We start from the raw sequence: 53,707 nt of genomic DNA, 5'->3' as shown, positions 1-53,707 counted from the left end.
GAGTCGATGAACAACGAGCTACGTAAAGCCACCCGGAATCGGGTGCAGTTCACCAACGATGAGTCTGCGATCAAAACCTTGTGGTTGATGATCTGCAACATTGAGGACAAACGGGCCGCCAAGCGCGCTAAGCAGGGCAAACGGGTCGCGGCGACCAGCGGCCGGCTGATCGAGGGCAGGCGGGNGACGAACTGGAAGCAGGCCATCAACCAGATGTCTGTGGCTTACCCTGACCGCTTCGAGCCCTACCTCTAATAATCACGCCCCACACACAAACAACTTGACACGCTCCCAGCTCTCCTTCCTTGGAAAACATCGTTGGTTCCTAAGCCTAGTAGTTAAGAGAGCCCATCATCAGAAGACAGCGCGCTAACCATTTGTGCCGACTGGGATATAGCCGCAGTTAAACTGCCGAACCAAGTGACCACGGATAATCGCCGAAAGCGGCACAACCGCGAGAACCCCAAACCCGAAGGTGAGGCCGATGATCAGCTGGCTCAGCACGATCTCCACGATGAAGTACACCAGCAGTGCTAGCCAGTGTTGCCGGCCCGCCTGAATATTGTCGCCGATCGCCTCGAACACGCCACGGCCATCAGCGATGAAATAGGGAACGAGGAAGAAGAACGGGATCAGTGCTATGGGCAGCACAATGAGCCCAAGGAGGATAAGCATATCGGCCTTCGGGGAGCCCTTCGCCAATTCAAAGAGCAATCCGATCGGAAAAATCAGCACTAACGCCACCGCGACGACCCCGATAATCAGTAACAACTGGTGGCCGACTCGGGCATTGGTATAGAAATCCCGAAACCGGATCGAAGGCTCAGCCGCTTGCACCACCCCGCCCCGGTAGATCCACAAGTTCACCACTGTTGTGAGCACGACTGAGGCGACGACAAGAACAGCCATCAATGCAAAAGATAGGTTATCGGCCGCATCCGACCTTATCGGTACTACCTCACCGAAAAATATGAGAACAAATGTGAGGGCGAAGATCAAGACCCCTGGAGCGACAAGGAGGAGACCCCAGGTTAACCAGTTGCTCCTCGAAGCCCACCGCGTAAATCCATAGTTGACAGCCGCCAACACGTTGATTTCACCATCGCCTCTGTCTAGTGGGCTGTGGTCTGGCGCGTAGTGGGTGAAGTGCTGCGGGTAGTTCGGTGGCACAGTATTCACCGCCTCTGTCCTTAGTTTCCTCTTAGCCCTTCCGGGCATGTGTAGGCCATTTTCCCTGTCTTGTACAGGCGAATATGAAGCATAATGTGAAAACGCCCAGATTTCTCTACAAGTTTGTTTTAAGCTCTCTACCGGTGCTAACCATGGACCTTCGCGATCAGCGACTAGACTGCATACTCAGCTATGACTACTTCCTCTACCCCTACGCGCGACGAGCTCTATGCGCGCCTCGATGAACTCACAATTTCGGATGCCCGCCGCTTTAGCCGCCGCCTGCGAAAGGCTCGCTCCCCTCAGGCTCTCCAGGCGATAGGCAAGGATCTCGATGAGGCGGCCCTCAAGGTGTCGCTTATCGACGAAAACATCCCTGAGATCTCTTTTCCCGAACAGTTACCGGTCTCTGAGCGACGCGACGACATCATGGAGCTGATCAGCGACAACCAGGTGGTCATCATCGCCGGCGAGACCGGTTCGGGTAAGACCACGCAGATCCCGAAGATGCTGCTGGATCTGGGGCGGGGCCGGCGCGGGTTGATTGGGCATACCCAGCCCCGGCGTTTGGCTGCACGCACGGTCGCGGAGCGCATCGCCGATGAGCTAGGTCAAAAGATTGGTGATTCTGTTGGCTACGCTATCCGCTTCGATGATCGCGTGTCCGCCACTACCGCCGTCAAGCTGATGACCGATGGCATTTTGCTGGCGGAGATGCAGCGTGACCGCTACCTCAATGCTTACGACACGATCATTATCGACGAGGCGCACGAGCGTTCCCTCAACATTGACTTCTTGCTGGGCTATTTGAAGCGCCTACTGCCCCATCGCCCAGACCTGAAGGTGATCATTACCTCCGCCACGATTGATCCGGAGCGTTTTGCCGAGCATTTCGCGGACCAGGACGGCGCCCCTGCCCCCATCATCGAGGTCTCGGGCCGCACCTACCCCGTGGAGATCCGCTACCGCCCCCTGGAACAGGAGGTGGGCGACAAGGTTGTCGACATCGACATGCTGGACGGCCTCGTGCTAGCGCTAGAAGAACTGATGGCTGAGGGGCCTGGCGACATCTTGTGTTTCTTCCCCGGCGAGCGCGATATCCGCGACGCCATGGAAACCATTGAGGCGAAGAAGTGGCGCGGGGTGGAAGTCACTCCCCTGTTCGGCCGGCTTTCCAACCAGGAACAGCACCGCGTCTTTTCCCCGCACTCAGGTCGACGCATCGTGTTGTCCACCAATATTGCAGAGACGTCTCTGACGGTTCCCGGCATCCACTACGTGGTGGATACCGGTACCGCGCGCATTTCCCGCTACTCCACCCGCACGAAGGTCCAGCGACTACCGATCGAGGAGATCTCTCAAGCAAGCGCCAACCAGCGCTCCGGCCGCTGTGGCCGTGTCGCCGACGGTATCGCCATCCGCCTCTACTCCGAGGACGATTTCAATTCCCGCCCCGAGTTCACCGATCCGGAGATCCTGCGCACCAACCTGGCCAGCGTGATCTTGCAGATGATTTCACTGCGTCTGGGCAATATCACCGCTTTCCCCTTCATCCAGCCACCGGAGCACAAGGCGGTCCGCGATGGCCTCGTGTTACTCGACGAGCTGGGAGCGCTAGAGGGATCGTCGGCAAGCAAAGATGAGCCGCGCTTAACGACGATCGGCCGCGACCTTGCTCGCATCCCGGTTGATCCGCGTATGGCTCGAATGCTGGTAGAGGCCAATACCCTCGGGGTGCTGGAGGACGTGACGGTGATTGTGTCCGCTATGACGATCCAGGACGTGCGCGAACGTCCCCTAGAATTCCAGGCACAAGCCGACCAGGCGCATGCCCGGTTTAAAGACACGGAGTCCGATTTCCTTTCCAGCCTGAAGCTGTGGGACTACATCACTGAATCGCGCGATGAGATGTCCGGAAACGCGTTTCGAAAGCGGATGAAGAAGGAATACCTGCACTACATGCGTATCCGTGAGTGGTACGACTTGGTGCGGCAACTGCGTGATGTAGCCAAGCAGTTGGGCTGGCCGCGGACGGAGAATGTCATCGGCAAGCGCGATCAGGATGCTATTCACCAGTCTCTGCTGTCCGGGCTGCTGTCCAATATTGGTGCCCGCGATGGCAACAAGAAGGAATACCAAGGCGCGCGCGGCACAAGGTTCATGATCTTTCCGGGTTCCGCCTTGGCGAAGAAGCCACCGGAGATGGTCATGGCCGGTGAGCTTGTTGAAACCTCGCGGCTGTGGGCCCGCGATGTTGCGAAGATCCAGCCGGCGTGGGTAGAAAAGTTGGCGGCGAACCTGCTGAAGCATTCCTATTCGGAACCGGTGTGGTCCACGAAGCGTGCCGCGGCGATGGTGCACCAGAAGTCGATGCTGTACGGCGTCACAATCATCGCTGACCGCCTGATCCCCTATCACCGCGTGGATCGGGAAGCTGCACGCGACATGTTTATCCGCCACGGTCTGATCGGTGGCGAGTGGAATACGCACCATAAGTTCCTCAAGCACAACCAGCAGATGCTGGAGGAGGCCAGCGCCGTCGAGGACAAGGTGCGCCGCCGCGGACTGGTCGTCGATGAGGATACGCTCTTCGAATTTTATGATTCCCGCCTGCCAGACAACGCTGTCACCGGGCGCCACTTCGATTCGTGGTGGAAGAAGAAGCGTCACAATACGCCGGATTTCCTTGACTTTGATCCCGAGAAGCTTCTCGACGAGGAGCACTCGGCCAGTACGGACGCACAATTCCCCGACCACTGGCGCCAGGGTTCAGTGACCTATGAGCTGCAATATAAGTTCGAACCGGGCGACCCCTTCGATGGGGTTACTGCCTTAGTACCTGTCCCGTTGCTAGCCAACGTGGACGATGAAGATTTTGACTGGCTTGTGCCCGGGCTGCGCGAGGAGCTTGTCACTGAATTCATCCGGTCCCTGCCGAAGGCTCTGCGCAAGACGGTGGTTCCTGCCCCCGATTTTGCTCAGCGGGCCGCGCCGAAGCTGATTCCTTTCGAGGGGCGGATTACAGACCAGTTGGCTGAGGTGCTGCGTTCTTTGGGGGGCGCTGGTATCAATGGTTCCGATTTCCGTCCCGAAACACTGCCGCCCCACTTGCGCATGACGTTTGCCGCTGTGGACCGACGTGGCAAGATCATCGACCACGACAAGGACCTCAGCGCTTTACAGGCGCGACGCGCAGGCCAAATTAAATCATCCATGTCTAAGGCTGGGCGAAAGGCCGAGTCGAAGGCTGTGCGGGAGTGGACCGATGACACGCTTGGGGAGATCCCCGAAACTATCACCACGAAGGTGGATGGTAACGAGGTCGAGGCCTTCCCTGCTCTTGAGGCGACACCAGACGGGGTCAAGGTGACCGTCCATCCGACGAAGGCTGCGGCGGAGCAGTCAATGGTGACTGCAACGCTCACCATGTTGCTGCGCAAGATCTCTGTATCGGCCTCACAGATGACGAAGGGACTGCCGCTGCGCCAGCGGGTTGCTGTCGACAATTACCCGCATGGCGGTGCCGAGGGGCTTGTGGAAGATGCTCGGGTAGCAGCAATTCGTGATCTGATGTTCGATCACGGTGGACCTGTGCGCACTCCTGCTGAGTTTGATGAGCTGTTGAATAAGGTCAAGCCAGAAGTAGCGGGCCGGGTACGCCGGTCCGTCGTCGCCCTCGCTCCCGGTTTGGTCGAATATGCCAACGTGGCCGCAGAACTTGAGAAATGGGAAGGGCCTGCGATCGACGATATGCACGCACAGTTGAAGTTCCTCTTACCGCCGCATGCAATTACGGTGCATGGTACGGAGAATCTTCAGCACCTGCCTCGCTATATGGAGGCGATCAAGATCCGTCTTTCTGACATGGCGATAGACCCAGATCGCGACGCGGAGCGCCAAGATGTGGTCGACTCAGCCAAGCGTTATCTTGATGCGAAGCTGAAAAGGCTCCCACCTGCAGCGCAGAAATCGCGCGCGGTGAAGGACATTTTGTGGCGAATCGAGGAACTGCGGGTGAGCCTTTTCGCTCAAAGGCTGGGCACACCAAAGCCGGTGTCTGAGCGGCGCATCCAGAAGATGGTGGACAAACTGGGCTGATTAGTATTCGCGGTCGCGGCGCCGCATCAGCCTGATTTCTGATTCGAAGTCGTCTGCGCTTTCGAAGGATTTGTACACCGAGGCAAAGCGCAGGTAGGCGACCTCGTCAAGTGCGCGAAGGGGTTCGAGGATAGCTAAACCGATGTCATTGGCGTTGACTTGGGAACTGCCTTGGCTGCGAATCGATTCTTCAACTTCCTGGGCGAGCAGCTTCAAGGAGTCGTCGGATACATCGCGCCCTTGGCACGCGCGCCGCACACCGGTAATAACTTTGTCGCGGTTGAATGGTTCAGACAGGCCGTTGCGTTTAATGACGGTGAGAATTGCTTTTTCTACCGTGGTGAATCGACCGTTGCACGACGTGCATTCGCGCCGACGACGAATCGCGGCACCATAATCGATAATGCGTGAGTCAATGACACGCGAGGAATCATTGTGGCAAAAAGGGCAATGCACTGGCAGCTAACCTATCTGAATTGAGGAAGCGGGATCACTGTGGTTAACCCACAGTTCAAATTCTACCGTCTCCTCCTGCTCTGCTTCACCTTGGCTCTGGTCCCCGCCAAGTTCGCTGCCAGCGCTAACGGAACTCCTACCTGCGGTCGAGAGTTTGGACTTCTGCCGTGTAATCGACAGGGGCCTGATCGCCTACCTGGGCATCTTCGAACACGCCACCCATGGCTGCCCCAACGATCAGGCTAAATCCCATGAAGGAAGCGAGAAGAATTGATCGGATGGAATCGTGGCGATTTTCGAGTTGCTTTCTGGTTCCATCATCCTCTCGATGATTCACACCTCCTAAGCGTCCCTCCGTTCGATACCTCCCGGGAAGTGTTCGAACACTCTTCGTGCGATGCGTGACACTTTCAGTCGGGCTAAGATCCCATACCGACGCAGGAGGCACCACCATAGAGTGGGCACGTGGGCGGCACTGTACAGTGTTAACGTTGATTTCTTGGATCGTCATAGTTTCTTCCCTTTCATTGTGTGACTATCGTATGAAGCGATTGGGACAAACTCGAACACCAACCTCGCTTACATGTTCGAATTAGCTTCTATGTTCGATTTATAGCACGGCGAGAAAACTTTGTCCATAGTTTGTCCGTCTTCTCGAACAAACTTGCAGTTTCGTGGTACACATGTAGTAACGAAACTTTTACGGACAGCCCCAGTCCGTCTGACCCCACCCCGCTTAGGAGTAACCATGGCCCGCAAGAAGTCGGACCCCAAGAAACCAGACCCCGCAACCCTGTCCGCTAGGCAAAAGCGCATTCTCGAAGTGATTCAAGATGCCGTCGTCCTCCGGGGATACCCACCAAGCATTCGCGAAATTGGTGACGCAGCAGGCCTACAGTCGACCTCCTCGGTGGCCTACCAACTCAAAGAGCTAGAGAAGAAGGGCTTTCTGCGCCGCGACCCGAACAAGCCGCGCGCTGTCGACTTGCGCCACTTCCCTAGCGCGAACATGACTAAGAAAAAGGACACGTCACAGGACACTACCGAAGTTCCGGAGAACACCGTTCAAACAAGTTATGTTCCCGTGGTCGGGCGCATCGCCGCCGGCAACCCCCTCCTCGCTGAGCAGAATATCGATGAGTATTACCCCATGCCCACTGACATCGTGGGCGATGGTGAGCTTTATATGCTTCAGGTCGTTGGCGAATCAATGCGGGACGCCGGCATCCTCGACGGGGATTGGGTCGTCGTCAAGGCACAGCCAGTCGCCGAGGAGGGCGATTTCGTCGCCGCATTGCTTGACGACGAGGCCACCGTCAAGGAATTTCACCGTGATTCCACGGGTGTGTGGCTCCTCCCCCACAATGATGCTTTCGCACCCATCAAGGGAGACGAAGCCCAGATTATGGGACGCGTCGTTTCCGTGATGCGCACCCTCTAATCTCGCACAATCCTTTTCCACCTCTCTTAACGCGCTTCAGCCCACCTTGGCTTGGCCCGCGCTTTCATGCCCCGTAGGCGGGGTTAATCGACGGTTCTATTGGTCCCCCATAATCGCCGACTTCCTCTTAGCATGTGTCCGTCCAGTACACCCTGACGGGGGCATTCGGGCACCAACTCACATTCTCGGGCAGCGAAAGTTTGGAATACTGGACGAAAGGTAATATCCATTTTCAGCACGCAGTTTGCTCGGAGGCCCCAATGTATGCAGAGGAACGTCGGCGACAGATCGCGTCATTGACCGCTGTGGAAGGGCGGGTCAATGTCACGGAACTGGCCCAAAAATTTGAGGTAACGGCGGAAACCATCCGCCGAGACCTCGCGGTCCTAGACCGCGAGGGCGTGGTCCACCGCGTCCATGGCGGTGCGGTGGCGAGCCAATCCTTCCTCACCACCGAGTTCCCCCTGGATACCCGCTTCCGGTCATCGCCTACCGCAAAGTCGGCAATCGCCCGTGAGGCGATGAAGTTCTTGCCATCCCGTGGAGGCGGGGTTTTCCTCGATGCGGGCACAACGATCAATGGGCTGGCGGACTTGATGACCGAACACCCCGACGCCAAGACGTGGTCGATCGTCACCAACTCACTGCCGATCGCTTTGGAACTCTCCGGCGCAGGCCTGGACAATGTCCAGCTTCTTGGGGGAAGCGTTCGCGCCATCACCCAGGCGGTGGTTGGCGATACAGCGCTGCGCACCCTGGCACTGATGCGCGCGGAAGTCGCGTTCATTGGCACGAACGCACTGACCATCGACCATGGCCTCTCCACCGCCGATGCACAAGAAGCTGCGGTGAAGTCCTCGATGGTCACCAACGCCCGCCAGGTCGTCGTCCTGTGTGACTCTACAAAACTCGGAAACGATTACCTGGTGAGTTTCGCTTCGCTGGATCAGGTCGATGCAATCATCACCGATGCCGATGCACCGGAGTCCTTCATCGCTGATCTACGCGAGCAGGGCATCGACGTCCTCCTCGCCGAATGAAAACAATGTTAATTCAGACACAATTCCACAGTTTTGTGTGAATGTTCCCCATAAACCATTGCCCGATCGGAAACGATCGGGCATACTTATTGGCAGAGGCCGATGTGCCACCAGCCACGAGTAGTGGTTTCGGCCAGAAACATCACAACAGAAAAGGAACCACGACCGTGATTCTGACGCTTACTGCTAATCCCAGCATCGACGCAACACTGAGTCTCGCAGACCCACTGAAACGTGGAGAGGTCCAACGCCCCACCCACGCACAACGCAGCGCCGGCGGCAAAGGCGTGAACGTCGCCAACGCACTACACCGCGGCGGCGTGGAGACCCGCGCACTCTTCCCTGCCGCAGATAATGACCCATTCGTCGCCCTCGTCCGGGCTGCAAAGGTCCCCTTTACCAATGTTCCCATCCCCGGGTCGGTGCGCACCAACACGGCCGTCACCGAACCAGACGGCACCACCACCAAGCTCAACGAACCAGGAGCGGAGCTTAACGACGATCACCTCCGCGAGATTGAAAACATCGTGGTCGACGCTGCCGCTGACGGCTCGGCCATCGTCATGTCCGGTTCCCTTCCTCCCGGCGCACCGCTGGATTGGTACGCCATCCTCGTCGCTAAGTGCATCGACGCTAACCCTGACGCCCTCGTTGCCGTCGATACTTCTGATGCGCCCCTGCAAGCCCTTGGTGAGCGGCTAGAAGACTGCGCTCCCACATTGCTGAAACCCAATGGGATCGAGCTGGGTCAGCTCACCGGGTTTGATGGTGAGGACATCGAAAGACAAGCAGAGTCCGGTGATTTCGGACCGGCCCTCGACGCAGCCAGGCCACTGCTGGATAAGGGTGTCTCCGAAATTTTGCTCACTCTAGGCGGTGCCGGTGCAGCGCTGATTACCTCCGACGGTGCGTGGGTTGCTACTCCACCGCCAACACAGGTGGTGTCCACGGTCGGTGCGGGCGATTGCTCGCTGGCAGGCTATCTCCGCGCTCGGTCGCACGGTCTGGATTATGCCGAGTCTTTGGGCTGGGCGGTGGCCTACGGTTCTGCCGCGGCTGGCCTTCCCGGGACGGAAATCCCCGGTCCTGATCTTGTGAATTTTTCTGAAACAACTATCCGAACCATTGTCCATTCTGAAAGCAAGGACCTACGATGAGTGACTCATTAATTACGTCAAACCTCGTCAGCCTTGATGTCGACTTCGATACGACACCACGCGACGTCATCACCCACCTCGCCGACACCGTCGCCGCCGCCGGGCGTTCCTCGGATGCTGCACAGCTTGCCGCTGACGCCTACGAACGCGAAAGCAAAGCAGGCACCGGGGTGAATGGCCAAGTGGCTATCCCCCACTGTCGCTCCGCTGCCGTCAGCCAACCCACGTTGGCGTTCGCCCGACTGTCCCGCCCCGTTGACTTTGGTGGCCCAGACGGGGATGCCGAACTTGTCTTCCTCATTGCCGCACCTGAAGGTGGCGGCAAGGAGCACATGAAGATCCTCTCCAAGCTGGCGCGCGCCCTCGTTCGTGGTGACTTCATCGACAAGCTGCGGGCAGCTTCCACCAACGACGACATTGTCGAAGCGGTGCTCGCGGTCACCAACGCGGAGAAAAAGTCGTCGAAGTCTACCTCGACGGCCGCTGCTCCAAGCACGCCTGCAGAGACCGCACCCGCTCCGGCAAGCGTCGCGCCGACGATCGTTGCCGTGACCGCCTGCCCCACCGGTATCGCCCACACCTATATGGCAGCCGATGCACTCCAGCAAGCTGCGGACAAGCGTGAGGACGTGCACCTTGTCGTCGAAACGCAAGGCTCCTCCGGTGGAGAGCAGCTTGATCCTGCGATCATCGAGAAGGCGGAGGCCGTCATTTTCGCCGTCGATGTTGCAGTCCGCGACAAGGAGCGCTTCGCCGGCAAGCCCTTTATTCAAACCCCGGTGAAGCGGGGAATCAATGAGCCCGACGCCATGCTGGACGAGGCGTTGGCCGCCGCGAAGGATCCCAACGCACGACGGGTCGTAGCGGACGGCACCGCCAGCTCCGCGCAATCGGGCTCCTCGAGCAGCGAAGAAAGCTGGCCAAAGCGCATCCAACAGGCAGTGATGACGGGCGTGTCCTACATGGTGCCTTTCGTCGCAGCCGGCGGGTTGTTGCTCGCGCTGGGATTCCTTATCGGCGGTTATGACGTCGCCAACGGCTGGCAGGCTATTTCCACCGGCTATTCGCTATCGAACCTGCCTGGCAATGAGGTGCTTGTCGACGGCGCCACCGTGGTCTTCGACCGTTCTGGTCTAGCGCTCTACTTGGGCGCTGTGATGTTTGCGATTGGCCAAGCCGCGATGGGCTTCGTCGTCGCAGCGCTCTCGGGCTATACCGCATTTTCGCTGGCCGGTCGTCCGGGTATCGCGCCTGGTTTCGTCGGCGGTGCTATCTCAGTCATGCTGGGAGCAGGCTTCATCGGTGGCTTGATCACGGGTATTCTGGCCGGTGTTGTCGCCCACTGGATTGGCAACTGGAAGGTCCCTGCGTGGCTGCGCTCACTGATGCCTGTGGTCATCATCCCGCTGCTGACCTCGCTGATCGTCGGCTTGGCGATGTTCCTGCTGCTCGGCCGCCCACTCGAGGCACTAATGACTGGGCTGACCGATTGGCTGAACTCCATGTCCGGTTCTTCGGCTATTCTTCTGGGCCTGATCATCGGCCTGATGATGTGCTTGGACCTGGGTGGCCCAGTAAACAAGGCTGCCTACCTCTTCGGTACCGCTGGACTGTCCGCCGGTACGGAGGCCAGCTACCAGATCATGGCTGCGGTCATGCTCGCCGGTATGGTTCCGCCGATTGCTTTGTCCATCGCTACGTTCATCCGCAAGCAGCTGTTCACCCCGGCGGAGCAGGAAAACGGTAAGTCCGCATGGCTGCTGGGCCTGTCATTCGTCTCCGAGGGCGCGATCCCATTCGCGGCAGCAGATCCCCTGCGCGTGATCCCTTCCATGATGGCCGGCGGCGCTGTCACCGGCGCGGTGTCCATGGCCCTCGGTGTGGGCTCGCGCGCACCACACGGCGGTATCTTCGTGCTGTTCGCCATCAACCCGTGGTGGGGAGCACTGATCGCCCTGGCAGCAGGCATCGCAACCTCGACCGTGGCGGTCCTCGCGCTCAAGCAGTTTTGGCCAAACCGTGCCGTCGAGGAAGCAGCGGAAAACGGAGTGCACAACAATTCACAAGAATCCTCCGCAGTCACCGCATAATCTTCTAGACTTGACCCAGATCAACTAACGAAAGGAAATTATTCTCATGGCATCCAAAACCGTAAAGGTTGGTTCTTCGGTCGGGCTGCACGCCCGCCCCGCCACCGTAATCGCTGAGGCAGCTGGCGAGTATGACGACGAGATCTTGATCGTCCTCGCTTCCGATGAGGACGAAGAGGCGGATGCCGCGTCCTCGCTGATGATCATGGCCCTTGGCGCTGAGCAGGGCGATGAGGTCATCGTCTCCTCCGACAACGAGGAAGCCGTCAACAAGATCGCTGCACTAATTGAGTCGGACCTCGACGCTTAAGGTCCACGCTTAACGACGACCACCTGGCTTTCCTAGGTGGTCGTTTTCTTGTGTGCTAGAACCGGGCGTGCTGCTGGCCTTCGCCCAGGGTGGTGTAAGCCCACTTCATGATTGGGTACACAACGATGATGCCCACCGAACCCAAGGCGATGCCCTCCAGCGGTACCCCACCAATGGTCAACGACAGGTTGCCGATGCCCACGACCATCGCCACTGCTGCAGCAGTCAGGTTGACGGGGTTATTGAAGTTGACGTTATTGTCCTGCCAGATGCGCACGCCGAGCATGCCGATCAGCCCGTACAGCACCAGACAGGCCCCGCCCAATACGCCGGCGGGAATGGTGAAGATCAGCGCACCGAACTTCGGAATGAACGCCAGCGCGATAGCGAAAATGGCAGCCACCCAGTACGCAGCGGTGGAATACACACGCGTTGCGGCCATCACGCCAATATTTTCGGCATAGGTCGTGGTACCGGAGCCGCCGAAACCACCGGCCAAGGTCGTGGCAATGCCGTCGCCAATCAGGGCATCGCCGGCCAGATCATCGAGGTCAGCCTTCGTCATCTCGGAGACGGCCTTGACGTGGCCGACGTTTTCTGCGATCAGCACGACGATCACCGGCAGAGTGACAAGCACCGCCGGCACGGCCACAGCGGGGTCAAAGTTGGGGGTGTGGAAGGTCGGCAACCCGATCCACGGCGCCTGGGCAATAGTCTCAGCGGCATCGTCGGCAAGGTTGCCGGTCAGCGCCGCGAAGACCCAGCCGACGACCACGCCGATCAGGATGGCCAAGCGGGTGGCCATGCCGCGCATTGCCACGGTAAAGACGATGATGGTTACGAGGGTAACGGCCGCAACCAGCGGCTGCGTCTCCACATTAGATACCGCCGTGGGCGCTAGGTTAAACCCGATCAACGCCACGATGGCGCCTGTGACCGCGGGAGGCATGACAGCATCGATGACGCGCTTGCCTGCGGCTTTCACGATGAAGCCAACGATGATCAGCGCGATGCCGGTGAAGAATACACCGGTGATCTGCGCTTCAATACCGTACTGCGCCGACGCGCTCAGCGGCGCAATGAAGGCGAACGACGAGCCCAGGTAGGAGGGCAGCCGGTTCCTGGTGATTAAGAGGAAGATGATCGTGCCCAGGCCGGAGAACAGCAGCGTCGTGTTGACAGGAAAACCTGTCAGGGTTGGCACCAACAAGGTGGCACCGAACATCGCAACTACGTGTTGCATGCCGATGCCGATGGTGCGTGGCCAGTTCAGCCGCTCGTTGGGGGCAACTACTGCCCCTGGAAGAATTTTCTTACCGTCGCCGTGGAGGTCCCAGCCCAATTTATTAGTCACGAATCTTCATTATTGCCCTTCAGGCGGGAAATCAAGAATTGTGTGACTATATGGGGGTGCGCTGGGCCCGCAGGTTAATCGTCGGATTCCTCGTCGACCACAAACTCCGCGTACTGCTCCGCCAGAACATGGGGCAGGCGCACGTCGATAAGCGTTCCCTCCGCATGATGCTCTTCGGAACGCACCGTGCCCTCGTCGTGTACGTGCGAGACAACATCGCCGCGGGTATAGGGCACGAGCAGCTCAACATGCCGGTCCAGCGTGTTCAGAAACTGTTCGATGCGCGCTTCCAGCTCGTCGATGCCCTCGCGCGTAAGTGCAGAGACAAACACGAGGTTGTGTGTGTCTGCTAGGGCGTGACGCACCTCCGCCAGGGTCAAGGGATCAGCCTGATCGATCTTGTTGACCACGATGATCTCCGGTGGCGCCTGCTCGCCCGTGTCCCGGACGATATCCGAGATCACGGTGTTGACCGCATCGATCTGCTTCAGCGGGAATGGATCAGAGCCGTCCACCACGTGCAACATCAAATCCGCGTTGAGGACCTCCTCCAAGGTGGACTTAAACGCCTCGATCAGCTGCGTGGGCAGGTGCCGGACAAAACCGACGGTGTCGGTGATGACGATGGAGCGGCCATCGGCAAGCTCCGCCTTACGCGTGGCAGGGTCCAGCGTCGCGAAAAGTGCGTCTTCCACCAGCACGCCCGCGTCTGTCATCGCGTTGATCAGCGAAGACTTGCCCGCGTTCGTGTATCCCGCGATCGCGATCTGCGGCAAAGTGGATGCTTGTCGACGAGAACGCTTCACCTCGCGCGAAGTTTTCATCGACGCCAGTTCCTTGCGGATCTTCGCCATGTCCGTGCGCAGGCGGCGACGATCGGCCTCAATCCGCGTCTCACCGGGGCCGCGCAAACCCACGCCACCATTGGAACCGGCACGACCACCCGCCTGGCGCGACAGGTTGCCGCCCCAACCACGGGTGCGGGTGTACAGGTACTGCATCTGCGCCAGCGAGACCTGCGCTTTACCCTCCTTGGACTGCGCGTGCTGCGCAAAGATGTCCAAGATCAACATGGTGCGGTCAATCACCTTGGTATTTAGCGCTTCCTCCAGCGCGACCAGCTGCCCGGGCGAGAGCTCGCCGTCGAAGACCACGGTATCTGCGCCCGTGGCCTCCACGATCTGGCGCAGGTCCTTCACCTTGCCGGAGCCGATGAAGGTGCTCGGGTCCGGCTTGTCGCGCTTCTGGTATAGCATTTCGACGACTTCAGCGCCCGCCGTTTCGGTCAGCGCCGCAAGTTCGGCCATGTTGGCTTCCACTTCCGCGGTTGTGCCCTCGGTCCACACCCCCACCAAGACGACTTGCTCCAGGCGGAGTTTGCGGTACTCCACCTCGTAGATGTCCTCGGCGTCGCGTGAGCGGACAGAGTCTGAGCGCTCCACTCGTCGGAAAGCATTACGGGCCTCCAGGTCCAGTTCACCGACGGTCGGCGCGTCCGTATCTACTGCGCTGCCTGCTGCGCTCGGCTGCGGCTGATTGTCGCGGAACGCTTGAGCAAGAAGTTCGTCGTGTGTCTGGTTCTCATTCGGCACTTGGTTCATTCAATCCTTAATGTAGGTCAACGTAAATATCGGTGCGATAGCTCTTCCTTACTTTAACCAATACCTGCCCAGTTCTATTCCTTGGCGCTGCTTGGCGGTAGAGTAATCCGGTATGAGTAGTGACCTGAAAAGCATCGGCCTGAAGTACCCGAAATGGCAAGATGCCGTCGAAGCAGCGATTGCAACAAATAACCTGGCAGTCACCGGCGAAGTCCGCGGCGGTCAGCTGATCCAGTTCAACGATGGGTCAGGTGCACAGATCAACATTCTGGCGGTCGAGCCCTTCGCCACCTACGCAGGTTTTGACTCCACCACCCGCACCAACGCGCACGTGACCATGCTCAACGATGTTGTGGCGTTCTGCGAAATTCTGGACCCCTTCGGCAATGTCATCGCCAATGTAACGGTGAACCTTGCACAAGGCCCGCTCATCGCGGACGAGGATACTCAGCAATGGCAGGAGCTTGGCGTGACAGCTCTGGCGATTGAGGCGCAGACCTACGCCACCGCCGAGGAGTTCTTGTCGACGACCGGCCGGGACCTCGGCGTGATCGAATCCCCAGGGGCGCAGGCCGTCGCCGATGGCAACGGTGCCGTCGCACCTGATGCCGCGGCGCTGTTCTCCGCGCGCGTCTTGGAAGCGGAGTACCGCAACAATCAGCTGACGGGGCAGCGCTTCATCCATGCCTCAGTAGATGGGGCCTTCCCCTTCGACGTCTGTCTGCCAGATGGTGACCTGCCGCAGCGCGATAACGTGATCGCTGGTTCTGCATTGCTTACCGGTTCGCTCATCGCACCTGCCGGGTGTGGTGGCTGCGGTGGCAGCTGCGGATGCGGCGGGCACTAAAACAGTTATGGGACCTGGGGATAGTCGACGTGGGCTGACCAGCATTATTGCGCTGGCGGCCCTCGTTTTGGTGATCTCTCGGTTCAACCTGGCCATCACCGTGATGGTCATCATCGCGGTGGCCATCTGGTTTTTCTGGCCCCGGCGCGATACCCCTGAGGTGGCGTCGCTGCGCACCTCCTTGGCTATTTCGCGAGCGGACATCACCGATACCTTGGATGCTTACGACACTTTCCTACACGGCACCGATACGGAGTCGATTGCTGATCGCACGCTCTACTACCCCGCTTTGGCGCAGCCTAATGCGGATGAGCCGGCGATCGAGGAGTTTCAGCTGCGGGCCAGCTCTGCGCGCAGGTTTGTTTCGCGTATCGACGCCCACTTGGCCGATCCGTCTTTGACGAGGGCGACATTGGAAAGGCTGCTGGCGGTCACCGATGAGCGCGCGGCTGAGCTGGCGATGTCCTGGCACGATGCTCGCCGCGCCGCCCGCCGACTGGGCCCCGGCAACAAATAGACCCGCTGCGGGTCACTGCAGCGCGCTGAGCGCCTCACCTGTGACATCATCGCCGGCTGCGTCCAGCCATGTGATGCGCTTATCCCGGTTGAACCAGGAGCGTTGGCGGCGCACATAACGTCGCGTACCTGTGACGGTGCGTTCCACGGCTTCCTCGTGGCTGAGCTCACCGGCAAACATATCTAGTACCTGCGCATATCCGATGGCGCGTCCAGCGGTGGAGTGTGCGACGAGGCCGTGGTCGTCGACAAGCGTGCGGACCTCGTCGATAAGCCCATGCTCAAACATCTGATGCGTGCGCTTCTCGATGCGCGGGTTCAACCACTCAGATTGCGTGCGCAGGCCAAGCAGACGGGTGCCCCACCGCGGAGGTGCGTCCTTGGGTGGTTGGGAGGCCTTGTAAGGCTTGCCGGTGAGTTGGATGACCTCCAAGGCACGGACGGTACGCCGCGGATCTTTGTCTTCGATGATGGCTGCGGCCTCTGGGTCGATCGCGGCGAGCTCCGCGTGTAGATTATCGATCCCGATGTCTTCCAGACGTGCCTGGTAGGTCGCGCGCACCGCTGGGTCCGTGGGCGGAAACTCCCAGGCGTCCACGAGCGATTGGACATACAACATGGACCCTCCGACCAAGATCGGGGTGACGCCACGCTCAAGAAGGCTATCGACGGTGCGCACCGCACGTTGCTGGAAGTCCGCCACCGAAGCGGTCTGGGTGACCTCCCAGATGTCCAAGAGGTGGTGCGGGATGCCCTCACGTTCCTCCACGGGCAGTTTGGCGGTGCCGATATCCATACCGCGGTAAAGCTGCATGGAATCTACGTTGATCACCTCGCCGCCCAGTTCGTGTGCCAGCGTGATACCTAGAGCCGATTTTCCTGAGGCAGTTGGCCCCACCACAGCGATTGGGGTTGTCATGCCTGCACCTCCCATAAAGCCACATACCGTCCGACACCTAAGGTGTCATCCACATCCAGTAATTCTGCGTGAGTAGGGCGCAGTTGTACCAATTGCAGCCATAGATCAGGCTCGATCACGCCGGCGTGCGCCAAAGAGTCGGCATCGAACTGCGCAGTGAGGTCGCCGGCTAAAAGTTCTTGACACTGTTCGTGTACCCGCGCCGCACCATCAATCAGCGCCAGCGGGGCCCGCGCTGTGAGTCCTGCTGGGCCATCAAGAACCAGCACCGTCACCGCCTCCGGGTTCAAAGGAGACAACTCTGAACGAAACGTGGTGCGCGCGTTAGCGCGAGAACCAAGCAGGTAGCGGGCAACAAGCTCGGCCAAATTGGTGCCGTGACCAACGTGTACTTGTGGGGCGCCCCAGGCCGCGAAGGAACCAACATGCTGCGTTGCCCACCGCGGATCCCCGCTGCCGATGATCTGGCAGGGGCGATCGTCGATAAGCGAAAGCGCCTGCGCGACCGACCGGCGCAACCTGTGGCTGGCGGGATCAGCTGGGGCGAGCTCGCGCACCAGCGCAGGGCTGCCGGGTACGACAAGCAGATTTGGGGTGTTCACGCTTCTACCCTAGCCAGCCACCCTCACCGGGGTTATAACTAAAGCCGGATTCCGGTGAACATTTGCTGACATTGACATGCATCTAACGGTATGTTTAATAGACATACTTCCAGGCAGCCGTGTCGCGCGGCGAGAGACCAGAAAAGGACGCATCCCATGACTACACCGTCGCCTCCTTCCCCACAGCCTTCTGACAAGCCAGGCACCAACGCGGCTCCCTCACCAGCGGCGATGGCGAAGCGTGGCCCGAAGCCAGGTCCTCTCCCGGGGGCAGGAACGCACCGTCCTACCCCGTCGCCGGTCCCGGTGACCGCGCCGGAGCCGACCGATCCCACGAAGTTTGGGCGTATCGACGATGACGGCACCGTCTACGTCACCCAGGGTGGCAATGAGCGCGCCATCGGGTCCTGGCAGGCCGGCACGCGCGAGGAAGGCTTGGCGCACTACGGCAGGCTTTTCGACGATCTTGCCACCGAAGTGGAGCTGCTCGAGGCGCGCCTGGTGGCACATCCTGACGATGCCGCATCCATTCGCGAGTCCGCAGAACACCTTCGCTCGGGCCTGGGTGAGCAGGCTGTGATCGGCGACCTAGATGCTTTGGATAGGCGTCTGGCTACCATCATTGAGCATTCCGACGAGGCCGGCGAGAAGGCAAAGGAAGCGAAGGCGCAGCGCCGGGCTGCTGCCATCGCGCGCAAGGAAGAGCTGGCCGCTGAAGCGGAAAAGATCGCTGAGAACTCGACCGAGTGGAAGGCCGCGGGTGACCGGATCCGCGCGATCCTGGAGGAATGGAAGACCATCCGCGGCATCGACCGCAAGACGGATGACCAGTTGTGGAAGCGTTACTCGCGCGCCCGTGACGCTTTCAACCGCCGCCGTGGTTCCCACTTCGCTGAGCTGGACCGGACACGTGCTACCGCCAAGAAGAAGAAGGAAGAGCTTGTTGAGCGCGCTGAGGCCCTGCAGAACTCGACCGACTGGAACGAAACCGCACGCGCCTACCGCGACCTGATGAGCGAGTGGAAGGCCGCCGGCCGCGCACCACGTGGCGACGATGACAGACTGTGGGCCAAGTTCCGCGCCGCCCAGGACCACTTCTTTGACGCGCGCAACGCGGTGAACGACGAGCGCGACCGCGAATTCGAAGCCAACGCGGCGGCGAAGGACAAGCTGCTGGCCGAATACGACCCGCTGATCGATCCTGCCAACGGGCTCGAGCAGGCCAAGAACAAACTGCGCGAGCTGCAGGAGAAGTGGGAAGAGATCGGCTACGTACCACGCGGCCAGGTGCGCGAGTATGAGGACAAGATCTCTGCGGTGGAAAAGCGCGTGAGCGATGCCGAGGAGTCCCGCTGGCGCCGCACCGACCCGGAGGCCCAGGCACGCGTGGACCAATTCCAGTCCAAGGCCGATGATCTGCAGCAGCAAGCCGAGCAGGCAGCGGCAGCAGGCAAAGACAAGAAAGCCGCAGAACTACGCGAACAGGCGCAGCAGTGGCAGGAGTTCGCCGACGTGGCCGCCAAGGCCATCGACGAGTAAGCAATCTTGTTGTACCCCGTAGTTCTCGCCCGCCCTGTTCCTGGGGCGGGCGGCGATCTTTCACCCTCCGAAGCTGTCAGCGCCTACGCTTTCTCCTCCACGCTGTCCATTCAAGACATCACGGGCGATCCGACGTCCGGCACCTCTGCTTCGCGTCTGGTTACCCGGTTGCAAGGTTCCGCGGAATCGGACGCCGTGTTGCTGGCCCTGTGTGCAACGCCCCCGGGCCCGCGCCCGACAGGTCGGTTTGGGCTGCCCGAAGTTCCGTCGACCGGCGATGTGGGCGAACCACTGGACTATGTGGTGTGGGTGATGGTGTCCCTGCCTTTGCTGGAGGACCTTCGCGTGCTCGAGGCGCACATTACCTTTGATTCCTCGATCGCTCCCCTGCCCGGTGAACGGTTGGATGCTGAAGCGCGTGAAGCGTGGCAGTCTGCGCTCGATCTCGTCGACACGCTCGCTGCGGACACCGCGCGCCCGATTTGCCAGCTGTGGATCACCCACGCGCCCGACCAGCCGGGGCCCGAGGTGCCCGGGTATCAGCGCGCTTACCTCGAATACCAGGCAAAGCTGGACTTAGCGGCGGCCGCAGACCAGGAAGGCCCACACGGCGCGGCCGTGCAGCTGGCCTACGACATGAATTTCGACGAGCCTGTGCGGGGTTCTATGTCTGACATGTACCGCTTGGCTTCCGAGAACCTGCCACGCGGCAGCCTGATCATGGACACCATCGAATGGACTCCGCTGAGGATCTCCCAGGCATCGGGGCGGCTTGCCGACAAACAGGGCGAGCAGATCAGCGCCTACCTCACGGATCCGGACGACCCCACCACCGTGGTCGCTTTTAGCGAGGTGACCCGATTTGCCGGCGCGGAAGCCAGCGTCGTTGAGCTCGGGGCTACCTATGTGCGCCAGCAGTGGCGTGGCAAAGGGTTGGCCCGGGCCGTCATGATGAGTGCCATCAGCCACGCGCAACTGCGTTGGCCCGAAGCCCGCGTGGGCTATACCTCCTACCCCGCCGGCGTTCCCGAGATCGCCTCCCTCCACGCGGTGCTTCACGACGAGGTCATCTCAGCAACAACCGCCTGGCAGAAAGTGGAGAGCTAGAGACCTTGGCGGCGGTGACGTTCCGCAGCTTTCGCGCGGCGATCGTCGACAAGGGCTGCGGGTACCTCGCCCGTCTCCTCTGCTGCGCGGCTAGAGGCGGAGAGCTGAGCCCTGCCTACCTCGTCGGTGTCATCGACTGAGCGGCGCTGGCGGGCAATCTCCTGCTGCTCTGGGCTGCGGCGCGTGGCCAGCATGACGCACACGACCTCCGCGACGACGACCACGGCGATCGCCAGGTACAGCCCGAAGGCTGTCGTATACCCCTCGGAGGTCTGGCGCAACCAGATAGCGAGCAGTGCTTCGATCAGCGCGATCGTGGTCAACGCCCACGTCAGCAGGAACGGGGTGGACTTGCGGGTGATCACGGTAATCAGCCCGAACACAACGACGCCAAGGGTGCCCACCCAGACAAAGAGGTTCTCGGTGATCTTGACATCCGCACGCGAGGCCTCAGTGTATGCCAAGACCTCCAGCCCGGAATGCCCGCCTGTAAATGGCAGCAGCAAAGCGATGACGAAGACGAGAATGCAGCCAGCGAGCACCCAGCGCAGGTTGCCCATCTCCATCACACCGGCTACTTTGCGCTCTTGCTTCGCCAGAGCTTCAGCCGTGCTGCGGTTGTGCTGTCCTTCAGGTGGGGTGGTCACAGAGTTTGCGCCTCAATTCACGAATGCCTGTAGTACTGGTGGGCTATTCTATCGCACACCCGCGAAACAGCCGTATTCTACGCAGCGGTGGCGGTTTAGCAGCATCCCGACGACGGCGCGGGTTCAGCTGGTTTACCTACCGTGGGTAGCCCCAGCCCAACACCGATTGGGGCGGTCGTCGGCACCGCTCCTGCAGCATGATTGTCGCCCGCCTTCGTGCGGCGATGGCTAATGATTCCCGCGTCCGCGATGAGGAAGTAGGACTTCGCGTCCGTTACCTCGACTTCCACGATGTCGCCTGGGCGCACAGAACCAGCGGCGTCGATATTGCCTTCGACCGCGAAATGCACCAGCCGGCCGTCACGAGCACGCCCAGACATCCTGTGAGTTGCGTCATTCTTGCGCCCATCTTCCTGCACGAGTAGTTCTACGCGCGTGCCGACGAGCGCCTGATTATCTTCCAGGCAGATGGAATCTTGCAGCGCCACGAGACGCTCGAAACGTTCCTGGACGACATGCTTGGGGATCTGGTTCTCCATCTCCGCCGCAGGCGTGCCCGGGCGCGGAGAATACTGGAAGGTATATGCGCTGGTGAACCGGGCGCGGCGCACAACGTCAAGGGTTTCCTGGAAATCTTCTTCGGTCTCCCCCGGGAAGCCGACGATGATATCTGTGGTGATGGACGCGTGCGGGATTTTCTCACGTACCTCGTCGAGAATGCCCAAGAACTTCTTCGACCGGTAGCTGCGACGCATGTCCTTCAACACCTTGTCGGAACCGGACTGCAAAGGCATGTGCAGCTGCGGGCAGACGTTCGGAGTTTCCGCCATCGCATCAATCACATCGGAGGTAAATTCCGCCGGGTGCGGGGAGGTAAAACGCACGCGCTCAAGTCCCTCAATGTCACCGCAGGCGCGCAGCAGTTTGGAAAAGGCGCTGCGGTCTCGCTCCATGTCTGGGTCGGCGAAGTTCACGCCATAGGCGTTGACATTCTGGCCCAAGAGAGTGACCTCAGACACCCCTTGGTCCACGAGGGCCTGAACCTCTGCAAGGATCTCGCCTGGGCGGCGGTCGATTTCTTTGCCACGCAGGCTCGGCACGATACAGAAAGTGCAGGTGTTATTGCACCCGACAGAGATGGACACCCAGCCCGCGTAGGCGGATTCGCGCTTCGCCGGCAGCACAGAGGGGAAGGCCTCGAGTGACTCGACGATCTCCACTTGCGCTTCGTCGTTGTGGCGTGCGCGCTCGAGCAGCGCAGGCAGCGCAGAAATATTGTGGGTACCGAAAACAGCATCGACCCACGGCGCCTTTTCGACGACGGTGTCACGATCTTTTTGTGCCAAGCATCCACCCACAGCAATCTGCATGCCCGGGTGAGCCGCCTTCGTGTTCTTCAGCTGCCCGAGGGAACCGTAGAGCCGTTTGTCCGCGTTCTCGCGGACCGCGCAGGTATTGAAAACAACGAGGTCAGGTTCTTCCCCCTCGCCTGCTGCCGTGTAGCCAGATTCCTCGAGCATGCCGGCAAGCCGTTCCGAATCATGCACGTTCATCTGGCACCCGAAGGTGCGGACTTCATACGTACGGTTTTCCTGTACTTTTTCGCTGAACACGTTGGGCATTCTAGCGCCCCTAAGCAAGGGCACCTAATACGAGCGGCTACCCCCGACCCACGTGGCTTTTTGCTGGTTTCTTCTACCCTCACTCATCTTTTCTTCCCATTCGATTCCCATCAGCACTGTGATCCAGTAAACATATTGGAATGACGCAGGACACTTTCCCCGCCCGCGGTGGCTCAGGGCACATCCCCATGATTCGAATGCACGGCGTGCAGAAGTACTTTGATGACTTCCACGCGCTGAAAAATATCGACCTTGATGTCCCCCGCGGGCAGGTCGTCGTCGTGCTTGGCCCATCTGGATCGGGTAAGTCCACCCTGTGTCGTACGATCAACCGCCTCGAAACCATCGAGGACGGTGTCATCGAAATCGATGGCCACCCCCTTCCCGAAGAAGGCAAGCAGCTTGCCAACCTCCGAGCAGATGTGGGAATGGTCTTCCAGCAGTTCAACCTGTTCCCACACCTGACCATCAAAGACAACGTCACCCTCGGTCCACGCAAAGTCCGCAAAACGTCCAAAGCCGATGCGGACAAGCGCGCGATGGAACTGCTTGACCGCGTGGGCATCGCCAACCAGGCAGAAAAGTATCCCGCCCAGCTTTCCGGCGGGCAGCAGCAGCGCGTCGCGATCGCGCGAGCACTGGCCATGGATCCCAAGTTGATGCTTTTCGACGAACCCACCTCCGCTCTCGACCCAGAGATGGTCGGTGAGGTACTCGATGTCATGGCCAAACTCGCCGAAGGCGGCATGACCATGATGGTGGTCACCCATGAGATGGGCTTTGCCAGAAAAGCCGCCGACCGCATCCTCTTCATGGCTGATGGCGAAATTGTGGAAGACACAGACCCAGAATCCTTCTTCACCAACCCATCATCCGATCGCGCTCGAGACTTCCTCGGAAAAATCTTGCCCCACTAACACACCCCCATAAAGGAGACAACAATGAAACGCACAATCCGTACCCTCGCACTCTTTGCAACCATGTCCGCCACCGCCGCCGGTCTTGCTGCCTGTGGCTCTGACTCCGAAGGAGACGGAGCTGGCCTGCTGGCCGCTATCGAGTCTGGCCAGGTAACCATCGGCACCAAGTACGACCAGCCAGGCCTGGGCCTGCGCGAACCCGACGGTTCCATGACCGGTTTCGATGTGGACGTAGCCACCTACGTGGTGAACTCCATCGCGGAGGACAACGGCTGGGAGGCACCCACCATCGAGTGGCGCGAAACCCCATCAGCACAGCGCGAAACGCTGATCCAAAACGGTGAGGTGGACATGATCGCTGCGACCTACTCCATCAACGCTTCGCGCGCAGAGTCCGTGTCCTTCGGCGGGCCGTACACCTTGACCCACCAGGCGCTCCTTGTGAAGGCTGATAACTCCGACATCGACGGCCTGGAGGCATTGGATGGAAAGATCCTCTGCTCGGTCACCGGTTCGACCCCAGCACAGAAGGTGAAGGATGAGCTACCCGGTGTTCAGCTCCAGGAGTATGACACCTACTCGTCGTGTGTCGAAGCCTTGCGTCAAGGAAATGTCGATGCCATGACCACCGACGCATCCATCCTGGGCGGTTACTCTGCCCAGTCCCCGGGCGATTTCAAACTGGTCGCTCTCGAAAAGGATGGCGAGGAGTTCACCAACGAGCACTATGGCATCGGTGTCACCAAGGATGACCAGGCAGCAGTTGATGCCGTCAATGCTGCACTGCAGGCGATGTACGACGATGGCTCCTTCGACACTTTCGTCAACGACAACCTTGACGGTGGCGAAGGCGTCGAGCAGGACAAGCCCGGCGACTTGTCTTTCCTCGAGCAGTAAAAGATTGACCACCCCTTAGAAAGGTAGAACGCGCATGGACGCATTATGGGCTGATCTCCTGCCAGATCTTTGGCCCGCCTTCTGGACCACCATCAAGCTGACCATCTACTCAGCAATTGGGTCCATGATTCTCGGCACCATTTTGACCGCCATGCGCGTCTCTCCCGTTGGTGTATTGCGCAATATCGCCAGTTTTTATATCAACACGGTGCGCAATACTCCCCTGACGCTGGTCATCCTGTTTTGCTCCTTCGGCTTGTACCAGAACCTAGGGTTGGAGCTGGCCAGCCGCGAATCCTCGACGTTTTTGGCCGACCAGAACTTTCGCCTCGCAGTACTTGGTTTCATCCTCTACACGTCCTGCTTCGTCGCGGAGTCCCTGCGCAGTGGCATCAATACTGTCGACTTTGGACAAGCAGAGGCGGCAAGATCCCTCGGCCTAAATTTCGGCCAGATCTTTTCGCTCATCATTTTTCCGCAGGCGACCCGCGCAGCAATCGTGCCTCTGGGTAACACCTTGATCGCTTTGACAAAGAACACCACGATTGCCTCAGTGATCGGCGTCGCCGAAGCATCCTTTCTGATGAAGTCCACCATCGAGTTCCACGCCAACCAGCTATTCATCATCTTCGGCGTATTTGCTCTTGGTTTCATCATCCTCACTCTTCCCATGGGCCTGGCCCTTGGAAAACTCTCTGACCGTCTGGCGGTGAAGAAATAATGTCTGTACGCGCAACAGTTCTTTATGATGCACCCGGCCCACAAGGCCGCCGCATCAATCGGATTCTCACCGCGGTCACCTTGGTCATTCTCGCCCTCGTGCTCTGGTGGGTCCTGTCCAAATTGGCCGAAAACGGCCAGCTAGAAAAGAACAAGTGGCTGCCGTTCCTCCAGGCCAACACGTGGACCACCTACCTTCTGCCGGGCCTATGGGGCACGATCAAAGCCGCGGTATTCAGTATCGTTCTGGCCTCTATTTTCGGTGTTGTCTTCGGCCTGGGAAGGCTGTCCGAAAACCGCGCGGTGCGTTGGATCTGCGGAATCGTGGTGGAGTTCTTCCGCGCCATCCCCGTCTTGCTGCTGATGATTTTCGCCTACCAGCTTTTCGCGGTGTATAACCTGACACATCCGCGGCAGCTCGCCTTTTCCGCAGTGGTGTTCGCGTTGACCCTGTACAACGGGTCGGTGATCGCGGAAATCCTGCGCGCGGGAATCAGGTCTCTGCCGAAAGGTCAGACTGAGGCGGCGCGCGCCTTGGGCATGTCTCACCGACAGACCGTGTGGACGATCCTGTTGCCCCAATCGGTGGCTGCGATGTTGCCGGCGTTGATCGCCCAGATGGTGATCGCGTTGAAGGACTCGGCTCTGGGCTACCAGATTGGCTATGTGGAAATTGTGCGCTCTGGTATCCAGTCGGCCTCGGCTAACCAGAACTTCCTCGCGTCCCTAGCCGTGGTGGCCACCGTGATGATTCTGATTAACTGGTCGCTGTCCGAACTAGCGGTGCGCATTGAGCGCCAGCTGCGTGCAGGCAGGGCCCGCCGCAACATCTTTGCTCGTGTCCCCGAGGCGAAGGACCAGGGCATCGACACCAAAGACAACGTCAATGTCGACTGGCGTGCGCCAGGCTATCGACGAGTGGACACACCCGACGAATAACCACCACCCCGGCGAAGTGGCTAGGCCAGCTCCTCAATACGCTGGTCCAGTACCTGCTTCGAGATGCTGAAGCTCATCCCGCTGGGGAAACCGCGGCGGGCCAGAGCCCCCACGATGCGGCGTAGCACTTTGTCGTATTCGGCGCGGTCGTCGGGCACGGTTTTCACGGAGCGCGCCTTCTTTTCGGCGATGCCGTGGGCAATCTCGTGCTCATCGTCTTCAGACAGTTGAGATACTGCCTCGGCGCGCACTGCGGAGGCCACACCTTTGTCTTTCAACTCCATGTCGAGTGCACGGGAGGATTTCCCTCGGCGCGCCGCGCGTTGGCGGACCCACTCATTGGCAAAGGCTTGGTCGTTAAGCAGCCCGGTTCTTTCAAACTCATCGCATACCTCGTCGATAAGCTCCGGCGCGAATTCGGCTTTGATCAACCGCTCACGCAGCTCATGCCGGGAGCGCGCCCGTTGATCAAGCAGACCAAGGGCCCGCTTGCGTATGGGTGCCAGCGCCTCCTCGGCCGCACGATCGAACAGGCCCGGTGAGGCTCCAGATTCATACTCTTCGATCGCAGCTTGGAGCCGTGCTAGTTTCTCCGGGTCGGGTGAAGCGGACACTACTTGTCGGCGCCCTCAGCATCTGCTCCTGCGGCTGCCAGAGCGTCGTCGTCTTCGTCATCAAAGTCGATATTTGGCACCATGTCTACCGGCTCATCAGACAGTTCATCGTCGGCGTTGGCGAACTCGCCTACCCCGAGCTTCTGGAAAATCTTGCGCTCGATCTCGTCGGCAAGATCTGGGTTCTCTTTGAGGTTCATGCGGGACTTTTCCTTGCCCTGACCCAACTGGTCGCCCTCGTAGGTGAACCAGGAACCGGACTTCTTCACGATGCCCTGCTCAACACCCATGTCGATGATGGAGGATTCGCGAGAGATGCCTTCGCCGTACATGATGTCGAACTCAGCGATCTTGAATGGTGGCGAGACCTTGTTCTTCACAATCTTCATCCTAGTGCGGTTACCGATGGCATCCTGGCCCTCCTTCAGGGTCTGAATACGGCGCACGTCCGCACGCACCGACGAGTAGAACTTCAGTGCCTTACCACCAGTGGTGGTCTCTGGAGAACCGAACATCACGCCGATCTTCTCGCGCAGCTGGTTAATAAAGATGGCGGTAGTGCCAGTGTTGTACAAAGCACCGGTCATCTTGCGCAGCGCCTGCGACATCAGTCGGGCCTGCAGGCCCACGTGAGAATCGCCCATTTCGCCTTCGATTTCCGCCTTCGGTGTCAATGCTGCCACGGAGTCAATGACAACCATGTCAATGGCACCGGAGCGGACCAGCATGTCCGCAATCTCTAGCGCCTGCTCACCGGTATCCGGCTGCGATACCAGCAGGTTGTCGGTATCAACGCCGAGCTTGCGTGCATAATCAGGATCAAGCGCGTGTTCTGCGTCGATGAAGGCCGCAATTCCGCCAGCGCGCTGTGCCTCCGCAATCGCGTGCAGCGCGACAGTGGTCTTACCCGAGGACTCTGGGCCATAAATCTCCACGATGCGTCCCCGCGGCCACCCGCCGATACCCAGCGCAACATCGATGGCGGTGTTGCCCGAGGAAATCGACTGAATCGGCGGGCGGTTATCGTCACCCAAACGCATAATGGCGCCCTTGCCGAAGTCCTTTTCAATCATCGACATTGCGGCGTCGAGTGCTTTTTGACGATCGCCAGCCCCTGAAGCTGCAGTCTTTTTCTTTGTAGCCATCTCGTGAATCCTCGTTTCGTTGTCTTAGTTCTAGGGTTATCACGGGGTGCTACCGGGTGGTGGCCCCGTTTACTTCATTAGACTCTCGCGGAAGCTGTTTGGTTCCCCGCATGTGATGAATTCACTATAAGGAACGCTTCCGACACAACTTCGAACATACACGCACAACTGTTCGAAAGATAGTTTTGTCGGTGCGTGTTGCCTACCAAAACCGCAGCGGAGGTTCGTCGGGCTCTTCCCCCGGCCGATCCACACCAAGCCGCCGCTCCTCAGGCACATCAAAATCATCACACAACCCGAGCCACGCGCGGCGCGGATCCATCCCGCCCTCAATCAGCTCTTCGGCCGTGCCTCCGAGAGCAGAGATCACGTGCGAGTGCACAATCCACTCCCCTTGCGCGGAGCCAAACTCGTCCTCGATGAGCTGATGAAATTCGGTCAAACGCATGCGCCCCAATATACGCGACTCAGACGCGGACAAAAATTAGGAATATATTTGCCCGTTCCTCCCCGATTGGTAACTATTTTCGTTATAGTTCTTCGCATGGCAAAATCATCACGATCCGCCGCGATGGACATCGCGTATATCGCAGTCTTCGCAGCCCTCATTATTGTTCTGGCGTTCGTGGCCATTCCTGTAGGTACCGCCGGTGTTCCCATTGTGCTGCAAAACGCTGCATGCATTCTGGCCGGTCTTATCTTGGGTGCGCGCCGCGGCTTCCTCTCTGTTCTCTTATTCCTCGTTCTTGGCCTCGTCGGCCTTCCAGTCCTGGCCGGCGGACGCACCACTCTTGCCGCCCTGGCCGGCCCCTCGGCCGGCTATCTCCTCGGCTACGTATTTTCAGCACTTCTTGCCGGCCTCATCGCCTATAGTGCTCTGCGGACCAGCAAGAATATGGGCTACCGGATCGGCATGTTCATCCTCGCCGGCATCGTCGGCCTGCTCACCCAGTACGTTTTCGGCGCAATCGGCCTGATGATCATCTCTGATCTCTCCATCGGTGCTGCCGCTGCCGCACAGCTTCCATTCATCCTCCCCGACGGTGCAAAGGTCGCCGTCATGATCATCATCGCGCTGGGTGTCCACCAGGCGTTCCCCGATCTGGCCCGAAAGAACTAAACTAAGGCAATCGTGCCAACAATCCACTTCGATCACGCGCATGTCGCTTTCGATGACGCTGTCATCTTAAGCGACATTTCGCTTACCCTCACACAACGCCGTATCGGCATTATTGGCGCCAACGGGTCAGGCAAATCGACTCTGGCTCGGCTGATCAACGGGCTTATCGAGCCGACTTCCGGGCGCGTGCTTTACGACGATCAATCCACCACCGACCACGGTAAAAATATCCGCAGACAGGTCGGATTCGTATTTTCGGATGCCGAATCACAAATCGTCATGCCACGTGTCGCAGACGATATCGCCTTTTCCCTACGCAAATCATCATTGTCTAAGCAGGAACGGCGCGCGCGTGTCGACGACATGTTGCACCGATTTGGGCTCGAGGATCTTGCGGATAACTCGCCCCACACACTCTCCGGGGGTGAAAAGCAACTCTTAGCACTCGCGGCAGTTTTGGTGATGGAGCCGCGAACGATTATCGCCGACGAACCCACAACTTTGCTTGATTTGCGTAATCGCCGCAGAATCGCCCGTGAATTCGCGCAGCTGGAACAACAGTTGATCGTCGTCACGCACGATCTTGAACTGGTCGACGATTTCGAGCGTGTGCTTGTCATCGACGACGGCGCCGTCACCTTTGATGGCCCTGCACCGGACGCGATCCGCTTTTATACTGACCTGATGGATGCGCGCCCATGATTAAAAACGTGCCGATGGGCGTCTATGTCCCAGGCTCCACGGTGCTGCACCGCCTCCCCGCATGGAGCAAAATGCTCGGGCTAATCGTTTTCGTGATTTCCACAACGGTCTTCGCAAATACTGTCGTCACTGCCTGTGTGGCGCTGGCCATTGTCGCGGCAGGTTACTTGGTCGCCCGGATTTCGCGGCGGACAGCAGCAAGCCAAACGCTTCCCGTACTGCCACTACTGATCTTTCTTTCCGCGTTCCAGGTCTGGCAGAACTCGTGGGCGGATGGTTTCACCCTGCTGATCAGTCTCTTTTCCTGCGTGGCTGCAGCCTCGCTGTTAACGCTGACCACGACGATCGCAGAACTGATGGAGTCTCTCGAAAAAGCTCTACGCCCGCTTGGACGCTTGGGTCTTCCGGTGGACACCATCAGCCTGTCCTTAAGTTTGACGATTCGGCTGATCCCCCTGATGCTCGATACCGTCAACGAGGTAATGCAGGCCCGTCAGGCCCGCGGGGCGGGGATGAGTTTGCGGGCGTTTGGTACGCCGGTGCTCATCCGTTCAATTCGACGCGCACGCGCCTTGGGTGAAGCCTTGATGGCGCGTGGCGTCGTCGATTAGTTTCTTTATGCCTCGCCGCGCAGTTCGCGCATCCGCTGCTGAACGGCGTCATTCGAAACCTCGGTGTTCGATGCCTGCGGCGCGGAGGTGTTATTGCCCTCAATCGCTGGCTTTTCAGCGGAGCCCAAGGCTTCGCCCTGCATCTCGGCACGGATCTGCTCAAGGCGCGAGTGGCCAGCCATCTGGATGCCTGCCTGCTCCACCTCGGCCATGCGTCCCTCAACGGAGTTCTGGGCCAGCTCAGCCTTGCCCAAAGCGTTGGAGTAGCGGCGCTCGATCTTGTCGCGCACCTGGTCCAAGTTCGGAGTGTTGCCGGAGGTGATGGAGTTCATGGAGTGCAGGGACTCAGATACCTTCTCCTGCATCTTGGCCTGCTCCAGCTGGCTGAGCAGCTTGGAGCGCTCTGCCACTTTTTGCTGCAGCGCCATGGAGTTACGCTCCACAGCGTTCTTCGCCTGCTGCGCCTGCTGGAGAGCCTGGTCGTGCAGCTGCTTGGTGTCCTCCACGGACTGTTCCGCGGTAACCAGCTGTGCTGCGAAAGCTTCGGCGGCGTTTTCATATTCGATAGCCTTCTTCTCGTCGCCGTCGGCGCGCGCCTTGTCTGCCAGCTGCAGGGCCTGGCGGGTATTAGCCTGGAGCTTCTCAATATCACCCAGGCGACGGTTCAGCTGCATCTCCAGCTGACGCTGGTTACCAATCACCGCTGCCGCCTGCTGCGACAGTTCCTGGTGCTGGCGCTGTGCCTCACCGATGGCTTGTTCGATCTGAACCTTTGGATCAGCGTTCTCTTCGATCTTGGAATCGAACAGCGCCATGAGGTAGTTCCACAATTTCTTGAACGGGTTAGCCATCTGGTTTAACCGACCTTTCCTGAGGGTGTTAGGGGCAGGCGTTAATCTTCGTTAACGCTTTCATAGTAGCGGAGCTTTAAGCGTCACGCTTCTGCCGCAGCCGGTGAAGTTTGTGCAAGTTCATCTGCCATCGACTGCAGGGTCATATTCGACGCTGCTTCGACCAAGACTTCAGCCACCGTCGCGCCCAGGGCGTTGCACACCGAGGCTAGGAGCTCAGAAGAAACTTCCTTCTGTCCGCGCTCCAGTTCCGACAGGTAGCCTGGCGACACACTGGAACGCTGAGCGAGATCGCGCAGAGTAATTCCCTTATCTGCACGAAAAGCCCGCAGCGACAGCCCCAATGCCTCACGCAGCAGAGGTTCTGGTTGACGCGTGGTTTTCTCCACGGTCTTCATGGTTGTCGGTTTATCTAAAAGTGCTGTTGTAGTTGCCATCATGTAGTCCAACGATTCAGTGCGTCGATTTGTTCCCGTTCTTGGTGACTTTTAGCTCGCGGGTTTCTGCTCGCGGATCACACGCACCAACATTTCTAGGCAGGCGTCGACCGCGCTGCGCCGAATCTCTGCCCTGTCGCCAGAAAGCACATGCAGGGGCGTATCGCGCGTCTCGACGACCACGAATCGCGCTCGAGCCGGGTCAACGACTTCGGCCGCCGGCCATGCCGCGGTCCAATAGGGCCCAGAGACACCGACATAGACCTCTCCGACGGGATGCCCGTCTTGAGTGTCTGGCCCAGCTACCCCGGTGAGCGACACTCCCCACGTGGCATCGCACGCCTTGCGCACCCCGCGGGCCATGTCTCGGGCCGTTTCCTCAGCCACGGGCCCGTGCGCGTCCAAGACGCTCTCGGGGACCCCTGCCAGGCTATGTTTCAAGTCGGTGGCATAAGTGACCAAACCGCCGCGCAGCACGGCCGATGCTCCAGGCACCGTCGCAATCTCAGCACACGCAGCGCCTGCGGTGAGTGACTCGCACAGGCTCACGGTCTCTCCCCGAGAGTTCAATAGCGCAACGAGTTCTTCGGCCTTGCTAGGCACGGTTCGCCTTCCTTCCGTCCACCAAGTACTGGATACCGGTCACAACAGTGACGATCACCGCCGCCAGCATCACCAGGTAGCTGGGGATGTCCATCCACTCCGGCAGCGGGCACAGATACAGCGCCACGCCCAAGGCTTGCAACGTGGTCTTAATCTTGCCGCCCTGGGAGGCCGGAACAACTTTGCCTTGGCGCAGTAGCACCATCCGCCACACAGTAATTCCGAGTTCGCGCACAACAATCAACACAGTCATCCACACCGGCAGCGTCGACGCGATATTAAGGGTGACCAGCGCTGTAATCATCAGCGCTTTATCTGCGATGGGGTCTGCGATCTTCCCGAAATCCGTCACCAGGTTTCGCGCCCTGGCAATATCGCCGTCCAGCTTGTCCGTGGCCATCAACAGGGCGAACAGGCCAAACGCCCACCACCATTGTTGCGTTAGCACCAGCCAGGCGAAGACTGGGACGAAGAGGATTCGCAGAGACGTCAACACATTGGGCAGGTTGAAGTTCGACGGCTTCTCACCTGCCAATTGGTTGTCACTGTGCTCTTTCACGCACCCCACCCTACCTGCCTGCACTCGTACAAGTTGAATCTGGCTCCGTGCCACCCCAAGGCCGCTAAGATGAACCTTATGAAATACTTCGCAGTTCACTACACCTACGCCGACGAAGCCGAAGAAATCGTCGCTCTACGCCCCAAGCACCGCGAATTCTTGGGCTCGTTGAAGGACCAGGGCAAGCTGGTTGCCTCCGGCCCCTACACTGACGGCCTGGGCTCGGCACTGATCATCATCCGCTTGGAGGACCCCGCGTCCATCGACGATGCCATCCAGCTCATGAACGATGATCCTTTCCACATTGAGAAGGCCATCGCCGCGCGCACGGTGCGCGAGTGGAACCCTGTGCTGAACATTTTCGACGAGGTCTAGCTCCTCCATACTGGCGCTTAACGACGAACGCCTGCCCCACTGTCTTTGTGTTGCAGTGCGGGCAGGCGTGTTCTTTATGTTCTTTAAAGATCGTCCGGATGCGGTTCTGGCTCTAGGTGGTCCACATCGCGCGAGCCGGTAGCGGTGTGGTCACCCTTTCCTGAGGTTGCCGGATCATCGATCCACTCAATGTGGCGGCCGCGGGAGTCCACCTTGCGGCGGTTGCCGTGGTCGTCATAGTCGATGCGGGTCTTCGGGCCGCGCTTGCCGCCCTGGGCCTCATCGCGCTTGTCCTTGATCAGGGACGCCACGACGGTGATCACAAGGATGCCCACGATGATCACCAGCGACCAAGTGGTTGGAACCTCTGGCACGTTCAAGTTCTCGCCACCGTTAATGAACGGCAGGTTGTTCTCGTGTAGTGCGTGGAGCAGCAACTTCACACCAATGAAGCCCAGGATCAGTGCCAAGCCGTACGGCAGGTAGACCAGGCGGTCCAGCAGGCCATCGAGCAGGAAGTACATCTGGCGCAGACCCATCAGGGAGAAGGCGTTGGTGGTGAACACCAGGTATGCCTCAGAAGTAATGCCGTAGATCGCAGGGATAGAGTCGAAGGCGAACATGACGTCAACCAGGCCGATGGCTACGAGAGCCACGAACAATGGGGTCAGTGCGAACTTACCGCGGTGGTCCTTCGTCGTCAGCTGATCACCGTGGTACGAAGCGGTGACTGGGACGACCTTACGCAGCCACTTAACGATGGCCATATCGTTCGGATCGGTCTCCGGTTGGTCGGTGGCCTCGTCGTAAATCAACTTGATTGCGGTGTACAGCAAGAAGATGGCGAAGATGTAGAACACATCCGACCATGCGGCAATGACAGCAGCACCCAGCAGAATAAAGACCAAGCGCGCGATCAAAGCGATCACAATGCCCAGCAGCAGCACCTTCTGTTGGTATTTTCGCGGAATCTTAAAGGCGCCCATGATCAGGGCGAACACGAACAGGTTGTCTACTGAGAGGGCTTTTTCTGTCACATAGCCCGTGTAGTACTGCAGGCCATGTTCGGCATCCCAACCGAACCACACGACGAGGCCGAAGACTAACGCCAAGCCGACATAAAAAAGAGTCCAGAACCCGGACTCTTTCAGAGTCGGTTCGTGGGGAACTCTGACGTGGGAGTAGAAATCAAAAATGAAGAATCCGGCGATCACGACAAGCGTGACAACCCAGACCCATAAAGGCACAGACATAAAGGTATTAACCCTCCGGTCGCTTAGGTAGATGAATGTGACCGGAGGTCTCCCCCACCATTACCGATAGGGTTGGCCGGCTCGACCGGGGTGACAGCCTATTTTAGGTGCCACCCGTGATGACGATCGAAGCCGTTGTCGGGGTACTCCCCTCCGAATACGAACCGACTATACCTGATAACACTATTTATTGTGTGTCGCGCCGGCGAGGAAAGCCGCCTGGCCAATGTGCTGCAGCGAATCGACCAAAACCAGCGAAATACGGTCCTGACGCTTCTCCGGCTTGCCATGGAATTCACCAATAATCTCATCCCACTGGTGGGTCTCCAGGCTGTTCACAAAGGTGCGCAGCTGGTCCAGCCCCGCCTTGATGTAGTCCACCAACAGCGAATGCTTCCGCACATAGATCTGCGCTGCTTCTTCCTTGGACTGCCCGAAGCCGGTGCCTTCAGCGACATCGCCCAGCCCGAACTTCTCGCGGAAGCCCTGCTCCTCCCACACCGGGGTGGTGCCGGCTACAGGGGCGATCATGCCATCAAGCACACGGCCGGTGTGCCACAGGTTCCACGCCACCGAGTTCGGGTGGCCGGCAGCCTTGTAGTTGAGCTGCTTTTCGGTCAGCGCTGGGATCTTATCCAGCTGTGCTTCAGTACGGTTGATCAGATCAAGATATGTGTTCTTAGTATCCATGCGTTCAACAATACTGAAAACGAACTGGTTTAGAAGGCGCCTCCCGAAGGATTGTAGGTTGCTTGGACAACGCGGGTGTCTGCGTCGCCACCATCGGTATCGCTGTCACCAGATTCGGCAGGGGCATCGTCGTTAAGCGCCTGCTCCTCAAGGACCTCCTTGGGTGCTTCGGCCGGGTCGGCGCCCTTAATCATCCAGATGATCGTGTCCAGCTCCTCGGGCTTGACCAGCACCTCGCGGGCCTTCGACCCTTCAGAGGGACCCACCACCCCGCGCGATTCCATCAAGTCCATCAGTCGTCCCGCCTTGGCGAAGCCGATGCGCAGCTTGCGCTGCAGCATCGAGGTCGAGCCCAGCTGGGAGGTGACAACCAGCTCGACGGCCTCGAGCAGATCGTCCATATCCTTGCCGATGTCATCGTCAATGACCTTCTTGTCGGAGGCCTTCTCTTCGGTGACGTTCTCGACGTAGTTCGGCTCCGCTTGGTTCTTGGCGGCATCGACCACGGCTTGAACCTCTTCGTCAGTGACGAAAGCACCCTGCATGCGCTGTGGACGGCCCGCGCCCTGCGGGATGAAGAGGCCGTCACCCATGCCGATCAGCTTCTCTGCACCGGCCTGGTCCAAGATGACGCGGGAGTCGGTCAACGACGAGGTGGCGAACGCCAAGCGCGAAGGCACGTTCGTCTTAATCAGACCGGTCACCACATCCACCGAAGGGCGCTGGGTCGCCAGCACCAAGTGGATACCAGCGGCACGTGCCTTCTGGGTAATGCGCACGATCGAATCTTCGATCTCCTTCGGCGCGGTCATCATCAGGTCGGCCAACTCGTCGACCACACACACGATGAAGGGATAAGGCTTCATCTCCCGCTCGGATCCCGGAGGTGACTGCAGCTCCCCGGAACGAACCTTCGCGTTGTAGTCCTTGATGTGACGCACGCGCGCGGACTTCATGTCCAGGTAGCGCTGCTCCATCTCCTCCACCAGCCACTGCAGCGCGGCCGAAGCCTTCTTCGGCTGCGTGATAATCGGGGTGATCAGGTGCGGGATGCCCTCATAAGGCGTCAGCTCCACCATCTTCGGGTCCACCAGAATCAGGCGGACTTCCTCAGGCGTTGCGCGCGTGAGCAGCGAGACCAGCATGGAGTTCACAAACGCAGACTTACCGGAGCCGGTAGAACCCGCAACCAACAGGTGAGGCATCTTCTGCACCGAGTGCGCGACAAATTCGCCCTCAATGTCCTTGCCCAGGCCGATCAGCATCGGGTCATGATTACCGCGGATCTTCGGCGCGTCCAGGACGTCGCGCAGACGCACCATCTCGCGGTCAGCATTCGGCACCTCAATACCCACGGCTGACTTCCCCGGGATCGGGGTGAGCAGGCGCACGTTATCGGTGGCTACGGCATAAGCCAGGTTCGACTGCAGGTTCGTAATCTTGGACACCTTCACGCCAGGGCCTAGCTCGACCTCGTAGCGCGTGACTGTCGGCCCACGGGAGAAGCCGGTGACTTGGGCATCGACCTTGAACTCGTCGAAGACTTCGGTGATGGCCTCGATCATGCGGTCATTAGCCGCGGTGCGCGTCTTCGGCACATCGCCGGCAACTAGCAAATCAGTCGACGGCAATACATAGTCGGTGGTAGGTTCCGGCGTGCGCGCCTGTGGCGCGGGCTCACTCTTCTCTAGTTCGGATTTCGGCGTGGACGCTGGAACTGCGCCAGCATCGATTCCCGATCGCGCGATGATCGCCTGGCGGGTCTTTTCCAGCGAGGTGGTCACCGCGTCCGAACTGTTTTCTGCCGGTTCGTCGACCACAGGAATTTCATCGGTGTCGTCGTGGGAGACGCTCGGTGCCGGGGCAGATTTCGCTTGTCGACGACGCGACGGCGCACGCTTAGCTGGCTTCGGCTCCGCGGGCAGGACGGTCGTTGCATCGGAATCGTCGAGTTCTGGCTCCGCGTTCGGGTTAAACTCATCGCTCGGCGTTTCGGCAGACTCGCGGGGATCAGCGAAGAGTGTGTGCTGCTGTGCTGATTCATCCGCTGGGTAGTTCTCCAACGGCGAGGAGGCCGCCCGGCGCCGCTTGGGGCGGGCCGACCGGAAGGATCGCGTTGCGCTGGTGCGTTTGCGTTTCTCGGCGATGTCGTCGACATCCTCGGCCACATGGGCGTAACGGTCGTCCGAGTCCTTTTCTTCGTCGTCTGAATCGTCGGTGAAATTGCGTGAGCCCATCGAGGAAACAAAGTCACCAATCTGGTTGAACAGTTGGCGTACGGTCACCCCGGTGATCATCAACGCCCCATAAATGATGATCAAAATCAACAGTGGGACGGCCACGTAGGAGGAAAAGCCGGCGGACAGGCCCCCGCCGATGAAGGCACCAATCGCGCCACCAGCGATCTTTCGGGCTTCCCATTCCGCTGGGTTACCGGCAAAGATATGCATCAGCGACAGCATGGCCACCGCGATCAGCCCAACACCCACGCCGATGCGGGTCTTCGTGTTTTTGTCGGCGCGGTAATCCAGCATGAGCATGATCGCAACGGCGACGAGTACGACTGGAAGGACCAGTGCGCCCGCACCAATGATGAGGTGGGTCACCGAAGCAATAGCAGCGCCGATCGGCCCTGCGATGTCCAGCCAGACTGATGCACCAAGAACGGCGGCCAGGCCGATCAGGACAAGTCCGACGGTATCCCCGCGATGGGATCCACCGCCACGGGTAATTCCCCTGCCCTGGGTGTTGTCAGCATCCCCAGACTCGTCGTAAGAATCGTCGGTAGTTTCTTCCTGCGCTGCGATGTCCTTATCCCCCTCGTCGTCGTACTCACTGTGTTCTTCGTGATCCTCGTTGTCGCGTCGTCGGCCCACCTTCGAGCCGATAGAGGCGACGCCGCGTGTCATGGAACCCAATCCCCTAGCGGTGCCCCGCGCGATCGCACCGAAGGTGGAGCCAACCGCCTTGTAGGCGGACCCCACCCGCTCATCAGCTGTGTCTGCAGCCAGTTGAGTAGTCGATGTAGTGTGCGGGCGCGCTAAACGGGTAGTGCGACTCGTGGAACGGGTCGACTTGCTACCGCTTGCTCGGCTCTTCGGGCCGCTGGAAGAGCGGCGCGTAGAGCGCGACGGGGAATTCTTGACAGACATGCTCCAAGGATAACCCCAGGAATCACATTGTTCACATTTGCCACACCGGGCACGTGCGTAATTTTTGCTATCTCGCGCCTCGTCGCGTCAGGTCTAGCCCCTTGACTGCCCAACATGCTGTGGGTCTCCGGTCACCGTCACCTCAACAACGTCGCGACCAAAAACCCACAGCAACAGTTCGCCCGGTTCACCAACCACCCGCACAACATCGTCCCCTTGTTCGGCCACCCCACGCCGATCCCCCACCGTCATCGGCGGCAACGTCGTCGGCGACAAGACGACAGGAACCGGAGCAGAACGCAACAGCAGCTTTCCGAAGCGACCAGCCAACAAAGCCAGTTCTTTGTTCACGGCCTTACTGAACTCGCGCGGCCGGGCTACGCCGTCGCCGCGCAGCACATCTTCATGGTGGACGAAGTGCTCGGCAGTGTTCATCATCGAATCGACGGGCTTCAGCAACAGAGGTGGCCCCGCTGCCCAGTCCTTTACCAGGTCAGCATAATCACGGTTCGAAATTTTATCTGCGAAAACTTTACCCACCCCGGGCATCAGCGCCAGCTGATTATTTTCGCGGACGTACAGGTGTTCCGCTAAGTCGCGGGTTTCCCACCCCTGGCACAAAGTCGGGGCATTAGGGCCTACGCGCAGCAGCGTATCTGCAAGGCGCGACCGTTCTGTTGCAGCAAAAGACATGCGCCCCAGCATAGCTGAGGCGCATGAATTAGTGGGCTGCTTTAATGCGAGGACGCTTAGAGCGACTCGCGAGCTGCCTGGACGTCTTCGTCGTCAAGCGGAGTATCGTCCTCGGTCACGGGAACCACGGTCGGCAGAATGACTGGCTCGCGCTTGTACTTCTGCTCGATGGCGCGGGATACCTTACGACGAAGTTGCTGCACCATACGGTACGGGTCATTTTCCCGCTCCGCTGCCAGATCGTTCATCGTGTCTTCGACAAGCTGCACAACCTCTGGCACTACACCTCGGTCGTCCTCGGAGAAGCCCGTGGTCGAAACGGCAGGCTTTTCCATCAGGCGGCCCGTGCGCGAATCGATGACCGCGGTGATCGACACCACGCCACCGGCAGCCAAGTTGGTGCGGTCCGCCAGCACGTCGGCCTCGACCTCACCCATCGTTTCACCGTCAACGTAGAGGTGACCCACCTGGTACTGGCCCACAACCTTCGCGTGGCCGTTGACCAAGTCAACCACCACGCCGTTTTGTGCCAGCACGGTGTTCTCGCGCTTCACGCCGGTAGAGATTGCAAGCTCATTGTTGGCGCGCATGTGGCGCCACTCGCCGTGCACCGGCATCGCATTCTTCGGGCGTGCCGCGTTGTACAGGAACAGCAGCTCGCCGGAGTAGCCGTGGCCGGTGGCGTGCACGTGCGCATCCTTGTTGGTGATCACGGTGGCGCCAATCTGGGCCAGGTTATTGATCACAGAGAAGATGGCCTCTTCGTTGCCCGGAATCATCGAGGACGACAAGATAATCAAGTCACCCTCACGGACCGTGATCTGGCGGTGCTCACGACGCGACATGCGCGACAACGCAGCCATCGGCTCACCCTGAGTACCAGTGGTGATCAGCAGCACGCGGTGCGGAGCCATCTTGGAGGCCTCGTCGATGGAGATGATGGTGCCCTTCGGCGCCTTCAACAACCCCATCTTCTCGGCGATCTCCATGTTGCGCATCATCGAACGGCCGTTGAAGGCCACCTTGCGGCCCGCAGCGACAGCAGCGTTCACTGCCATCTGCACACGCGAAACGTTGGAAGCAAAGGACGCCAAGATGACGCGCTGCTTTGCCTCGCGCACAAGGCGGATGAAGTTCTCCTCGATGCCGGCCTCAGATTCAGAGAATCCCGGGGTGGTGGCGTTCGTGGAGTCACACATCATCAGGTCCACGCCCTCGTCGCCAAAGCGCGACAGGGCAGGCAGGTCAGTGGGCTTGCCGTCATAAGGCGTTTGATCCAGCTTGATATCGCCAGTCATGATGACCTGGCCCGCGCCAGTGCGGATGGACAGGCCTAGCGCGTCCGGGATCGAGTGGCCCACCGTCCAGAAACGGATGTTGAACGGGCCAACGGTGATCTCCGAGTCCTTGTTCACCTCATGCAGCTTCGGACGTTGACGGTGTTCCTTCGTCTTCGCCGCGATCAGCGCGTTAGTGAATTTCGCCGAGTAAATCGGCAGGTTCGGGCGCAGCTTCAGCAGCCATGGGATAGCACCGATGTGGTCTTCGTGCCCGTGCGTAACGACGAGGGCCTCAACCTTATCCAGCTTCTTCTCAATGGGTCCGAAGTCCGGCAGGATCAGGTCCACGCCTGGCTCGCCCGAGGAGGGGAACAAGACGCCACAGTCCACGATAAGCAGACGGCCGTTGTATTCGAAGACCGTCATATTGCGACCGATTTCAGAGATACCGCCCAGGGCATAAATGCGCAGGCCGTTCTGCGGTGCCTTCGGAGGAGCGGGCAGACGCTTAGTCATGTCGGTGCCCTGCATGGACTTCATTGGGTTGCGGCGGTTTTGCCCACCACGTCCACGACGGCGACGGCCACGGTTATTGTTGTTATTTCCGTTATTACTGTTGTTGCCGTTGTTATTGTTGTTCGCCTTCTTGGGTGCGTCACCCTTCTTCGCACCGTCGGCAGCCTGGAATACAGGCGCCTGGTCTCCGGTCTCCGGCGGGCCAGCCTTTCGCGTGACCTTCCGGGACCGATTACGGGGTTCATTCATATTTAGAGGACTCCAGCCTTCTTCAAATCATCCCGAAGAACCTCGATCTGGTCGTCGCTAGCAGCAGCGACCGGCAACCGAGGTTCCCCGACATCCAAGCCCTGCAAACGCAAGGCTGCCTTAGCAAATGTTGCACCACCCAAAATCGCCTGCTGAGAAGCAAGCACATGCATGGTGTTGGCGTTGATTTCCCGAGTACGGGCGAGGTCGCCTTCCTCAAAGCTTGTGTGTAATTCACGGAGAAGTGCCGGCGCAGCATGCCCAATCACCGAAATGAAGCCGGTGGCACCGAGCGCAAGCCATGGCACGTTCAACGGGTCGTCGCCAGAGTACCAGGCAAGACCAGTTTCCTGAATTAATGGGGCTGCCTCAAACATATCACCCTTCGCATCCTTCATCGCCTTGATGGTCGGAAGCTTCGCGAGTTGACGAATCGTGTCCCCGGCGATCGGGATACCCGAGCGGCCAGGAATGTCATAGAGGCAAATCGGTAGATCCGTCGCACCGGCCACTGCCGTGAAGTGCAGGACCAGGCCCTCCTGTGAGGGCTTCGAGTAGTACGGGGTGACCACTAGCAGAGCGTCAGCACCAGCCTCCGCAGAGGCTTTCGCCAGCTCAATAGAGGTGCCCGTGTCATTGGTGCCGGCACCGGCGATGAGCTTCGCCCGGTCACCTACTTCTTCCTTGACCGCCTTGAGCAACGCCAGCTTTTCTTCCGTGGTCGTCGTTGGCGATTCCCCCGTGGTGCCTGCGAGGACAAGCGAGTCAATACCGTTGTCCACCAGGTGGGCGGCCAACTTTCGACCTGCGTCGAGATCAAGTGCGCCACCGCGGTCAAACGGCGTGACCATGGCGACACAGACGGTGCCGAAGTCAGATGCTCCGACCTGTGCTGTCAAAGTAGTGCCCATGAGGCTCAAGGTTACCTTCTTCCTTAGTCGCGTGTGCAACCCGCCACAGTAGAAGGGTCGCGCATGCGCTTTTGTTTCGCTAGTTAATGTAGGGGCTCGCCGCCATTTTCGACCCATCGGTCAACGTTGTGACCAGGAAGTCGTCGAAAAGCGTCGGCGCTTGCTGCTTTAAAATCTCTAAACAACGGATGGCGAGGCCGCGGATTTCCACATCGGCGTGCTCTGTGGCGCGCGAGGCGATGAAGTGGCGCCACGTGCGGTAATTGCCCGTGACGACGATGCGTGATTCCGTTGCGTTCGGCAAAATTACGCGCGCAGCCTGGCGGGCCTGTTTCTTCCGCAGTAAGGCGTTGGGCTCGTCGGCAAGCTTTTCTTCCAGCGCGTCCAGCAACTCCTCATAGACGAAGCGGGACTCATCGACGCTGCGCAGGAACAAGCGGGTCAAGTCTTCGTCCTGGGAGATGAGATCCGGCACGACCACGTGGTTCGTGTCCGAATGCACAAAACGCTGCGAGAGCTGCGAAAAGGAGAAATGCCGGTGACGCACCAACTCGTGTGTCGCCGAGCGGGACAGCCCGCGAACGTACATCGTGGCGGTCGCATGCTCCAGCAGTGCGTGGTGACCGACTTCCATGATGTGCCGCAGGTAGGTCTCATTGGTAGCCGTGTGCGGGTTCGGCTTGTCGAAGGTTTCATAGCACGCGCGCCCGGCGAACTCCACGAGGCCCTCGGCATCGGTGGCCGTCTTGTCGGCCTGCCACTCCACATCGTCCGGGGAAGAAAACTGGGTTGCCGCGATCAGCTGAACATCAAGCCGAGTTGGCTGCGCCATCGTGACCGCTCCCCTACAGACCCAAGTAGGAATCGAGCCCGATGGTCAAGCCCTTGTGCTCTTCCACGTTGCGCACGCCGGTGAGCACGCCGGGGACGAAGGAATCGCGGCCATAGGAATCCTGGCGGATCGTCAACGTCTGATCCTTGGTGCCAAACACAATGTCCTCGTGCGCGACCATGCCGGTCATCCGCACGGCATGCACCTTCACGCCATCAACATCGGCGCCGCGAGAGCCGTCGAGGGCCTGCTCCGTAGCGTCCGGCATCGCCTCCATGCCGGCGTCCTTGCGCGCCTGGGCGATGCCCTGTGCGGTCTTCACCGCGGTGCCCGAAGGCGCGTCCAGCTTGTTCGGGTGGTGGTATTCCACAACCTCCGCCGACTCGAAGAATGGGGCTGCCTGCTTCGCAAAAGCCATGGCCAGCACCGCGGAGATGGCGAAGTTCGGGGCAATGAGTACCCCGACCTCTGGGTTGTTCTCCAACCAGCCGCGGACCTCGTCGTAACGCGCGTCATCGAAACCGGTGGTGCCGACGACCGCGTGGATGCCGTTGTTAATGCAGAACTCGAGGTTGCCCATCACGGCATTGGGCGTGGTGAAGTCGACGATGACCTCTGCGCCAGCATCGATGAGGGCATCGAGGGAATCATCAGCATCAATCTCCGCGACCAGCTCAAGGTCATCCGCCGCCTTCACACCAGCGACAACCGCCGAACCTACGCGCCCCTTGGCGCCGAGAACGCCTACCTTAATTGCCATAGTTGTACTCCTTCGAAGTTGTTTTCGCTGTGGTGCGCCGCGCGCACGTTCTTCCGCCTAGTCTATTCCCCGCGCTTTCGATATGGGGCAGCGGCAGGCACCTTGGCAGTGCCAACCCGATGCCAGACAACGATTCGCTTACGATCGCGACATTTCCTTTACCTGGGTCCGCGCCTCGGGTTACCTTTAACTTATGAAACAAAAGACACTCGCACTCATTTCCATCCCACTGGTTGCGGGCGTCGTGCTGGCGGGTTGTTCGTCCAGCGACGACACCCAAACACAAGACCAAGCACAAGAAACCGTGACGACGACGGCGACATCCCCCGTCGAAACCACCGACACCACCACGGAAACCTCCACAGAGACCTCCCCTGTCGACACCGAACCTTCCAACGACACGGCCCTGGCTATGCTGGGTGCCGCATCGACCGACCCAACAACAAATTGGGAGGAAAGCAACGGCGGGGCCTACGCAGACCTGGACATCAAAGACATCCGCGTCGGATCCCACGATGGCTTCGACCGCTTCGTCCTCGAGTTCGCCGGCGAAGGGCTCCCCAGCTACCACGCTGGCTACGTCGAGGAACCCCTGCAGCAAGCCTCCGGCATGCCTATCGACGTCGCCGGCCCCGCCACGCTAGAGGTCATGGTTCACGGCACCGCGGCCGCGATGATGAATACCGACAACCCGCTGCTGAAGTCCGTCGGCCCGATGGACAAGGCAGCCGGCAATGTCCAGGGTGTTACATACGGTGGCACCTTTGAGGCGGACTCTCAGTTCTTCATCGGGCTGGACAAGCCGCGCCCCTACAGCGTCTCCGTCTTGGAGAACCCCGCTCGCCTTGTTATCGACATTAAGAGCTAGTTCGCTTGTCGACGAAAAACGGCCGGCTCCTCGAATTTCGAGGAGCCGGCCGTTCGTCGTTAAGCGCGATCTGCCTTAGTCTTCGTCGACTGGGACCAAGGAGATCTTGCCGCGGTTATCCACGTCGGCGATCTCGACCTGGACCTTGTCGCCCACGTTGACGATGTCTTCCACCTTGTCGATGCGCTTGCCGCCACCGAGCTTGGAGATGTGGATCAGGCCATCTTTGCCCGGGGTCAGCGACACAAACGCGCCGAACGCGACAGTCTTTACCACGGTGCCCAGGAAGCGCTCGCCCACCTTCGGCATCTGCGGATTAGCGATCGAGTTGACCTTCTCAATCGCCTGATCAGCGGACTCTCCAGATGCGGCAGAGATGAAGACGGTGCCGTCATCCTCGATGGAGATATTTGCGCCGGTGTCATCTGTGATCTGGTTGATGGTCTTGCCCTTCGGCCCAATGACCTCGCCGATCTTGGACACAGGTACCTTGATCGTGGTGATCTTCGGTGCGAACGGGCTCATCTCGTCTGGGCCATCGATGACCTCAGCCATGGTCTCCAGGATCGCCTCACGTGCTTCCTTCGCCTGTTCCAGCGCATCTGCCAGAACCTTTGAAGGAATGCCGTCCAGCTTGGTGTCCAGCTGCAAAGCGGTGATGAAGTCCGGAGTACCGGCGACCTTGAAGTCCATGTCACCGAACGCGTCCTCCGCACCCAAGATATCGGTCAGGGCGACGTACTCGGTCTTGCCGTCGACCTCACCAGAGATCAGGCCCATCGCGATACCCGCGACAGGGGCAGCCAGTGGGACACCCGCGTTGTACAGCGACAACGTGGAGGCACAGACCGAACCCATCGAGGTAGAGCCGTTGGAGCCCAGAGCCTCAGAGACCTGGCGGATCGTGTACGGGAACTCCTCGCGCGAAGGGATTACCGGATCAAGCGCGCGCTCAGCCAAAGCACCGTGGCCGATCTCGCGGCGCTTCGGGGAGCCCACACGGCCAGTCTCACCAGTGGAGTATGGCGGGAAGTTGTAGTGGTGGATGTAACGCTTGGACTTCTCCGGGTGGAGCGAATCCAGCTGCTGCTCCATCTTCAGCATGTCCAGGGTGGTCACACCAAGGATCTGGGTCTCGCCGCGCTCAAACAGTGCGGAGCCGTGAGCGCGTGGGATGAGGTCGACCTCAACGCCTAGGTCACGAATATCGGTGGTGCCACGACCGTCGATGCGGTAGCCCTCGGACAGGATCTTGCCGCGCACAACCTCCTTCATCACGGCGTTGTACGCTGCGCGGATCTGCTTGGAGGCGGCCTCCTCGCCAAGATCATCCTCGAACTTGTCCAGCAAGTCGTCCTCGATGTCTTCCATATGCTCGTTGGAAGCCTCGTCGCGGTCCTGCTTGCCGGCAATCGTCATGATCTCGCCCAGCTTCTTGCGGGCCTTCTTGTCCACTGCCTTGTACACCTCTTCGGTGTAGTCGGGGAACAGTGGGAACTCCTCGGTCTCCTTCGCGGTACGCTCCGCCAGGCCAGCCTGTGCCTCGCACAACGTCTGGATGTATGGCTTCGCAGCCTCCAAGCCCTCTGCGACAACCGACTCGGTTGGGGCGATCGCACCATTGTTGACCTGCTCGACCACGTTGACGCCAGCACCGGCCTCAACCATCATGATCGCAACATCGTCGACGTTCTTGCGCCCCTGCTTGCGGGTGACCATGCGGCCAGCAACAACCATCTCAAACAGTGCGCGCTGGTGCTGCTCATAGTTCGGGAAGGCGACCCACTGGCCTTCAGGGTGCTTGTCATCGGCGATCAGTGCCATGCGGACGCCGCCCACGGCGCCAGAGACTGGCAGGCCGGACAGCTGCGTTGCAGCAGAGGCACCGTTAATGGCGACCACATCGTAGTAGTCATCAGGGTTCTGCGACAGCACGGTGATCACGATCTGCACTTCGTTGCGCAGACCCTTCACGAAAGTCGGGCGCAGCGGGCGGTCAATCAGACGGCACGCGAGGATTGCCTCGGTCGACGGGCGACCTTCGCGGCGGAAGAAACCACCTGGCAGCTTGCCAGCTGCGTACATGCGCTCTTCCACATCGACGGTCAGCGGGAAGAAGTCAAAATTCTCACGCGGATTGTTCGACGCGGTGGTGGTGGCCAACAACATGTTGTCGTCGTCCAGGTAGGTGGTCACCGAGCCACCAGCCTGGCGTGCGAGCTGGCCAGTTTCGAAACGGATGGTGCGTGTGCCGAAGTCGCCATTATCGATAGACGCTACAGCTTCAGTAATTCCGTAATCCTCATCAAAATGGAATTCCACGGAGTTATCAGGAGTGAAGTTACTCAAAGAAGGATCCCTTTCCTTTAGGTCAATCCCGGCGATCTTCGGTGCCGCCGCTTAAAAGATGTTTGGTAACCTGCGCCATACTATCAGGCCAGCTGGTGGAGTGCCCAGCCCGCCACGGGGTTCCCGCCATTCTGCCAAACTGTCGAAGCTGAACTGTTGGATTAGGGCGTTTTTCGCCGCTTCGGGCCGCCGCGGGCCCCTGTTCCAACATTTTAGGTCCAGCAGTTTGCGGTGCTGGGTGGAAAAGCGCAAAAGAAAAACCACCTACTCCCCTCTCAAACAGAGGGAAACAGGTGGTAGGTGTTCGTCGAAAAGCGAACCGTTCTTAGCGACGCAGACCCAGGCGGGCGATCAGCTCACGGTAACGCTCGACGTTGTTGTCTGCCAGGTACTTCAGCAGACCGCGACGACGACCGACCAGCAGCAACAGACCACGACGGGAGTGGTGATCGTGCTTGTGGAACTTGAGGTGCTCGGTGAGGTTGTTGATGCGCTCGGTGAGCAGGGCAACCTGAGCCTCGGTGGAACCGGTGTCGGTCTCGTGCAGGCCGTACTCCTTGAGGATTTCAGCCTTCTTCTCGGTGGACAATGCCATGAGATGTACTCCTTGTTTATTTCAGTCCACATTCTTCGGAAAAAGTCTTGTGCCCGCGCGCACTGCTGTGGACCACAGTGACACATGCGGAAGACCTCAGAAAACATTACCTGAGGTCGGAGGGAAAACCAAACAGTACCCGTGGTTTAGGCGGCTGGGGTGTCCTTGGCCAAAGCGGTCAAGCGCTGCATGAACTCATCCAGGAACCGCTGCACTTCCACGCCGACGGCCACCTGGGCGGTCTTGGTGGCATCGTTCAGGCGGGTCTCATCGCCGATGGTGCGGCCGCGGGTGGCGCCTTCGGTGTCGCACTTCATGTTCATCGGGATGGTGGTCACCAGGCTTGGGTCCACTGCCACTGCTACCGCGAGCGGGTCGTGCAGGCCACAGCCACCCAGGTGCGGGCTGGTCGTCTCGTAGGCCTTGATGTAGTAGTCGGTGGCATCGGCCAGGAAGTTGCCACCCGTCGTTCCCAGCGCGCGCCACTTGGCCGTTTCCTCGCTGGTCAGCAAGGTCTGCAGGGTAACGTCCAGGCCGATCATCGTGACGTCCTGCGCCTTCTTGAACAGCAGGTCGGTCGCCTCAGGGTCCTGGTTCACGTTGGCCTCAGCCCACGCGGACACGTTGCCCGGAACGGTCAGGGCACCGCCCATCATCACGATGTGCGCGTTGGCAGCGAAGTCCTCATCAGCCCCGATCGCCGCTGCGATGGTGGTGGATGGGCCGGTGGGCACGATCACCAGGTCGTCGCCGTACTCACGCACGGACTCCACCAAGAAGTCGACGGCGGACTTGCGCTCCACTTCGCGCTTCGGCTCCGGCAGCTCCGCCTCGCCGATTCCGTTGGCGCCGTGGATGAACTCGGAGACCTCGAGCACCTCGAAGGACTCTCGCTTGCGCGCATGGTCGGGGCCGGCGAACACGGGGACATCGGTGCGGCCGAACAGTTCCAGAATCGCCAGCGAGTTGCGCACACCGGTTTCCACCAGAACATTGCCGTAGGTTCCGGTCACACCGATCAGCTCAAGCTCCTCCGAGCCAAGCGCATATGCCAGCGCGAGGGCATCATCAATGCCAGTGTCCAAGTCCAAGATGATCTTACGTGCCATAAAAGGGGTGGCCTCCTTAAAAATTTGAAAAGAACACACCCTACTGTAGGCCAAGCATCTCGCGCGTGTTGGTCACGTCGCGCGCCATGTTCTCCAGCAATTCCTCTACTGAATGGAATTTCACCATGTCACGAACCTTTTCGACGAACTCCACCTTGGCGATCCGCCCGTACAGGTCCGCGTCCTGATCCAGAATGAAGGACTCCACGGAACGGCGGTGGTCCCCAAAGGTCGGGTTTGTCCCGATCGAGATCGCCGCGGGATAGCGCTCGCCGGGTTGCATATCGCCCTCGATGGGTTCGTCGTCAAGCACCGTGAACCAGCCTGCGTAGACGCCATCAGCGGGTAAGGCGACGCTTTCAGAAAAGTACTGGTTCGCGGTGGGGTACCCCAGTTCCTTGCCCCCGCGACCTGCGCCGCGTTCGATCTCAGCCTCCACCGAATAGTTCCGCCCCAGCGCCTCATTGGCGGCGGGGATATCACCGGCGGATAGCCGCTCGCGGATATAGGTGGAGGAGACGCGGTGGTCGTCGTCGACAAGCAAATCCACGATCTCTACCTTGACGCCGTGGCGCTTGCCCAGCTCGCACATAGTGTCGGCGGTGCCTTCCGCCCCTGCCCCGAAGGTGAAGTTTTCACCGACGGCCACGCTGTGCGCATGAAGCTTATCGACGAGCACCTGGCGGAAGTACGCTTCTGGGGAGACTCCTGCGAGCTCTTTGGTGAAATCGACGACGAGGAGGTTGTCCACGCCAAGTGCTGCGACGAGTTCGGCGCGCTCTTCAAGGGTGGTCAGCATCGTGGGGGTGCGTTCTGGAGCGAAGACTGCAACTGGGTGGGGGTCAAAGGTCATCAGCACGCTGGGCAGTCCTGCCTCGCGTGCGGTGTCCACTGCTTCGCCGATGAGGCGCTGGTGACCGCGGTGTACCCCGTCGAAGACGCCGATGGTGACCACCGAGGCAGCGAGTTCGTCGGGGACTGCATCTAGTCCGTTCCAAATATCCACGACCATTAGATTACGGCATACTGTAAAGCTATGAATCATCCCCAGCATGAACACCAGCACGACCCTTTGGCGGATTCCGGATTGGTCGTCGTCGATAAGCCCCAAGGCATGACTAGCCATGACGTCGTCGCCAGGCTGCGCCGCTTCTTCAGCACGCGCAAGGTGGGGCACGCGGGCACGTTGGACCCGATGGCCACAGGCGTGCTGGTAGCGGGCGTGGGCCGGGGCACGAAGTTGCTGGCGCATCTGGTCGCTCACGACAAGGTGTATGCTGCGACGATTCGCTTGGGCCAGGCCACCTCCACGGAAGATGCCGACGGGGAGATCATCGCCTCTACCGATGCTTCTGGTGTCACCGATGCCAAGATCGCCCAAGCCGTGGCGGAGCTGACCGGGGAGATCATGCAGGTGCCCTCGGCGGTGTCCGCGATCAAGATCGACGGCAAGCGCGCCCACGAGCTCGTCCGCGAGGGCAAGGAGGTGGAGATCCCGGCGCGCCCGGTGACGGTGTTCGGCTTCGAGATCGTCGATACGCGCCGCCACGACCAACTGGTGGATGTGGATGTGCGTGTGCATTGTTCCTCCGGCACCTATATCCGGGCTTTGGCGCGCGACCTCGGCCAGTCGCTGGGCACCGGTGCACATTTGATCGCTTTGCGACGAGAGGCCGTGGGGAGCTTTACCCTGGGGGATTCTCGGACGCTGGAGGAGTTGGAGAACTCCCCTACTTTTTCTTTGAGCATTGATGAGGCGTTGAAGCGCGTGTGGCCGCACCTAGACGTGACTGAGCAGGAGTTTGCGGACCTGGCCATGGGCAAGTGGTTGGAGCCGCGCGGGCTGGAGGGCGTCCACGCCGCGGTGGGCCCGGATGGGCGCGTTGTGGCCTTGGTGCAGGAAAAGGGCAAGCGCTTATCGACGATTTTTGTGGCGCGTCCTTCCACTCTCTAAGCACCGTTCTTGCTGCCCGAAGGGCTGCAAACCCAGAATGAAAGCTTCCTCATTCTGGTGTCATCTTTGCTTCACGCTGCGGTTCCATACTTGGTTATTGACGTTATTGACGAATTTATTTCGCCTGACTCTAACCAAGGAGGACCACCCCTATGCGTCGAGATTTTCGCACTCGCATAGTTGGAATCTTCGCTGTCCTCATCGCCTTGTCTTTCACGGTGATGCTGCTGACAACCCGGCAGGTGATGCATTCTGTGACCACGCAGGAAGCATCAGAGGACATTGCCCAAGAGATCGATGAGTTCACAACCTTCGCGGAGACCGCCAAGGACCCAGACACTGGCGAGCCCATCAACAACGCGGCCCGGCTGCTCGAGGTGTACTTATCCCGGCAGGCCCCCGATTCTGGGGAGGCCATCGCGGCGGTAGTGGATGGGAAGCTGGTGGAAAACTCCACGGCTCCCCGCCCCTTGTCCGCGGAAGGACCGTTAGTCACCGACGTTCTGGCCTCGCCTGCACCGTCCGGTGGGTTCGATGACAATGCCCACGGCGAAGTGCAGTGGGGCAAGGTTTCCATCACTGCTGGTTCTGAGGACGCCACGTTGATCGTCGCAAGGTTCCTTGAGGAAGACCGCGCCATCGTCGGCGCGAACCTGCGGCTGATCACGCTGATTGCTTTTGGCTCCGCGCTGATTGCCATCATCATCGCGTGGATCGTCGCCGGCCGGCTGATTAATCCGGTGCGCCAAGTTGGCCGCGAGGCCCAGGACCTGAGTTTGGTCAAGCCTGGCTCCACGCTGGAGACAACAGGCCACCCCGATGCCGACGCGCTGGCAACGACGTTTAACACCATGCTGACGCGTGTCGACGCCACCGACGAGGCCCACCGCGGCGTGATGCGCCGCACCGTCCATCAACTGGAAACAGCAGGCTCTTCCGCCAATGGCAAGGCGCACACGCTCGATGCTTTGCGCACGCTGCAGGATCTGCCTGTCGGTCGTCGGATTCCACCGGCCACGCCGGCAACCCTTGACCACCTGTATACCCGCATCCGTACCGCGGTACGCGACGAGATCGGCGCCCAGGTCAGTTTCTCCTCAAAGAATATTGAGGACCTCAACGTTGAGCTCTCCCCTGATCTGATCGTTCTGGCTGCACGCCATGTCGCCCGCTCCGCACACATTCGCTCCGGTGAGGCGATCGTCGCTATGCGCATGGAGTTTGTCGACGGCGAACTGACCATCGACGCCGCCGACAGCGCCGGTGTGATCGAGGCAGAGCACCTGCCCGCATTCTTCGAGTGGGACCCGGATCCCCTGGCCATTGAGGCGCTCTCCGACCAACCCCACCTGTCGCACGCCATCATCCGCATCGTCGCCGACATCCACGGCGGCCACGCCTGGGTGGAATCGGAGCCGGAGCTGGGCACACGCATCGGCGTGACCATCCCCGCCCCGCTGACCTACCCAGACGATGAAGAACACGTGGAGGAGTAATGAGCTTGCCGACGAGGTATTCCACCACTCCTCCACCGGAGTATGACCTCTCCCCTCCCGCGGGTTATGGCGACGACTTCCTGCCGGAACTGCGGTGGACACCGAAGCTTCTCATCCAGATCATCACCGCCATCGCGATCGTCATGTTCTGGCTGCTGCCCACCCCCTTGGAGCCGGAGGCCCGCACCACCCTGGTGGTGTTTGCTACAGCGATTTGGTTTTGGATCTTCTCCTCCGTCCCCGACACCTATGTGGCGTTAGTCTCGGTGTCCGCGGTGGTGCTTCTCGACATCATCAGTGTCGATGCCATGTTCGCACCACTCGGTCACGACACCACGTGGCTGCTGATCGGCGCGTTCATCCTCTCCACCGCGATTACTTCCTCCGGATTGGCCCACCGCGCCGCGGTAGCCCTGACCGTGGGTGTATCCAGCCCGCACGCACTTGTTCATCTTTTGACCTTTGCGACGGTGCTGACAGCATTCGCGGTGCCGGCCACGTCCGGGCGAGCAGCCTTAATCCTGCCGGTCTTTATCACCATCGCAAAGGTGGTTCCCGAATGGTTGCGGCGCGTCCTGGCATTGAGCTTGCCGTCGGTCGTGCTCTTTTCCGCCGTCGCATCACTGATCGGTGCCGGCGCCCACCTGATCACCAACCAGGTACTCGCCGGCAACGGATTCGAAGCCATCAGTTTCTCCCGCTGGATCGTGCTGGGTTTCCCCTACGCACTCATCGTCTCGCACGCCGCAGCAGAGATCATTTTCCGCGCATTTTCCACAGGCGAACAGCGCGCGGAAAAACTATCCATCACGCGCCGCAAGCTCACCCGCGACCATCCGCTCTCCAACCGGATGCAGCGCGACGAGGTCATGGCCCTGAGCATCCTGGGCAGCGCCATCGTCTTGTGGTTCACAGAGAACCTGCACGGCATCCCGCCCTCGTTGGTGGCTGTCTTGGCAGCACTGTTGGCATCCTCGCCAGTCATCGGAATCACGAACTTCGGCGACGCCATCAAGAAAGTACCGTGGAACCTCCTCCTATTCATGGCAGCAACGGTCGCCCTAGCCCAAGCGCTCACCGAGTCCGGTGCCGCGCACTCGCTGGCCACCATGGCCTTCGGCGAACTGCCGGGCTGGCTCTACGTGGTGATGATCATCCTGGTCTCCACGGTCGCTCACCTAGTCATCCAGTCACGGTCCGCACGCTCCGCGGTACTCATCCCGATCGTCATCGCCACCGCCCCCGTCGCAGGCGTCAACCCCGTGGCCGCCGCGTTCATCTCCACCGCGGCAGCAGGTTTCTGCCACACGCTCCCCGCCTCGGCAAAGCCGCTAACAATCTTCCGCGGCGACGACGAGAACCCCCGATTTAGCAACCAGGAGCTGCTCCGCACCTCCGGGTTACTCGCACCCATGTTTCTCGCAGCCACACTGCTGTTCGCTTTCGTCGTGTGGCCGGCACTCGGCCTGCCACTATTCGCTTAACTTCAACCAGAAAGGACACTTCTTATGTCTATGACCATGTACTCCCCGGCCCGCATCCTTGTCGCACCATCCGGTTTCAAGGAGTCCCTCTCCGCCGTAGAAGTCGCCGACGGCATCGCAGCTGGTGCGCGCCGGGTACTTCCTGGTGTGCGCGTGGACCAGTTCCCTGTACCCGACGGTGGTGAGGGAACCCTGGAGATCCTGTCTCAACGCCCCAACTCGCGCTTCCACAATTCCCACGTCACTGGCCCGGTTGGCCAGGAGGTACGCTCCCGATGGCTAGAGTTCACCGGCGATAGCGACGAAGGCTCCATCGCTGTCATTGAAATGGCCTCCACCGCAGGCCTCTCACTGGTGCCACGCGATATGAACCGTCACGGTTTTGTTGCCACCGTTAGATTGGCTGAGCCACCCTCTCAGGTGACTCGGTGATTGTAGCGTGCCCGGCCCAGTAGGTCTCCTCGTGCTCCGCGGGTGGGACCATCCCGAGGGTGGAGTGCAGTCGAC

The 53,707-nt window shown here is 59.8% G+C and carries 51 protein-coding genes and 1 pseudogene; 24 read left to right on the top strand and 28 right to left on the bottom strand.

Going from position 1 to position 53,707, the window contains the following annotated elements:
- Positions 1-255 (top strand): annotated as a pseudogene (locus tag B097_RS0103655) (IS256 family transposase); the annotation flags it as partial.
- Positions 256-369: 114 nt separating this feature from the next.
- Here B097_RS0103655 and B097_RS0103650 read toward each other — a convergent pair.
- On the bottom strand, positions 370-1,179 hold the full coding sequence (locus B097_RS0103650) for a hypothetical protein (protein ID WP_147287138.1): 810 nt from the start codon (positions 1,177-1,179) through the stop codon (positions 370-372).
- Positions 1,180-1,362: 183 nt separating this feature from the next.
- Between B097_RS0103650 and hrpA the strand changes: the two genes are divergently transcribed.
- Positions 1,363-5,268, top strand: a complete 3,906-nt coding sequence (hrpA, locus tag B097_RS0103645) for an ATP-dependent RNA helicase HrpA (RefSeq protein ID WP_018581190.1) — start codon at positions 1,363-1,365, stop codon at positions 5,266-5,268.
- On the opposite strand, the gene nrdR is transcribed toward hrpA, so the two are convergent.
- Together nrdR and B097_RS0103635 are read right to left on the bottom strand one after the other, a co-directional pair.
- A complete protein-coding gene (gene nrdR, locus B097_RS0103640; RefSeq protein ID WP_018581189.1) occupies positions 5,269-5,724 on the bottom strand; it encodes a transcriptional regulator NrdR in 456 nt (151 codons plus the stop codon).
- 136 nt (positions 5,725-5,860) lie between these two features.
- Positions 5,861-6,061: a hypothetical protein gene (locus B097_RS0103635; RefSeq protein ID WP_018581188.1), complete on the bottom strand. Its 201-nt coding sequence runs from the start codon at positions 6,059-6,061 to the stop codon at positions 5,861-5,863.
- Between the two features lie 411 nt (positions 6,062-6,472).
- Here B097_RS0103635 and lexA point away from each other — a divergent pair, with 411 nt between their 5' ends.
- From lexA to B097_RS0103610, 5 genes are all read left to right on the top strand, one after another.
- Complete coding sequence (gene lexA / locus B097_RS0103630) at positions 6,473-7,165, top strand: transcriptional repressor LexA (protein WP_018581187.1); 693 nt, start codon at positions 6,473-6,475, stop codon at positions 7,163-7,165.
- A gap of 260 nt (positions 7,166-7,425) precedes the next feature.
- The gene (gene sugR / locus B097_RS0103625) at positions 7,426-8,205 is read left to right on the top strand and encodes a transcriptional regulator SugR (RefSeq protein WP_018581186.1); all 780 of its coding nucleotides are present in this window, start codon (positions 7,426-7,428) and stop codon (positions 8,203-8,205) included.
- A 167-nt stretch (positions 8,206-8,372) separates the two neighbouring features.
- Positions 8,373-9,362: a 1-phosphofructokinase family hexose kinase gene (locus B097_RS0103620; protein ID WP_018581185.1), complete on the top strand. Its 990-nt coding sequence runs from the start codon at positions 8,373-8,375 to the stop codon at positions 9,360-9,362.
- Positions 9,359-11,452, top strand: a complete 2,094-nt coding sequence (locus B097_RS0103615; protein ID WP_018581184.1) for a PTS fructose transporter subunit IIABC — start codon at positions 9,359-9,361, stop codon at positions 11,450-11,452. Before B097_RS0103620 ends, B097_RS0103615 begins: the two co-directional genes overlap by 4 nt.
- Before the next feature lie 46 nt (positions 11,453-11,498).
- A complete protein-coding gene (locus tag B097_RS0103610; protein WP_018581183.1) occupies positions 11,499-11,762 on the top strand; it encodes an HPr family phosphocarrier protein in 264 nt (87 codons plus the stop codon).
- A 55-nt stretch (positions 11,763-11,817) separates the two neighbouring features.
- Here the strand turns inward: B097_RS0103610 and B097_RS0103605 are convergent, their stop codons facing one another.
- Both B097_RS0103605 and hflX read right to left on the bottom strand, forming a co-directional pair.
- Positions 11,818-13,116, bottom strand: coding sequence for a uracil-xanthine permease family protein (locus B097_RS0103605; protein ID WP_018581182.1), 1,299 nt, complete (start codon positions 13,114-13,116; stop codon positions 11,818-11,820).
- A gap of 74 nt (positions 13,117-13,190) precedes the next feature.
- A complete protein-coding gene (gene hflX, locus B097_RS0103600) occupies positions 13,191-14,717 on the bottom strand; it encodes a GTPase HflX (protein ID WP_018581181.1) in 1,527 nt (508 codons plus the stop codon).
- 112 nt (positions 14,718-14,829) lie between these two features.
- Here hflX and B097_RS0103595 point away from each other — a divergent pair, with 112 nt between their 5' ends.
- Together B097_RS0103595 and B097_RS0103590 are read left to right on the top strand one after the other, a co-directional pair.
- Positions 14,830-15,564, top strand: a complete 735-nt coding sequence (locus B097_RS0103595; protein WP_018581180.1) for a hypothetical protein — start codon at positions 14,830-14,832, stop codon at positions 15,562-15,564.
- A gap of 7 nt (positions 15,565-15,571) precedes the next feature.
- The gene (locus tag B097_RS0103590; RefSeq protein ID WP_018581179.1) at positions 15,572-16,081 is read left to right on the top strand and encodes a hypothetical protein; all 510 of its coding nucleotides are present in this window, start codon (positions 15,572-15,574) and stop codon (positions 16,079-16,081) included.
- Positions 16,082-16,093: 12 nt separating this feature from the next.
- Here the strand turns inward: B097_RS0103590 and miaA are convergent, their stop codons facing one another.
- Both miaA and B097_RS0103580 read right to left on the bottom strand, forming a co-directional pair.
- On the bottom strand, positions 16,094-16,999 hold the full coding sequence (gene miaA / locus B097_RS0103585) for a tRNA (adenosine(37)-N6)-dimethylallyltransferase MiaA (RefSeq protein WP_018581178.1): 906 nt from the start codon (positions 16,997-16,999) through the stop codon (positions 16,094-16,096).
- Positions 16,996-17,601, bottom strand: a complete 606-nt coding sequence (locus B097_RS0103580) for a hypothetical protein (protein WP_018581177.1) — start codon at positions 17,599-17,601, stop codon at positions 16,996-16,998. Before B097_RS0103580 ends, miaA begins: the two co-directional genes overlap by 4 nt.
- Positions 17,602-17,757: 156 nt before the next feature.
- On the opposite strand from B097_RS0103580, the gene B097_RS0103575 reads away from it, so the two are divergent.
- Both B097_RS0103575 and B097_RS0103570 read left to right on the top strand, forming a co-directional pair.
- Complete coding sequence (locus B097_RS0103575) at positions 17,758-19,140, top strand: DUF349 domain-containing protein (protein ID WP_051078009.1); 1,383 nt, start codon at positions 17,758-17,760, stop codon at positions 19,138-19,140.
- 6 nt (positions 19,141-19,146) lie between these two features.
- The gene (locus B097_RS0103570) at positions 19,147-20,247 is read left to right on the top strand and encodes a GNAT family N-acetyltransferase (RefSeq protein WP_115324608.1); all 1,101 of its coding nucleotides are present in this window, start codon (positions 19,147-19,149) and stop codon (positions 20,245-20,247) included.
- On the opposite strand, the gene B097_RS0103565 is transcribed toward B097_RS0103570, so the two are convergent.
- Together B097_RS0103565 and miaB are read right to left on the bottom strand one after the other, a co-directional pair.
- Positions 20,244-20,894 carry an Rv2732c family membrane protein gene (locus B097_RS0103565; protein ID WP_018581174.1) on the bottom strand — a complete coding sequence of 217 codons (651 nt, stop codon included), beginning with the start codon at positions 20,892-20,894 and terminating at the stop codon, positions 20,244-20,246. The genes B097_RS0103570 and B097_RS0103565 overlap by 4 nt on opposite strands.
- A 95-nt stretch (positions 20,895-20,989) precedes the next feature.
- A complete protein-coding gene (gene miaB / locus B097_RS0103560; RefSeq protein WP_018581173.1) occupies positions 20,990-22,516 on the bottom strand; it encodes a tRNA (N6-isopentenyl adenosine(37)-C2)-methylthiotransferase MiaB in 1,527 nt (508 codons plus the stop codon).
- 188 nt (positions 22,517-22,704) lie between these two features.
- On the opposite strand from miaB, the gene gluA reads away from it, so the two are divergent.
- Genes gluA through B097_RS0103540 form a run of 4 tightly spaced genes read left to right on the top strand, consistent with a single transcriptional unit; the run spans position 22,705 to position 25,992 of the window.
- The gene (gene gluA / locus B097_RS0103555) at positions 22,705-23,433 is read left to right on the top strand and encodes a glutamate ABC transporter ATP-binding protein GluA (RefSeq protein WP_026254280.1); all 729 of its coding nucleotides are present in this window, start codon (positions 22,705-22,707) and stop codon (positions 23,431-23,433) included.
- Positions 23,434-23,457: 24 nt separating this feature from the next.
- Positions 23,458-24,333 carry a glutamate ABC transporter substrate-binding protein gene (locus B097_RS0103550; RefSeq protein ID WP_018581171.1) on the top strand — a complete coding sequence of 292 codons (876 nt, stop codon included), beginning with the start codon at positions 23,458-23,460 and terminating at the stop codon, positions 24,331-24,333.
- A 34-nt stretch (positions 24,334-24,367) separates the two neighbouring features.
- Positions 24,368-25,054, top strand: coding sequence for a glutamate ABC transporter permease GluC (gluC, locus tag B097_RS0103545; protein ID WP_018581170.1), 687 nt, complete (start codon positions 24,368-24,370; stop codon positions 25,052-25,054).
- Entirely contained in the window at positions 25,054-25,992 is a 939-nt protein-coding gene (locus B097_RS0103540; RefSeq protein ID WP_018581169.1) for an amino acid ABC transporter permease, read from the top strand. Before gluC ends, B097_RS0103540 begins: the two co-directional genes overlap by 1 nt.
- 20 nt (positions 25,993-26,012) lie before the next feature.
- Here B097_RS0103540 and recX read toward each other — a convergent pair whose 3' ends face one another.
- From recX to B097_RS0103525, 3 genes are all read right to left on the bottom strand, one after another.
- Complete coding sequence (gene recX / locus B097_RS0103535; RefSeq protein ID WP_018581168.1) at positions 26,013-26,606, bottom strand: recombination regulator RecX; 594 nt, start codon at positions 26,604-26,606, stop codon at positions 26,013-26,015.
- Positions 26,606-27,751, bottom strand: coding sequence for a recombinase RecA (recA, locus tag B097_RS0103530; protein WP_018581167.1), 1,146 nt, complete (start codon positions 27,749-27,751; stop codon positions 26,606-26,608). Before recA ends, recX begins: the two co-directional genes overlap by 1 nt.
- Positions 27,752-27,953: 202 nt before the next feature.
- Positions 27,954-28,199, bottom strand: coding sequence for a DUF3046 domain-containing protein (locus tag B097_RS0103525; protein WP_018581166.1), 246 nt, complete (start codon positions 28,197-28,199; stop codon positions 27,954-27,956).
- A 96-nt stretch (positions 28,200-28,295) separates the two neighbouring features.
- Here B097_RS0103525 and B097_RS0103520 point away from each other — a divergent pair, with 96 nt between their 5' ends.
- Genes B097_RS0103520 through B097_RS0103510 form a run of 3 tightly spaced genes read left to right on the top strand, consistent with a single transcriptional unit; the run spans position 28,296 to position 30,184 of the window.
- Positions 28,296-28,871, top strand: a complete 576-nt coding sequence (locus B097_RS0103520; RefSeq protein ID WP_048403048.1) for a biotin transporter BioY — start codon at positions 28,296-28,298, stop codon at positions 28,869-28,871.
- 12 nt (positions 28,872-28,883) lie between these two features.
- On the top strand, positions 28,884-29,573 hold the full coding sequence (locus tag B097_RS0103515; protein WP_018581164.1) for an energy-coupling factor ABC transporter ATP-binding protein: 690 nt from the start codon (positions 28,884-28,886) through the stop codon (positions 29,571-29,573).
- Complete coding sequence (locus B097_RS0103510) at positions 29,570-30,184, top strand: energy-coupling factor transporter transmembrane component T family protein (protein ID WP_018581163.1); 615 nt, start codon at positions 29,570-29,572, stop codon at positions 30,182-30,184. The genes B097_RS0103515 and B097_RS0103510 overlap by 4 nt, the downstream gene beginning before the upstream one ends.
- 5 nt (positions 30,185-30,189) lie before the next feature.
- Here B097_RS0103510 and B097_RS0103505 read toward each other — a convergent pair whose 3' ends face one another.
- The 4 genes from B097_RS0103505 to pgsA all read right to left on the bottom strand — a co-directional run bounded on the left by B097_RS0103505 (position 30,190) and on the right by pgsA (position 32,634).
- Positions 30,190-31,035, bottom strand: a complete 846-nt coding sequence (locus B097_RS0103505; protein WP_018581162.1) for a PspA/IM30 family protein — start codon at positions 31,033-31,035, stop codon at positions 30,190-30,192.
- Positions 31,036-31,118: 83 nt separating this feature from the next.
- Positions 31,119-31,472 carry a helix-turn-helix domain-containing protein gene (locus tag B097_RS0103500; RefSeq protein WP_026254278.1) on the bottom strand — a complete coding sequence of 118 codons (354 nt, stop codon included), beginning with the start codon at positions 31,470-31,472 and terminating at the stop codon, positions 31,119-31,121.
- A gap of 51 nt (positions 31,473-31,523) precedes the next feature.
- Positions 31,524-32,075 (bottom strand): CinA family protein, encoded by a 552-nt coding sequence (locus B097_RS0103495; RefSeq protein ID WP_018581160.1) that lies wholly within the window; start codon positions 32,073-32,075, stop codon positions 31,524-31,526.
- Positions 32,068-32,634, bottom strand: a complete 567-nt coding sequence (gene pgsA, locus B097_RS0103490) for a CDP-diacylglycerol--glycerol-3-phosphate 3-phosphatidyltransferase (RefSeq protein ID WP_018581159.1) — start codon at positions 32,632-32,634, stop codon at positions 32,068-32,070. Before pgsA ends, B097_RS0103495 begins: the two co-directional genes overlap by 8 nt.
- 78 nt (positions 32,635-32,712) lie before the next feature.
- Between pgsA and B097_RS0103485 the strand changes: the two genes are divergently transcribed.
- Positions 32,713-33,009, top strand: a complete 297-nt coding sequence (locus B097_RS0103485) for a YciI family protein (RefSeq protein ID WP_018581158.1) — start codon at positions 32,713-32,715, stop codon at positions 33,007-33,009.
- Between the two features lie 83 nt (positions 33,010-33,092).
- On the opposite strand, the gene B097_RS0103480 is transcribed toward B097_RS0103485, so the two are convergent.
- The 8 genes from B097_RS0103480 to dapB form a co-directional block, all read right to left on the bottom strand.
- Positions 33,093-34,262: a TerC family protein gene (locus tag B097_RS0103480; protein WP_018581157.1), complete on the bottom strand. Its 1,170-nt coding sequence runs from the start codon at positions 34,260-34,262 to the stop codon at positions 33,093-33,095.
- A 183-nt stretch (positions 34,263-34,445) separates the two neighbouring features.
- Positions 34,446-34,952 (bottom strand): DinB family protein, encoded by a 507-nt coding sequence (locus B097_RS0103475; RefSeq protein ID WP_018581156.1) that lies wholly within the window; start codon positions 34,950-34,952, stop codon positions 34,446-34,448.
- 29 nt (positions 34,953-34,981) lie between these two features.
- A complete protein-coding gene (locus tag B097_RS0103470; protein ID WP_026254275.1) occupies positions 34,982-38,104 on the bottom strand; it encodes a DNA translocase FtsK in 3,123 nt (1,040 codons plus the stop codon).
- A gap of 93 nt (positions 38,105-38,197) precedes the next feature.
- A complete protein-coding gene (locus B097_RS0103465; RefSeq protein ID WP_051078010.1) occupies positions 38,198-38,797 on the bottom strand; it encodes a TIGR03085 family metal-binding protein in 600 nt (199 codons plus the stop codon).
- Between the two features lie 56 nt (positions 38,798-38,853).
- On the bottom strand, positions 38,854-40,842 hold the full coding sequence (locus B097_RS0103460; RefSeq protein ID WP_018581153.1) for a ribonuclease J: 1,989 nt from the start codon (positions 40,840-40,842) through the stop codon (positions 38,854-38,856).
- A gap of 2 nt (positions 40,843-40,844) precedes the next feature.
- Positions 40,845-41,753: a 4-hydroxy-tetrahydrodipicolinate synthase gene (dapA, locus tag B097_RS0103455; RefSeq protein WP_018581152.1), complete on the bottom strand. Its 909-nt coding sequence runs from the start codon at positions 41,751-41,753 to the stop codon at positions 40,845-40,847.
- Between the two features lie 79 nt (positions 41,754-41,832).
- On the bottom strand, positions 41,833-42,585 hold the full coding sequence (gene thyX / locus B097_RS0103450; RefSeq protein ID WP_018581151.1) for an FAD-dependent thymidylate synthase: 753 nt from the start codon (positions 42,583-42,585) through the stop codon (positions 41,833-41,835).
- A gap of 13 nt (positions 42,586-42,598) precedes the next feature.
- Positions 42,599-43,345, bottom strand: coding sequence for a 4-hydroxy-tetrahydrodipicolinate reductase (gene dapB / locus B097_RS0103445; protein WP_018581150.1), 747 nt, complete (start codon positions 43,343-43,345; stop codon positions 42,599-42,601).
- Positions 43,346-43,538: 193 nt separating this feature from the next.
- Here dapB and B097_RS13085 point away from each other — a divergent pair, with 193 nt between their 5' ends.
- Positions 43,539-44,213, top strand: coding sequence for an AMIN-like domain-containing (lipo)protein (locus B097_RS13085; RefSeq protein ID WP_018581149.1), 675 nt, complete (start codon positions 43,539-43,541; stop codon positions 44,211-44,213).
- 75 nt (positions 44,214-44,288) lie between these two features.
- On the opposite strand, the gene B097_RS0103435 is transcribed toward B097_RS13085, so the two are convergent.
- From B097_RS0103435 to B097_RS0103420, 4 genes are all read right to left on the bottom strand, one after another.
- Positions 44,289-46,562 carry a polyribonucleotide nucleotidyltransferase gene (locus B097_RS0103435; protein ID WP_018581148.1) on the bottom strand — a complete coding sequence of 758 codons (2,274 nt, stop codon included), beginning with the start codon at positions 46,560-46,562 and terminating at the stop codon, positions 44,289-44,291.
- 325 nt (positions 46,563-46,887) lie between these two features.
- On the bottom strand, positions 46,888-47,157 hold the full coding sequence (rpsO, locus tag B097_RS0103430) for a 30S ribosomal protein S15 (protein ID WP_018581147.1): 270 nt from the start codon (positions 47,155-47,157) through the stop codon (positions 46,888-46,890).
- 146 nt (positions 47,158-47,303) lie between these two features.
- The gene (locus B097_RS0103425) at positions 47,304-48,266 is read right to left on the bottom strand and encodes a nucleoside hydrolase (RefSeq protein ID WP_018581146.1); all 963 of its coding nucleotides are present in this window, start codon (positions 48,264-48,266) and stop codon (positions 47,304-47,306) included.
- A 40-nt stretch (positions 48,267-48,306) separates the two neighbouring features.
- The gene (locus B097_RS0103420) at positions 48,307-49,272 is read right to left on the bottom strand and encodes a bifunctional riboflavin kinase/FAD synthetase (RefSeq protein ID WP_026254274.1); all 966 of its coding nucleotides are present in this window, start codon (positions 49,270-49,272) and stop codon (positions 48,307-48,309) included.
- Between the two features lie 30 nt (positions 49,273-49,302).
- On the opposite strand from B097_RS0103420, the gene truB reads away from it, so the two are divergent.
- From truB to B097_RS0103400, 4 genes are all read left to right on the top strand, one after another.
- Positions 49,303-50,220: a tRNA pseudouridine(55) synthase TruB gene (gene truB / locus B097_RS0103415; RefSeq protein WP_018581144.1), complete on the top strand. Its 918-nt coding sequence runs from the start codon at positions 49,303-49,305 to the stop codon at positions 50,218-50,220.
- A gap of 152 nt (positions 50,221-50,372) precedes the next feature.
- A complete protein-coding gene (locus tag B097_RS0103410; RefSeq protein ID WP_018581143.1) occupies positions 50,373-51,716 on the top strand; it encodes an ATP-binding protein in 1,344 nt (447 codons plus the stop codon).
- Positions 51,716-53,200 carry an SLC13 family permease gene (locus B097_RS0103405; RefSeq protein WP_018581142.1) on the top strand — a complete coding sequence of 495 codons (1,485 nt, stop codon included), beginning with the start codon at positions 51,716-51,718 and terminating at the stop codon, positions 53,198-53,200. The genes B097_RS0103410 and B097_RS0103405 overlap by 1 nt, the downstream gene beginning before the upstream one ends.
- 24 nt (positions 53,201-53,224) lie before the next feature.
- Positions 53,225-53,632, top strand: coding sequence for a glycerate kinase (locus tag B097_RS0103400; protein WP_018581141.1), 408 nt, complete (start codon positions 53,225-53,227; stop codon positions 53,630-53,632).
- The last annotated feature ends 75 nt before the right edge of the window (positions 53,633-53,707 follow it).

It is taken from the genome of Corynebacterium pilosum DSM 20521 = CIP 103422, from assembly GCF_000373805.1.
Lineage (GTDB): Bacteria > Actinomycetota > Actinomycetes > Mycobacteriales > Mycobacteriaceae > Corynebacterium > Corynebacterium pilosum.
Note: the sequence above shows the minus strand (reverse complement) of the source record. Positions and strands in the feature narration are given on the sequence as shown.

Coding starts and splice junctions, on each gene's coding strand:
- rpsO (WP_018581147.1), bottom strand. CDS start 47,157: ATGGCATTGTCCACCGAGAAGAAGGCTGAAATCCTCAAGGAGTACGGC.
- B097_RS0103505 (WP_018581162.1), bottom strand. CDS start 31,035: ATGGCTAACCCGTTCAAGAAATTGTGGAACTACCTCATGGCGCTGTTC.
- B097_RS13085 (WP_018581149.1), top strand. CDS start 43,539: ATGAAACAAAAGACACTCGCACTCATTTCCATCCCACTGGTTGCGGGC.
- B097_RS0103480 (WP_018581157.1), bottom strand. CDS start 34,262: ATGTCTGTGCCTTTATGGGTCTGGGTTGTCACGCTTGTCGTGATCGCC.
- miaA (WP_018581178.1), bottom strand. CDS start 16,999: ATGACAACCCCAATCGCTGTGGTGGGGCCAACTGCCTCAGGAAAATCG.
- B097_RS0103475 (WP_018581156.1), bottom strand. CDS start 34,952: ATGGATACTAAGAACACATATCTTGATCTGATCAACCGTACTGAAGCA.
- sugR (WP_018581186.1), top strand. CDS start 7,426: ATGTATGCAGAGGAACGTCGGCGACAGATCGCGTCATTGACCGCTGTG.
- B097_RS0103470 (WP_026254275.1), bottom strand. CDS start 38,104: ATGTCTGTCAAGAATTCCCCGTCGCGCTCTACGCGCCGCTCTTCCAGC.
- hflX (WP_018581181.1), bottom strand. CDS start 14,717: ATGAACCAAGTGCCGAATGAGAACCAGACACACGACGAACTTCTTGCT.
- B097_RS0103465 (WP_051078010.1), bottom strand. CDS start 38,797: ATGTCTTTTGCTGCAACAGAACGGTCGCGCCTTGCAGATACGCTGCTG.
- B097_RS0103550 (WP_018581171.1), top strand. CDS start 23,458: ATGAAACGCACAATCCGTACCCTCGCACTCTTTGCAACCATGTCCGCC.
- lexA (WP_018581187.1), top strand. CDS start 6,473: ATGGCCCGCAAGAAGTCGGACCCCAAGAAACCAGACCCCGCAACCCTG.
- B097_RS0103520 (WP_048403048.1), top strand. CDS start 28,296: ATGGCAAAATCATCACGATCCGCCGCGATGGACATCGCGTATATCGCA.
- thyX (WP_018581151.1), bottom strand. CDS start 42,585: ATGGCGCAGCCAACTCGGCTTGATGTTCAGCTGATCGCGGCAACCCAG.
- B097_RS0103615 (WP_018581184.1), top strand. CDS start 9,359: ATGAGTGACTCATTAATTACGTCAAACCTCGTCAGCCTTGATGTCGAC.
- B097_RS0103575 (WP_051078009.1), top strand. CDS start 17,758: ATGACTACACCGTCGCCTCCTTCCCCACAGCCTTCTGACAAGCCAGGC.
- B097_RS0103540 (WP_018581169.1), top strand. CDS start 25,054: ATGTCTGTACGCGCAACAGTTCTTTATGATGCACCCGGCCCACAAGGC.
- recA (WP_018581167.1), bottom strand. CDS start 27,751: ATGGCTACAAAGAAAAAGACTGCAGCTTCAGGGGCTGGCGATCGTCAA.
- B097_RS0103595 (WP_018581180.1), top strand. CDS start 14,830: ATGAGTAGTGACCTGAAAAGCATCGGCCTGAAGTACCCGAAATGGCAA.
- B097_RS0103485 (WP_018581158.1), top strand. CDS start 32,713: ATGAAATACTTCGCAGTTCACTACACCTACGCCGACGAAGCCGAAGAA.
- B097_RS0103525 (WP_018581166.1), bottom strand. CDS start 28,199: ATGCGTTTGACCGAATTTCATCAGCTCATCGAGGACGAGTTTGGCTCC.
- hrpA (WP_018581190.1), top strand. CDS start 1,363: ATGACTACTTCCTCTACCCCTACGCGCGACGAGCTCTATGCGCGCCTC.
- B097_RS0103610 (WP_018581183.1), top strand. CDS start 11,499: ATGGCATCCAAAACCGTAAAGGTTGGTTCTTCGGTCGGGCTGCACGCC.
- dapA (WP_018581152.1), bottom strand. CDS start 41,753: ATGGGCACTACTTTGACAGCACAGGTCGGAGCATCTGACTTCGGCACC.
- gluA (WP_026254280.1), top strand. CDS start 22,705: ATGATTCGAATGCACGGCGTGCAGAAGTACTTTGATGACTTCCACGCG.
- B097_RS0103460 (WP_018581153.1), bottom strand. CDS start 40,842: ATGAATGAACCCCGTAATCGGTCCCGGAAGGTCACGCGAAAGGCTGGC.
- B097_RS0103410 (WP_018581143.1), top strand. CDS start 50,373: ATGCGTCGAGATTTTCGCACTCGCATAGTTGGAATCTTCGCTGTCCTC.
- truB (WP_018581144.1), top strand. CDS start 49,303: ATGAATCATCCCCAGCATGAACACCAGCACGACCCTTTGGCGGATTCC.
- gluC (WP_018581170.1), top strand. CDS start 24,368: ATGGACGCATTATGGGCTGATCTCCTGCCAGATCTTTGGCCCGCCTTC.
- B097_RS0103590 (WP_018581179.1), top strand. CDS start 15,572: ATGGGACCTGGGGATAGTCGACGTGGGCTGACCAGCATTATTGCGCTG.
- B097_RS0103425 (WP_018581146.1), bottom strand. CDS start 48,266: ATGGCACGTAAGATCATCTTGGACTTGGACACTGGCATTGATGATGCC.
- B097_RS0103500 (WP_026254278.1), bottom strand. CDS start 31,472: ATGGCAACTACAACAGCACTTTTAGATAAACCGACAACCATGAAGACC.
- B097_RS0103405 (WP_018581142.1), top strand. CDS start 51,716: ATGAGCTTGCCGACGAGGTATTCCACCACTCCTCCACCGGAGTATGAC.
- B097_RS0103400 (WP_018581141.1), top strand. CDS start 53,225: ATGTCTATGACCATGTACTCCCCGGCCCGCATCCTTGTCGCACCATCC.
- miaB (WP_018581173.1), bottom strand. CDS start 22,516: ATGCCCAACGTGTTCAGCGAAAAAGTACAGGAAAACCGTACGTATGAA.
- dapB (WP_018581150.1), bottom strand. CDS start 43,345: ATGGCAATTAAGGTAGGCGTTCTCGGCGCCAAGGGGCGCGTAGGTTCG.
- B097_RS0103510 (WP_018581163.1), top strand. CDS start 29,570: ATGATTAAAAACGTGCCGATGGGCGTCTATGTCCCAGGCTCCACGGTG.